Annotated in this window: 39 protein-coding genes and 5 pseudogenes (2 of these 44 running past the window's edge); 26 read left to right on the top strand and 18 right to left on the bottom strand. The window is 36.8% G+C overall.

The genetic code is table 11. The features are described from left to right. Window positions 1–2,932 carry the 5' portion of an autotransporter-associated beta strand repeat-containing protein gene (locus tag HMO_RS17095; RefSeq protein WP_010302109.1) on the bottom strand. The gene continues 3,704 nt to the left of window position 1, outside the view, so 2,932 of the gene's 6,636 nt are visible here — the first part of the coding sequence; it begins with the start codon at window positions 2,930–2,932; its stop codon lies off the left edge, out of view. Window positions 2,933–3,834: 902 nt separating this feature from the next. On the opposite strand from HMO_RS17095, the gene HMO_RS0109625 reads away from it, so the two are divergent. After that, window positions 3,835–6,117: a tetratricopeptide repeat protein gene (locus tag HMO_RS0109625; protein WP_139016867.1), complete on the top strand. Its 2,283-nt coding sequence runs from the start codon at window positions 3,835–3,837 to the stop codon at window positions 6,115–6,117. A gap of 35 nt (window positions 6,118–6,152) precedes the next feature. Beyond that, window positions 6,153–9,953 (top strand): FAD-dependent oxidoreductase, encoded by a 3,801-nt coding sequence (locus HMO_RS0109620; protein WP_010302104.1) that lies wholly within the window; start codon window positions 6,153–6,155, stop codon window positions 9,951–9,953. A gap of 108 nt (window positions 9,954–10,061) precedes the next feature. Here HMO_RS0109620 and HMO_RS14635 read toward each other — a convergent pair whose 3' ends face one another. Continuing rightward, complete coding sequence (locus HMO_RS14635; protein WP_010302101.1) at window positions 10,062–10,352, bottom strand: cupin domain-containing protein; 291 nt, start codon at window positions 10,350–10,352, stop codon at window positions 10,062–10,064. Window positions 10,353–10,629: 277 nt separating this feature from the next. Here HMO_RS14635 and HMO_RS0109610 point away from each other — a divergent pair, with 277 nt between their 5' ends. After that, window positions 10,630–11,481 carry a helix-turn-helix transcriptional regulator gene (locus HMO_RS0109610; protein WP_010302098.1) on the top strand — a complete coding sequence of 284 codons (852 nt, stop codon included), beginning with the start codon at window positions 10,630–10,632 and terminating at the stop codon, window positions 11,479–11,481. A 37-nt stretch (window positions 11,482–11,518) separates the two neighbouring features. On the opposite strand, the gene HMO_RS0109605 is transcribed toward HMO_RS0109610, so the two are convergent. Beyond that, complete coding sequence (locus HMO_RS0109605; protein ID WP_010302096.1) at window positions 11,519–12,820, bottom strand: MFS transporter; 1,302 nt, start codon at window positions 12,818–12,820, stop codon at window positions 11,519–11,521. Window positions 12,821–14,608: 1,788 nt separating this feature from the next. Here HMO_RS0109605 and HMO_RS15730 point away from each other — a divergent pair. The 5 genes and pseudogenes from HMO_RS15730 (at window position 14,609) to HMO_RS0109565 (ending at window position 21,004) form a co-directional block, all read left to right on the top strand. Beyond that, window positions 14,609–15,661, top strand: a complete 1,053-nt coding sequence (locus tag HMO_RS15730; RefSeq protein WP_010302089.1) for a DnaA N-terminal domain-containing protein — start codon at window positions 14,609–14,611, stop codon at window positions 15,659–15,661. A gap of 419 nt (window positions 15,662–16,080) precedes the next feature. Further along, window positions 16,081–17,151 (top strand): annotated as a pseudogene (locus HMO_RS15270) (IS481 family transposase). Window positions 17,152–18,435: 1,284 nt separating this feature from the next. Further along, complete coding sequence (locus HMO_RS0109575) at window positions 18,436–19,242, top strand: ParA family protein (protein WP_010302085.1); 807 nt, start codon at window positions 18,436–18,438, stop codon at window positions 19,240–19,242. 14 nt (window positions 19,243–19,256) lie between these two features. Further along, window positions 19,257–20,060 (top strand): ParB/RepB/Spo0J family partition protein, encoded by an 804-nt coding sequence (locus HMO_RS15725; protein WP_010302080.1) that lies wholly within the window; start codon window positions 19,257–19,259, stop codon window positions 20,058–20,060. 593 nt (window positions 20,061–20,653) lie between these two features. Beyond that, on the top strand, window positions 20,654–21,004 hold the full coding sequence (locus HMO_RS0109565) for a hypothetical protein (RefSeq protein WP_010302078.1): 351 nt from the start codon (window positions 20,654–20,656) through the stop codon (window positions 21,002–21,004). Window positions 21,005–21,041: 37 nt separating this feature from the next. On the opposite strand, the gene HMO_RS16815 is transcribed toward HMO_RS0109565, so the two are convergent. Continuing rightward, window positions 21,042–21,230, bottom strand: a complete 189-nt coding sequence (locus HMO_RS16815; RefSeq protein ID WP_139016866.1) for a hypothetical protein — start codon at window positions 21,228–21,230, stop codon at window positions 21,042–21,044. 32 nt (window positions 21,231–21,262) lie between these two features. Here HMO_RS16815 and HMO_RS16810 point away from each other — a divergent pair, with 32 nt between their 5' ends. The 3 genes from HMO_RS16810 to HMO_RS0109545 all read left to right on the top strand — a co-directional run bounded on the left by HMO_RS16810 (window position 21,263) and on the right by HMO_RS0109545 (window position 23,895). Further along, window positions 21,263–21,487, top strand: a complete 225-nt coding sequence (locus HMO_RS16810) for a hypothetical protein (protein ID WP_139016865.1) — start codon at window positions 21,263–21,265, stop codon at window positions 21,485–21,487. An 831-nt stretch (window positions 21,488–22,318) separates the two neighbouring features. Further along, complete coding sequence (locus tag HMO_RS14615; protein ID WP_010302069.1) at window positions 22,319–23,272, top strand: AAA family ATPase; 954 nt, start codon at window positions 22,319–22,321, stop codon at window positions 23,270–23,272. Between the two features lie 14 nt (window positions 23,273–23,286). After that, on the top strand, window positions 23,287–23,895 hold the full coding sequence (locus HMO_RS0109545) for a hypothetical protein (protein WP_010302068.1): 609 nt from the start codon (window positions 23,287–23,289) through the stop codon (window positions 23,893–23,895). Between the two features lie 767 nt (window positions 23,896–24,662). Here HMO_RS0109545 and HMO_RS0109540 read toward each other — a convergent pair. Continuing rightward, on the bottom strand, window positions 24,663–25,880 hold the full coding sequence (locus tag HMO_RS0109540; RefSeq protein WP_010302067.1) for a hypothetical protein: 1,218 nt from the start codon (window positions 25,878–25,880) through the stop codon (window positions 24,663–24,665). A 1,330-nt stretch (window positions 25,881–27,210) separates the two neighbouring features. Here HMO_RS0109540 and HMO_RS0109535 point away from each other — a divergent pair. Continuing rightward, window positions 27,211–28,125: a DMT family transporter gene (locus HMO_RS0109535; RefSeq protein WP_010302065.1), complete on the top strand. Its 915-nt coding sequence runs from the start codon at window positions 27,211–27,213 to the stop codon at window positions 28,123–28,125. Window positions 28,126–28,495: 370 nt separating this feature from the next. Here HMO_RS0109535 and HMO_RS14610 read toward each other — a convergent pair whose 3' ends face one another. The 6 genes and pseudogenes from HMO_RS14610 to HMO_RS14600 form a co-directional block, all read right to left on the bottom strand. After that, window positions 28,496–29,560: a FliM/FliN family flagellar motor switch protein gene (locus HMO_RS14610; protein WP_010302064.1), complete on the bottom strand. Its 1,065-nt coding sequence runs from the start codon at window positions 29,558–29,560 to the stop codon at window positions 28,496–28,498. Between the two features lie 4 nt (window positions 29,561–29,564). Continuing rightward, window positions 29,565–30,412: pseudogene (locus HMO_RS15265) on the bottom strand (CheR family methyltransferase). Next, entirely contained in the window at window positions 30,405–31,502 is a 1,098-nt protein-coding gene (locus HMO_RS0109520) for a protein-glutamate methylesterase/protein-glutamine glutaminase (protein WP_052572026.1), read from the bottom strand. Before HMO_RS0109520 ends, HMO_RS15265 begins: the two are co-directional and overlap by 8 nt. Before the next feature lies 1 nt (window position 31,503). Continuing rightward, window positions 31,504–31,869 (bottom strand): response regulator, encoded by a 366-nt coding sequence (locus tag HMO_RS0109515; protein WP_010302058.1) that lies wholly within the window; start codon window positions 31,867–31,869, stop codon window positions 31,504–31,506. A gap of 69 nt (window positions 31,870–31,938) precedes the next feature. Next, the gene (locus tag HMO_RS0109510; RefSeq protein ID WP_010302052.1) at window positions 31,939–32,409 is read right to left on the bottom strand and encodes a chemotaxis protein CheW; all 471 of its coding nucleotides are present in this window, start codon (window positions 32,407–32,409) and stop codon (window positions 31,939–31,941) included. Further along, on the bottom strand, window positions 32,406–35,084 hold the full coding sequence (locus tag HMO_RS14600) for a chemotaxis protein CheA (protein WP_010302049.1): 2,679 nt from the start codon (window positions 35,082–35,084) through the stop codon (window positions 32,406–32,408). Before HMO_RS14600 ends, HMO_RS0109510 begins: the two co-directional genes overlap by 4 nt. Window positions 35,085–35,315: 231 nt before the next feature. On the opposite strand from HMO_RS14600, the gene HMO_RS0109500 reads away from it, so the two are divergent. From HMO_RS0109500 to HMO_RS14595, 5 genes are all read left to right on the top strand, one after another. Further along, window positions 35,316–36,809, top strand: coding sequence for a methyl-accepting chemotaxis protein (locus HMO_RS0109500; protein ID WP_010302046.1), 1,494 nt, complete (start codon window positions 35,316–35,318; stop codon window positions 36,807–36,809). A gap of 106 nt (window positions 36,810–36,915) precedes the next feature. Continuing rightward, a complete protein-coding gene (locus HMO_RS0109495; RefSeq protein ID WP_010302042.1) occupies window positions 36,916–37,296 on the top strand; it encodes a response regulator in 381 nt (126 codons plus the stop codon). Window positions 37,297–37,318: 22 nt separating this feature from the next. Next, window positions 37,319–37,795 carry a protein phosphatase CheZ gene (locus tag HMO_RS0109490; protein WP_010302037.1) on the top strand — a complete coding sequence of 159 codons (477 nt, stop codon included), beginning with the start codon at window positions 37,319–37,321 and terminating at the stop codon, window positions 37,793–37,795. A 41-nt stretch (window positions 37,796–37,836) separates the two neighbouring features. After that, a complete protein-coding gene (metK, locus tag HMO_RS0109485) occupies window positions 37,837–39,000 on the top strand; it encodes a methionine adenosyltransferase (RefSeq protein WP_010302033.1) in 1,164 nt (387 codons plus the stop codon). Between the two features lie 540 nt (window positions 39,001–39,540). Then, window positions 39,541–40,416, top strand: coding sequence for an SPL family radical SAM protein (locus HMO_RS14595; RefSeq protein ID WP_010302029.1), 876 nt, complete (start codon window positions 39,541–39,543; stop codon window positions 40,414–40,416). A gap of 285 nt (window positions 40,417–40,701) precedes the next feature. Here HMO_RS14595 and HMO_RS17090 read toward each other — a convergent pair whose 3' ends face one another. Together HMO_RS17090 and HMO_RS16550 are read right to left on the bottom strand one after the other, a co-directional pair. Next, window positions 40,702–40,878 (bottom strand): hypothetical protein, encoded by a 177-nt coding sequence (locus HMO_RS17090; RefSeq protein ID WP_010302026.1) that lies wholly within the window; start codon window positions 40,876–40,878, stop codon window positions 40,702–40,704. Between the two features lie 107 nt (window positions 40,879–40,985). Then, a pseudogene (locus tag HMO_RS16550) lies at window positions 40,986–41,129 on the bottom strand (tetratricopeptide repeat protein); the annotation flags it as partial. Window positions 41,130–41,181: 52 nt separating this feature from the next. Here HMO_RS16550 and HMO_RS14590 point away from each other — a divergent pair. The 6 genes and pseudogenes from HMO_RS14590 to HMO_RS17380 all read left to right on the top strand — a co-directional run. After that, window positions 41,182–41,502 (top strand): annotated as a pseudogene (locus tag HMO_RS14590) (DDE-type integrase/transposase/recombinase); the annotation flags it as partial. 297 nt (window positions 41,503–41,799) lie between these two features. Continuing rightward, on the top strand, window positions 41,800–41,973 hold the full coding sequence (locus HMO_RS17085) for a hypothetical protein (protein ID WP_010302016.1): 174 nt from the start codon (window positions 41,800–41,802) through the stop codon (window positions 41,971–41,973). Further along, window positions 41,946–42,044, top strand: a complete 99-nt coding sequence (locus HMO_RS17685; RefSeq protein ID WP_425358522.1) for a hypothetical protein — start codon at window positions 41,946–41,948, stop codon at window positions 42,042–42,044. The genes HMO_RS17085 and HMO_RS17685 overlap by 28 nt, the downstream gene beginning before the upstream one ends. Window positions 42,045–42,119: 75 nt before the next feature. After that, window positions 42,120–42,272, top strand: coding sequence for a hypothetical protein (locus HMO_RS17080; RefSeq protein WP_010302013.1), 153 nt, complete (start codon window positions 42,120–42,122; stop codon window positions 42,270–42,272). A gap of 439 nt (window positions 42,273–42,711) precedes the next feature. Beyond that, window positions 42,712–42,855, top strand: a complete 144-nt coding sequence (locus HMO_RS17385; RefSeq protein WP_010302010.1) for a hypothetical protein — start codon at window positions 42,712–42,714, stop codon at window positions 42,853–42,855. A gap of 513 nt (window positions 42,856–43,368) precedes the next feature. Beyond that, window positions 43,369–43,653 (top strand): hypothetical protein, encoded by a 285-nt coding sequence (locus HMO_RS17380; RefSeq protein WP_033444679.1) that lies wholly within the window; start codon window positions 43,369–43,371, stop codon window positions 43,651–43,653. A 53-nt stretch (window positions 43,654–43,706) separates the two neighbouring features. On the opposite strand, the gene HMO_RS0109430 is transcribed toward HMO_RS17380, so the two are convergent. The 3 genes and pseudogenes from HMO_RS0109430 to HMO_RS17370 all read right to left on the bottom strand — a co-directional run bounded on the left by HMO_RS0109430 (window position 43,707) and on the right by HMO_RS17370 (window position 47,074). Then, entirely contained in the window at window positions 43,707–44,879 is a 1,173-nt protein-coding gene (locus HMO_RS0109430; RefSeq protein WP_010302003.1) for an ATP-binding protein, read from the bottom strand. A 43-nt stretch (window positions 44,880–44,922) separates the two neighbouring features. Then, window positions 44,923–45,686: pseudogene (locus HMO_RS17375) on the bottom strand (tRNA-dependent cyclodipeptide synthase). A 1,226-nt stretch (window positions 45,687–46,912) separates the two neighbouring features. After that, entirely contained in the window at window positions 46,913–47,074 is a 162-nt protein-coding gene (locus HMO_RS17370) for an HU family DNA-binding protein (protein WP_010301993.1), read from the bottom strand. A gap of 153 nt (window positions 47,075–47,227) precedes the next feature. Here HMO_RS17370 and recD2 point away from each other — a divergent pair, with 153 nt between their 5' ends. Continuing rightward, a complete protein-coding gene (gene recD2 / locus HMO_RS0109410) occupies window positions 47,228–49,441 on the top strand; it encodes an SF1B family DNA helicase RecD2 (protein ID WP_010301990.1) in 2,214 nt (737 codons plus the stop codon). A 333-nt stretch (window positions 49,442–49,774) separates the two neighbouring features. Here the strand turns inward: recD2 and HMO_RS0109405 are convergent, their stop codons facing one another. After that, window positions 49,775–53,626, bottom strand: coding sequence for a hypothetical protein (locus HMO_RS0109405; protein ID WP_010301986.1), 3,852 nt, complete (start codon window positions 53,624–53,626; stop codon window positions 49,775–49,777). 197 nt (window positions 53,627–53,823) lie between these two features. Continuing rightward, a complete protein-coding gene (locus tag HMO_RS0109400) occupies window positions 53,824–55,920 on the bottom strand; it encodes an F-box protein (protein ID WP_010301982.1) in 2,097 nt (698 codons plus the stop codon). A 697-nt stretch (window positions 55,921–56,617) separates the two neighbouring features. Between HMO_RS0109400 and HMO_RS17075 the strand changes: the two genes are divergently transcribed. Both HMO_RS17075 and HMO_RS0109385 read left to right on the top strand, forming a co-directional pair. After that, the gene (locus HMO_RS17075) at window positions 56,618–56,776 is read left to right on the top strand and encodes a hypothetical protein (RefSeq protein WP_010301976.1); all 159 of its coding nucleotides are present in this window, start codon (window positions 56,618–56,620) and stop codon (window positions 56,774–56,776) included. Window positions 56,777–57,144: 368 nt separating this feature from the next. Next, on the top strand, window positions 57,145–57,671 hold the start of the coding sequence (locus tag HMO_RS0109385; protein WP_010301974.1) for an ATP-binding protein. The gene runs 613 nt beyond the window's last position; 527 of the gene's 1,140 nt are visible here — the first part of the coding sequence; it begins with the start codon at window positions 57,145–57,147; the stop codon falls past the right edge of the window.

Genomic DNA, 57,671 nt, shown 5'->3' with positions numbered 1-57,671 from the left:
CCGCAAAATCGGCGGTGGTGGTACTGCTGCCAAATTTTAAATTCTTACTTCCTAAATTGATTTGTCCTTGAGCACTATTTAAGTCACCCACTGTTAAAGAAGCAGGAGTAATGCCACTAATATCGAAGATGGAACTCGAAGCGGCAAAACTTAAGTTAGAACTGCCTAAACTCCCACTACCACTTAGAGCCGCAGTCACTAAAGCTCCAATCGAAGTAGTGCCTGTGTAAGTATTAACACCAGATAAAGTTAAAGTCTTAGCACTAGCACCACTATTGACCAGTGCTAATGTGGCGCCGCCGCCAGAGATAATTCCACTTAAGGTTGCGTTGAAATTATTTAAATCAATCGTACTAGTCTGGACTGTTGATAGAGTGATTGCATTAGCCAACGTGTAAGCGCCACTAAATTGAAGGGTTGCGGCATTACTTAGTGTGCCTAAGGTGACAGCTCCACTTCCTAAGGCGCTAGCATTACCAATAACGACAGTACCTTGTTGAATCGCCGTACCCCCACTATAAGTGTTGGTGCCCGATAAAGTTAGCGTTCCAGATCCTGTCTTGGTAACACTGGCCCCCGTTAAAGTGCTCAAGCCGCCATCCAGAAGATTGCCAGCGATAGTTACAGAGCTGAGAGATAAATTTTGATTACCTAGATTTATACTGCTACCGGCAACAGCGGTGATGCTGCTTAAGGAAGGATTAGAGGCCCCATTACTGATATCATAGGTAGCGCCATTGGCAATGCTTATACTATTGGCAAGACTTGCCCCGGTATTGAGAGCCAAGATGCCGGCCGCAATCGTTGTCGAAGACGGTGTGTTGGCGCCGCTGATAACAGTGGTACCACTGCCTTGAAAAGTTATTGTGAAAGCATGAGTAAAAGGATTACTAAAATAGCCAGTATAGCTACCATTATCGATGGTAGCATTGCCGGTCAAGATGATAGTATTTGCTAAGGGGTTAGCCGACGTAATATTGCCTGTCAGTGCAAGCGTAGTGCCTGAAGCTAAGGAAACGTTACCTGTGCCCAAGGCTTGATAGTTACTTATGGCTAAGGTTCCAGCATTAACGATGGTGCCGCCCGAGTAACTGTTAATACCTGATAAGGTCAAAGTCCCAGAATTTATTTTAGTAAGCGAGTAAGCGCCTGTACTCGTGATATTGCCAGCTAGAGTCATATCATAAGTTTGATTATCAATTGTAGTATTACCAGCTAGGCTGAAAGCATTCGAAATATTACTGAGGTTCGCCCCTGCTTGCAACATTGTAGTTGCTGCTAATTTGACAGTTCCGGTGCCTAAAGCAGCGTTGTTGCTAATATTGATCGTTCCAGCGTTGACATCGGTACCTCCAATATAAGTACTAGCTGCTTTCAGAATAACCTTGTTAGTCCCAGAGACGACTAATTTAGCCCCCAGAGATGAACTGTTCCCATTATCATCGCCAATAGAACCATTAAAGGTTATATCTCCTGCTGCAGTGTTTAATGTCACTGGGGTCCCACTTGAAGAAGTACCCATAACAAATATATCTTGTCCTATAGCCAAAGGGGCTACCTTGGAACCAAATATAGGAGGATAATCGCTACCCCCTGAGCCGACCGCTACGCTATTCAGAGTACCTTGGCCAAACACAGCAGGACCAATTATTGACAGACTTCCTCCATTCCGCAGGAATAAAGCTCCCCCGAACCCAGCGCCACCGCCTCCTAAGTTATTATAGAGGTTTAGTGATCCTCCATAATTGGTAGCTGAGCTTCCATCGCCACCACCAAATCCCGGACCATTGAAATAGCCGGCACCGCCGCCGAATCCTCCGTTTCCAAAGCCACCCCCGCCGCCAAACCCGCCATTGCCCCCCCCACCACTACCACCACTCCAGCCGCCGCCGCCGCTGCCAAACCCGCCACTGCCTGAAGAACTATAGCCCCCGCCGCCCCCGCCGCCAAACCCGCCAGAGCTACCAGCTCCACTACTAGATGAACCGCCCCCGCCGCCGCCCAAACCTCCTTGACCCCCGCTCGGACTCACACCGCCACCGGAACCGCCTCCACTATTGCTACTCCCCGTGGCACCAGTAAAAGCAGTACCAAGAATTTGACCTATGCCATTACCACCAAACCCACCGCCGCCGCCGCCTACACTAGCGTTAGCAGCACTACCCGCATTGCCTATGCCGCCGCCGCCGCCGCCAGTCCCGTTATTTGTAGTATCACCCCCCTTTCCCCCAAGGCCCCCTCCACCACTACCACCGGCATTGCCACCGGCACTGACCAGGCCACCACCCCCTCTACATGAAAGAGTACCATTACTGCCTCCATTACCTCCTTGCGCTTTACAGTTAGTAAAGACAACATTGTTCACCGTGAGATTGGTATAGGAATTTGCAAAGCCCGCTCCCCCTGCTCCCATACCGCCCCCCTGACCATCACCGCCTTTTGCTAAAACATTTTGAATGATCATATCATTAAAAGTTACATTAAGCTGCTGGGTATAGCCGCTCGACGGTAAGTCATTTTGTGCTGCTGAGGTAGGTACAGGGCTTAAGAAAAAGCCACGATAAAGACTAGCACCATTAATGGTAACTCTATTATTACCATTGAAAGTCCAGGTTTTATTAATCGGAGCAGCGCTGGAGCTCGTACCATCGTAATTAGAAATCATGGGTAAATGATTACCAAGAGTAATTGTTTGAGCACTGCCAAAATTAAAGTTAATGATAATATTTGTGTTGTTAGAAGCATTAGCCGTTAGAATGGCTCCGCGCAAATCAAAGCCGCTTCCAGCAGAGCCTGCTGTTCCAATGGTAGGACTAGCTGGTGTATCAGTAGCTACAGTAACGTTATAAGTCTGAGTAGCTTTCACAATTGAAAAGTAGGTACTCAGAGTGAGGGTAGTTGCCAATATTTTTTTTAGCTTGAGGGTTTGCATTTGTTAAACAACAAAAGGCTTATTTATAAATATTTTTGCTTAATTTTAAGTAAAATAATATACTGTTAATAAAGGTTAACCAATTTGCTTATCATCCAGACTAATGACAAGTAGGGGTAATGGTAGAGAATTATTTTAAGTCCAGCTTTCACACTCTCTACAAGTGAGTCTTAAAAAATAGAAGGTATTTATCCCTCTGATAAAACATCGATCTTTGCGCTCATTAATAAAGCTCTCAACTTTTTAAAATTGAGCTGTGATCCTGCGCACACATATGCAATAAAAACTTCACGGCATTAGATAATAATTTTTATCTTAACCCTGGGTTATTAAGAAATTATAAAATACTTTTAAATGTATTCTTGCAAAATTATAGGAAATGAGGTATTCCCTATAATTGTGATAAAGAGAACAAATGTAATTTTGTTAAAGGCTAGCTTTCACAAAATTGAAGAATAAAGTAGTTTATACGCTGCACTAAGCAATTAACAAAGTATGCAAAGGTAGCATATTAGAGAGACTGCCCGAACTCTAGAGTAAACCCCTAAGATTATGTATTGAGCACGAGATTGTGTAAAACGTTATCGAGGTTCTATAGAAGACAATAAAAAGCGCATATTTAAAACTCTAGGTATTAGTAAAGTTCTTACAGAAAACACAATAATGCGATTCAATAAAAGGAGCAGATAGCTATTCTTCTCTTCGGTTAAACGAAAAGAGGAAGGAGAGAAGATATACTTATAAATATAATAAATGCCAAAAATTATATATAGAAATACATGGCCTAATATTATTTAAGCCTTCAAGAATTTATACAAACATTTAAAGATGCCATGATCTTTTCTCAATTACTGATAAAAAGGTTAGAAGAACCCCAATCTTTTAAAAAAGGAATTATAAGTATGTATTACTCTTATTATCAATGTTGGATCCGTAAATCTATCACCTATTTCTTAATTACAAGTCTTGTAATGTCGAATATAGGCCAGGCCACGGCTATGGAAGACCCTCGTATTTTTAAAAGAGACCTTCCCGAAAAGCAGCAACATACTGAAGTAAGTGAAGAAAGTACAAACCGATCAGATTCTTGGAGATCTGGCTCATCTGATAAATTATTATGCAGCAGAAAGGAAAAAAGGTACTTCATTTCAGGCCATTTGGTTGATCCTTGTTTGCAAGGTATGCCCGAAGACATAATTTATAATATTTACCGTTTTCTCAATAAAAAAAGTCTACTAAAGATGCGGTCAGTTAATACCTGCTTTAAGCCTTTGGCAGAGAAAATACTTTCTTGGCGAACGTTAAAGGCTGACTTTAAAGGAGACATTGAGGAGCTTGATAAGATTTGGGAACAACATAAGTATGCCGTTTTAGCAAACAGCGCTGTTCTTATACAAAGGGTTTACCATAAAAAAGGGTCAATTTACCAAAGCAGCAGTGGAGAAATTGAATTAAAATCTATTTCTCAACGCGAAGGCTCAACTGCCTCTTTGGAAGATTTGATACCTCAAGTGGCTGAAGCTTTAAAAATCAACAATGATAAGGTATTCCCTTCCCCTCTGTCTCTTCCTCATTTTTATAAAGTTAAAGTAGAGGAGGCAGATGTAAAACTTAATGATCTCTATGAACTGGCTTGTAAAGGAGATATCAATGCTTATAAGGAACTTGACAGACAAGCCCTCTATAATGCTATAGCTGCAGGTTTACTTTTACGTTATCTCCAAACAGTGGGAAAGAATATATTGACCACTGGTTTAACACCTTTGGGCGCACGCCTTAACTATACTTATAAATGGCTTAGTGAATTAGAAAGTTTAGCCGAAAGCGGTCATCCATATGCACAAGATATTTTAGCAGTACTTTATGGTCCAGGGGGACTAATATCATCTAACACTAAAAAAAGTATCCATTATGCTCAACAAGCAGCAAAGCAAGGGCTTATAAGGGCCCAGGAGTATCTGACTTCTCTGCACTCTGAACCTTTTCCCCGAGAAACTGATTTCCATCTCTTTTTAGCATTTAAAAATGGATCCTTGTCTGCAGCTCACAAGCTAGCCTCCCATATTGTTAAATCTGATATAGAATTATCTTTAAAGATTTTAAAATATGCTGCTAGCTGTGGTGATAGGGATTCACTAGCAGCAATTGGTAGCTTATATTTAAAGAAAAATGATTCAATCAGAGCCTCTAAATATTTCCGTGCTCTTATTAAGGAACATCATATCTTAGGTTATTATCATCTTGGACTAAAATGGTATGGAAAACGGTCTAAAAAGAAAAAGGATAACGATAAACGCTTTTATCTTATAGAAGAGGCACTATATAAAGTTATTCGACATTTCCAAGCCACAAATAACTCAGATTTGATCAAAGCTGGCCCTGAGGAAGAGCTAATAAGTAAAGCTTATAATAAACTGCTAAAATTGTGGGCAATGAGGATCAATAGCGATCGCGTTCAAAGACATCCTTCAACGTGTATACCGCTGAAGATAAAACAGCTAGCTATTAAGTGGGATAGAACTTTTAACCTTTTTACTTGGCCAAAAAATGAAAAGAAGCATGCTAATACTATAGAATTATTTTTACTCTTAGCTGATCATATTATCACTCATAAAACCTCCAAGAGTGAAATTAAGCAACAGCTTTATTCGAGACTGCTATCTAAGATTTATATTGAATTATTTGATGTTTTCCAACAATCGCGCAATGTACCAGTTCGGTCTGTTGAGCTTCCCTTAGAGCAGCTTAAAGAGCTTTTATACAGTAATTTAAAAATTTTACAGAATTCGACACAGCAAACTGACAACAGGAAAAACTTCCTCTTATTAAAAGATCTCCAGAGATATCATAATATTATATTGCTAGGTAGCAAAGATGTTATTCCGGAAAACTGTCTTGCACTACATAAAGTTGATTATAGTGATACTTTTATTTTCCTCTATAAAAATATTATAGATAATAATAAGAATAATACGCTTAAATATAATCATTCATCAAAGGGATTAAAGAATATCATTGTAAAGTTCTGGGATGTCTTTTTATTACCTCCCCAATTCGCCTATTACCCTTATCATTTGAGCCAGCAACAAGAGTTTGAGAGAGTTTTGAAAGTGAATGAGAACTTTTATACGTTCTTTCAGAGCTTGCTTGACAAAGGAAAAAACTTAACTTACCAAATAATCTGAAGAAGCCAAAGTTTGCTTGGCGCCTTAGAAATATTATGCTCTACATCTCAAAAGAGATAACCAAAGAGCTCACAGAAAATAAAATCGAAACTGCAAATATACAAGAAAAATATACGAAATTTTCCAATTTAATTACTAGTGTCCTAAAGCTCCTTAAAAAAGAAGACATTAAATCTATTGCTAAAAAATACGAGAATAAGGATAACCAGTTTGGAGATATACTGCTTTGTGCATATTATGCTGCTAAGTCAAATAATAAGAAAGCATACGATTATGGTGAAAAAGCGATTAAAGAGGGAAGTTTTGATAACTTATTAGTCCTTTTAAATGCAAAGTGGATAAATCCTCCTTTTCGCAGCAAATTTCTTAATGAATTTGACGAGAAAGTAAGAGGTATGTTAAGTAAACAAGATTCTAGTGTGATAAGAGTTCCTACTCCTGAAAGCTTATCCTTTATGTCTAATGCTTATTACTTTGGTAATACAGTCTTCTTTGTAGATCATGTTAAAGCAGTGCACTGGTTCTTGTTAGCATTAGATTATAAGTCTGAGAGAGCACTCAACAGTTTGATTAATATTTTGGTAAGTGAGAGAGAACTAACATTACTATTAGAAAACAATGGCATTAAGCAATTCTTTGAGCTTCTTATAGCTAAAAATTTACGCTCGCGTCATGTGGCTGAATTGCACTTAGCTCGTATTCTAATTGAACAAGATAAGGAGCAAATTTGCCCAGATGCCTATATTTTGGTAAATTATTCTTTAAATAATGAAAAAATTGGCCATAAAAGTAGAAGAGGATACTTCTGGTCGAATATACCTGATAGAATCGAGCAATATACTTTTTCACAAAAAGAGCATGAGCTTCTTCAAGCAATAGAAAATGAGAGTAATAATTTATATGTTAGAGGCAGAGCTGCTTATGATCTTGCTTGTTTGCACATGTGGGGTGGGTACAAAAAGCAAGAAACACTTGAAAAAACTTTAAAGTATTTCAGTCTAGCTTTTAAAATGGGGATCTTTCAGAGTGCCTTTTTTCTTATAGTTATCCAGGGCCATCTTCAGAATTCTACCCTCCCCAAACAATTAAATAGTAACAAATTATGGTATACAAATAGCTTGAAGATAACTACTCGTCGTTTTTCAAGACAAGATTCTTTAATCTCTAAAAGAAATAAGCATCACAATGTAGCCTTTAATAAATTTGAAAAGCAAAATGTGACCCTTAGGAAACATTTCCCGAGAAGCAATCCTGGCAAACATTTAAATCCTTACATATTTGATATGTTTGGTGCAGGGTCGGATCAATTTCCGGGAAGAGGCATTAAAACTCTTCGTCAAAACGCATCTCACGACTTTCTTGCTAATTTTTTTCTAGAGAACAAGTATCCTGCATTCCAAGCTTTGCCCGAGAAAAAACTAAATGCATTACTCAAGCATAGACTTTATACGAAAGGAAGGCCTAAAATATCCATTATTGGTGGCGGACTGACAGGAATCATAACAGCGCTCCAAATTGCTAATCTCAAAGATAAACACAGAGAACCCTTATTTGATATCCATATCTTTGAAAAGCAGGCTCATTTGTTAAATGGTGCAAGTAAGGTGGTTTCTCGTCTTCATTTGGGAGGGGAATATCCTAAGGATGGCTTGACTGCTCAACAATGTTTGCTGAGTGCCATTTTATTCCGGCAGATGTTTCAAACGGAACTATTCCTAACATCACGAAAAGCAATTGATTTCCTAGTAGCGCGTGCAAGCCTTCACACTCCGCGTTCTAACCATCAATTAGAGTTTACAACTTTGATGCAGCAATATGAAGCGCTAAGAGATATTTATCAGAGATATTATGATGAACTTAAAACTCTGTGGGGTGAAGATACGGCCAATAGATTATTTGGAAAACCTGAAGAATTTTTTCGTATTCTTGAGAAGAAGGAGCTAGAGGCATTAGGAGTTGACCTCCATTTTGCCGGAGGATTACATACTCCAGAACGCGGTTTCCAACCCGTAGGCTTGGGAATAATGTTGGAGCATCTACTGAAACAGAGAAAAAATATTACTATTCATTGCTCATCCGGGATCCAACATATCCGGCCAATCAAAAAAGGATATCAGATGGAAATAGTTTCACCCACTGATCTACCCTCGACTTTTTACACGAGCTACATTATTAATGCTTCATGGTCAGGAGTCCCTCATATTAATTCACAAGTTAAAAAGAGCAGTCCAGAAAACCCCCAAAAAGATGTAGAGACAACCGTCTATCTTCGCAGTATTGCATTAGTCGACATCAGTGAATGTCGAATCCCACCCGATCGAAGCTTTTTTGGCCTAATAGGTGAACATGGCGGGATGCTTTCTTTCTTCAATGACAACGTCGCAAGTATTTTTGTACCTATAGACGGTCTATCTTATCAAGGAAGATATGATCTAAAGGAAGGTAGTCCCTTAACCAATTCTTTGCCCAGAAAGGCATGGGAGCATTATTATAAATTGTCAAACACTGCTATGGGAGATGAGGTTGCTCGGGAGATTCTTTGTAATGCTAAAGAAAAATATGCGTTTCTAGAGAAGGCTAAAGTCATTAGCCTTATCACGCAAACAACTCTTTCTCGGGACGAGGAGCTGCACCAGCGCCAATATGATAATGTTCGGTGGGTAGATACCTATAATAGATGCCTAGAAGCATACTCTCCTAAAGGAAGCTTCGCCATTTTCACCGCATTGCAAGTTCTGATAAAGCTTTTAGAAGTTCCTAAAATCTCCCGTCTTGCTCAGCCCTTAGACAAAGAGACTCAATTATTTTTAAGTCAATTTAAGGATAACATTAATCCAGGCGACAAAGATCAATCTTCTCTCAACACTGTTAAGCTTCCTTCTAGCCTCTGCTTAGTTAAAAACGATAGAGATCTACCCCCTGTTGCTGATTGGGTTCCTTTAGCTCATCTTTATGCTTTTAATAGAAGATTGCCTTTGAGACTTTTTGATTGTAATTCCACACAGATAAAAGCGCGGATGGAAATAGCAGAAAAGTTTAAAGTAATCCGTTGGTTAAATGTGATAGATTTGAAAGATAATATTTTATCACCTAGCTTAGGCGGAGCTCTATTAAAAGTTCTCAAGCAAGGAAATATCCAACATCTAAAACTCGGAAGGGTTGAAGTCTGCAAGAACAAAAACGAAAGTTCTTATAAGGGTCGTAAGATTAATGGCACTTTTCTCTATAATAAGGCAGAAATAGATTTAAGTATAAAAATACTTACTCAGGCTGCCTCACTAGACTCACTTGAGAGCTTGTACCTATATAATTGGGATTTGAGAGATGAGAGATTTTGTGAGCCTTTACTAAAACTGTGGACACGGCTAAAATCTTTCAGCCTTATAGGCGGCCTTATTTCAGCTACGGTTGCTAAAAAAGTTATAGTAAAAGGGAGCAAGCTGCAAGCACTGACTTTAGCCAACCTTACAGATTCTTCCATTCCTCTAGCCCTAATTAGTGATCGACTATATATTTTGTCTAATTTAGAAGAGCTCAATCTTGCGAACGTTCGTATGGAATCTAATTGTTTGGAAACGATGATCCGAAAGCAGTCTTCTTTAAAAAGATTATGCTTAAGAGGCCCCTATCCATATCTTCAATACACTAATAAAGCCGAACAATCTCATATCGATGAGCAATTAATGAGGTATGAAAATGTTGCTTCAGCAATTTCTAATGCAAAAAATCTTGAGTCTATAGATTTGAGAGGAAATATCGGATTAGAGTTAATACAGGATGCGCTAGAATATTACTTTCTAAAGAAACGAGAATATGCGCAACTGAAGGAGAAGTAGCTTACTTACTTTCCGGGAATTAATATAAAAGCAATTAAGGATTGCTCACAGATAGATGGCGGACATTATGGATGTCCGCTCCTTTTGACTGTTGATCATTCCTCAGAATTAACCGATTACCATCACCCAAGTTTCTTCGTTTGCCCGCGCAGAATGTAAAGTTTCCCGAGGAATAATGAGAAGGTCATTTTCCTTTAAAATAATTTCTTGCTGCTCAATAAAAAGTTGTAAGCAGCCTTTTAATACTATTATTGCTTTATCATACTCCGCGTGAGAATGCTGAGTAACCTCCCCCTGAACCTTCGAGATTTTTACATGGTTGTTATTAACTTTACCTAGTATAGTCGGTGATTCCTGTAAGAGAAACCCTGAAGGGTTCAAAGAGAATTTGCATAACATTTTTATTTCCTCCTGAAATTTCAACTGTAGGTTGATTATGATTATTTTTCAAAAACTTAAACTTGATAAAAGCAAGGAATAAAGGGACTAATATTGCGTGACGCATTAGCTAATTTATGGTAAATTTTGATTAAATAAATACCGCAATTAATACGCTATGCCAAAAAACAGATTCACGGTAGAATGTATGGCTAAAAAATCATAATAAGATAGCGGCTAAGTTCTAGTAACGCGTCTAGGAGAGTGGTTCTCCTACATTTGAAATAGGACAATATAAATGGTGCCAAACAAAGAATTTGAGACCCAGAATATAAAAGCGCTTGCCTATGCTTTAGGCTTGGGTGACAGACTAAAAGAGCTAAGTGATCCCTTACTGAAAACCTTTGGGTTAACAACATTTGGATATAAGAAAATTTTAAAAAATGGCCGATATCTTTTCATCTCTACTAACGATGCGTGGGTAGAATATCATTTAGAAAATATTCATACCCATGGGAGATTTTTCTGTAATGCCATGGGTAATACTCTCTCATCGGAGAACTTTTACCGTGTTTTATGGCCCCAAAAAGCTACAGATCACTTTTTAGAAGCTCTAAACAATTGGGGAATGTGGAATGGAATGAACTTTTATAGGAAACATGAAGATTCCATTGAGTTATGGACCTTCTCTACCAACCCTGATCGCTATCAAGATCCTAACGTTTATTTTACTATTTTACCATATATAGAGCGTTTTATTGCATATTTTAATGCTTCAGCTTTTGATATCATAAGTACTCCCGAAGAGAAGAATCTTGCTGTTTGCCAGGATACTCATCTTATATTTGAGCCCTCTTCTTATCATACCCTTGATCACTCTAGCTTGATTCACTTTTTGCAGCAGACTGAGATTAAGCAATTACCTATTCATGGAAAGTACGGAGTATGTTACCTCTCTAAACAAGAAAGCCGATGCCTAAAATTATTGAGCACCGGAAAAACAGCAAAAGAGATTGCAATTTTTCTAGGCCTTTCACCTAGAACAGTCGAGGGCTATCTAGATAATATGAAGACAAAGTTAGGACTTTCTTATCAATCAGAATTGATTGAGGCTCTAAATAGTACGCTAACTCTTATTGCTCATAAATAAAAGTTAGCTTTGGGGACTTTCCAGCCCCCTCTCAAGTTTATTCTTGAACCTCTTGGAATCGTCCAATAGAATCCCTGCTATTACGGTAAACCGCCTTTATGCTTATAAAGGAAATAATTGCTCCTATTGTAAGATAATAAGCGGGAACATAAGGATCCTCAGTTAACTTTAATCCATAAAATATAACTGTTGGTGCAGTACCACCGAAGATTGCCATAGCCACATTATTCGTAAAGGCGCATGAAGTATATCGGATCTCCGACGCAAAAATCTCAGCTAAGGCACTGGGAGTGGTACCTAAAAATTGACCTACTGCGAAGCACAAAATAATTTGAGAAAGCAGATACAGACTTATGTGTCCAAAGGTAGACAAATAAACGGAAATAAAACTAGAAAATATAATTAGGACAGATGCCCATAATAATATTTGTCTTCTACCGTACACATCTGAAAGCCACCCTGATAAGACAGTACTAAAACCAAGCACTACCATGCCTATCAAATTAATAGCAAAGCCATAATGATTGTATGATTGTAAATACTCGCGTACATAATTAACGAAGTAAACAGTAATGGTATACATTCCAATTGCTAGAACTGTTTGTAAGAGAATCATTCGAATTATTAAGGGTAGATTTGTAGAATACATCTGCTTAAAGGGAGAGGAAGAAAGTTGTTTTCTAGCCTTCACATAATCAAAATAGGAAGGATCAATGAGATTACGTCTCATATAAAGAGTACAAGCAAGGCCGAGGACACTTAGTAAAAATGGTAAGCGCCATACTCCTGCAAGAATTTGCTCGTTGGAGAACTGATGTATTAATAAGGTTACAACTGAGGCTAAAAGCATTCCTACTACTAAACTCAAAGCGGCAAAGCTACCGTATAAGCCCTTACGTTCATTAGGAGCAATCTCAACCATAAAGACCATTGTTCCGGCATATTCGCCCCCCATTGCTAAGCCCTGTATTATTCTGAGAGCAAATAGCATAAGTGGTGCCCACAACCCTATACTTTCATAAGTGGGTAGCAAACCAATTAAAGCAGTTGCAAAGAACATAAGATATACGGATAAAATTAAAGACTTTTTACGGCTAACTCTATCGCCCATATGACCAATCAATATCCCCCCTATAGGGCGTGCAATTACTCCAATTGCAAAGACGAGAAGAGAGAGGAGTAATGATGCAGTTTTATTGGTAGAAGGAAAGAATAGCTGAGCTATAATACTGGAAAAATATCCATATATCATAAAATCATACCACTCTATAATATTCCCCCCCATACAAGCTAATAAAGTTTTGTATGAAGGAGCGGAGCTATTATTACTTACCTGCATTAAAATTGTTCCTATTTTAGATGTTTTACCGTTCAATTTACGAGCAACAATAAGAAATAAATAATGTGAAAAATTAAGAAAATTTCTCCAACAAATTTAGTAACTTTTATTACTTAAGAGCAAGAAAATAGAAATAAATTTTCTTGGGTAAATTTTAGACAGGTGGTTTTTTAAGTTTTAGCATTTTTATTATTTACTTATAAATTGTCCACTCTCTAATAAATACTTTATTCCTAGTATAACATTGGGGTATTGGATATGCTTAATTTATTCTTATGTTATAACTGTTTTGCCATCAATGATATTAAAAGGCTTTAGATGAGACTAATATATCTATGCAACTTTTTAAAAGAGTACAAAATCTTCTCCCTTAAGCTACTTAAGATTTTCTTCGTACTATATCATATATGTATGCTATATGTATCTTATAAAACTGCGGTATATATTTCTAATTTTCCTTTAAAGACTCCTTCCCTACCTATACCTTAGAATATTATACATAACTATTCATAGGGGTGATTAACTGTTTATTGAACATAAAAATTGCCAGAAACTTTGATTAGACTTAGCATTTAAAAAATCAAGACCAGACCTTAAGTGCTTTGAAGCTTAAATTAGTATCGGTGGTCATCATTGGAATTATGAGTTCCATGTCTTTTTCAGCTAAAAGAAGAGAATTATAAAAAATAAACGCTTTAAACGCGTGATATTTGTTGATAGTCAACAAGGCAGAATAGAAAGGTCCTTAAACAATCTATGAGCAGCATTAAAAATTCTTAAGCTCTCCCTACTCAACTTTTTATTTCTGACGTCACTAATTTGAGCAAGATAAAGATTTATTAACTGCAAGCAATTTTAAGTATGCTAAATGGTGATGCCTTTTATTTCTTGGATGAGAAACTTCTACACCCACTATTAAGGGAAAATCTTAAGACTATCTTCGTAAACAATATATTTTCTGTAGCAATAATATTTGTACCTACAAGGGGTTTTTAATAATTTTTGCTATAATGTGCTAGCTTCTTAAATATTTTATCTTAAGATTAGTGATTTAATCCTTACTTTAATATCTATATTTTATAGCCATAAAATCAGGATCAGCATTAAAATTTCTTTTGAATTTCTTCTCTTCTCGCAAAATTTCATGCTTCTGCATTAATAATCTTATCTTTTTTCTCCTTCTTTCTTAAATTTGGTTAAATTTAGCTATATTATAGGTATATTATATGTATGTGATAAGTATGTTATTTGATTGGCCTACATATAATATAAATATTACTTATATATGGAATATAAAAACTATATGTATAATATATGTATGTTAAAAAATACAAATACATATAGTATATATATGCTTCACATATGAAATAAGTATTAAATACTTTTTTTCAACATTTTGATAATTATTAAAAAAATCGATTGTTTTTTAAAGATGAAGTTGGCAGCATAAAAATATATCTTACTTAATCTTAGTAGTTAGCTATAAGAGAAGGGAAGAAAGTGATGAATCTGTTAACAGGATTAAATAAAGATTAAATCCTATTAAGGAGACTATTGAGAAGTTTATTAAAACAGAAATGAAAAAACCCCCGTTCGTAGCAGGGGCTTCTATTAGAGTGTTTACGCGAGAAACGAAACACATATACTCATTATATTAACATTATCATTAGATTGTGATTAATGTCAAGTGATTCTATTTCTTGCGTAAATCTTAACGAATTAATTCGGAGGTTTATGCAATGTTTAATTTTATATTGTATTTGCATCTGATGCCCAAGGAGGAATCAGATGCCTGTCGCTAAAAAAGTCAATTCTATAATTGTGGTGCGTCCTGAAGTAGTGCGTCATTTTGGTGCGACAACTGCAGCATTTTTGAGTCAACTGAATTATTGGATTACAGTTACCCGTTCTGGCATTATTCACAATGGTAAGCGGTGGGTCTTTAATACAGCAGAACAATGGAGTAAGCAAATAGGCGTGTCAGATCGGCAAATTCGGCGCATTGTGGCCTCTCTGAGAGATGCGGGCGTTTTACTTGTCGCTAAGCTAGCTGACTATAAATCTAATCGGACTAATTATTATACTATTAACTATGAACGCTTGAATCAGTTATTTGAGCAGCTGAAAATTCCTCAGGATACGCTCTCAGTGTCCGTATGTACCAGACAAGATGTCCTAATGGTTAAAACAAAAAATACAAACAGAGATTGTAATATATCTGAAAAAGCAAATAAGAAGGAAAATTATGAGCCGCAAGAAGATAAGCAAGAGCTATCAATCTCACAATGTATACCCAGCAACGAAGTACCTGCAACAGAGAGTAATGCAAACATAGTACATGATATGGTGAATTATTGGAATGCCACATTTCCTAATAGCCAGACCGCCTTAAGACGTGACTTAGTACCTTTATTACTTTCGGCCTTAAAAAGGAAATTCAATTCAGAAATAATTAAATGGAAGCATTATTGTAAAGTTATTGCATCCAGTTCTTATATTACTAGCCAAAACTTTAAGTTATCTATCTATTGGGCCTTAAAGTACGGAATTATTGATAGGATAAATGCTGGAGAATTTGGAGTAAAGCCTTTGCCTTTCATTACAGATGAACAAGCACTCATGCGTGAAATGTATAAGGATATCTGCCAGCTATCTGAATCGGAGAAATGCAAAGAGGTACGCTTGAAATTACTTAAGGTATATGGCGTCTTTGCCTACAAGCATTGGTTTAAAACTTTAAAGTTTTTTGTATCTCAAGATAAAATCACGTATATAGCTCCTTCAAAGTTTCATGAAGATTTTATTGCGCGTGAGTATAGAGACATTCTTAATCAAATATAGATGATATAAATATAGAATATATATATTTAAATTCCAAATTTTACAATATAAAAGAGAGACAGATAGTGTGCCTTAGGAAGACAGAATGGATGACATTAATATTGTTCCATGTCCACCATATCATCTATAGAGAATAATAAGAATAACGGATAAAGATTGGAAGGTCCTGCACCGCGGTAATATATTAGCATGAAAAGGATACTTTCCTTAAGAACTCTATTAAGAAACTTTTGTCAGTGTGATGGTGAGCAGCCATTCTATTGAGATCATTTGATTTCACAAGCGAAGCGAAATCATATTTATTGTCGAGCTATCATAATCATTGCATTAGCTGCATTAGCTGCATTAGTTCGGACTTGAGCAGACACTGAACTTGAAAAGAGTGAGGTTAGCCGTTTTGATAGTTATGACGAATAAGTATCAAAAAAAGAAAGGATAACCTCGTATATCAATATAATGAAAAAATCATAAAAAACAAAGTAGGACTATTAAATTTAGCCGAAGAACTGGGAAATGTCTCAAAAGCCTGTAAGGTGATGGGCTTCTCGAGAGATACTTTTTATCGGTATAAGGCTGCGGTTGAAGAAGGGGGTGTTGATGCCTTGTTTGATAAAAGCCGACGCCAACCAAACTTTAAAAATCGCACAGATGAGTTAGTTGAGAAAGCTGTCATAGATCTTACCATAGAATTGCCTGCTTACGGCCAACTACGACCTAGTAATGAGTTGCGCAAGAGAGGCATATTCGTCTTCCCTAGTGGGGTTAGATGTATTTGGTTGAGAAATAGTCTGGCATGTTTAAAAGATCGGTTAAAAGTTCTAGAGCACAAGGCAGCTAATGGCAATCTCATTCTAACCGAGAGCCAATTAGCAGCTCTGGAGAGAAAAAAAGAGGATGATGTGTCCTGCGGCGAAATTGAGACCGCCCATCCAGGGTACCTAGGATCTCAGGATACATTCTACGTTGGCACTCTAAAAGGAGTTGATCGCACTTATCAGCAAACCTTTGTTGATACGTATTCCAAGATTGCTCATGCCAAGCTTTACACGATGAAAACACCTATTACTGCGGCTGATTTGCTTAATGATCGGGGTCTTCCCTTCTTTGAAGAATAGGGGTTAGGTGTATTGCGCATCTTGACAGATAGAGGAACAGAGTACTGTGGCAAGGTAGAACAGCATGATTATCACCTGTACTTGGCTGTGAATGATATAGAGCCTACCAAGACTAAAGCTAGGTCTCCTAAGACGAATGGGATTTGTGAACGGTTCCACCGGACTATCTTGAATGAGTTTTATCAGATCACATTTCGCAAGAAAATTTATACCTCTCTTGACGAATTGCAAAAAGATCTAGATGATTGGCTTCATTATTATAATAATCAACGACCTCATCAGGGTAAAATGTGCTGTGGGCGTACACCCATGCAAACTTTACTTGCTGTGAAAGCTATCTGGCAGGAAAAAGTTGATAGCCTCAACTTAATCTGACAGTAAAATAGACCTAGCTCCAAAATGGGTAACTGTTAGATCAAGTCTTAACTTTTACACATTAGCTTATTCTGCTACAAAGAAATCTTGTTTATAATAGTGATTTCCATTTTAAGAATCTTTGATTGAAAAGATCTTTCCTCGCCATAAAAATAAATCTAATATTGTTCAATCGTCCTATAATAAAGGAATCCTTTTTCTGAACACAGTATAGTAGTGATTGTTGTACATACTGATCGAAGGCAATTAAAAAAGTTTTGTTTATCAAAATTTTGAAATTTATTATCTCTCACTGTTTAAAAAAGCTATTTAAGTATTACTATTAGGATGATTTACTTAATATAATTTATAATATTTATTTTATATTATAACCCTTTTTTAAATTATAAAATCTGGACCTTCCCTTTTTAGTAGCGCTGGAAGGAGGGTGAATAAGGCAAAATTATTCCCCTTTTCTAAGAACTATTTAAAGAGTACATATTAAATGACTTGTAAATATTATCATTTTTAATTGCTATCTATACATGGTTAGAAACAATTTTCTAACTATTATAAACCTTAAAGGTTTCTTGTCGTAAAGAAGGGCGGTATATTATATGTATATGTTACATATAATATACATATAAGGTAATTGCTTTAAATTAGTCTTGTCAATCGCAGTTTTCCTTGATCATTATCTTAAACTGTCACGAGATTTTCTGGGATCATCTTAGAACGAAGAGCTATTATACGATATGTATACTATACATATCGTATACATATCATTTATAAGAGCTGCATAGTCAGACAGAGAAGAATAAGAATATATCAGTTTATAATAAATTATCAATAAAGCTAGCAGCCGCATGTTTAATGCAATGTCAGTGCTGCATTTCTCACATAAACATATCTCAGATCTCTGTGGGTATCGCATAGGTTTTTTGCTTCTAAATAATTTTCTCTTCGAGCTGAACCTACTTTAAATAACTTACCAGAATCTCATTCTCATACTTATATTTATCCTTAAGTTATACGACTATAATTTCAGAAAAATAAATTAGAGACGTATTCTTTTCTCAAACGCATCTAAAAAATTGTGATATCCAGAATTAGAATGCTATAGTGCAAAAGAGAGGATTACAGAATGCAATACTACGATACAGGGCCGACTCCCATACATTTATCAGCACTTTCAAAGTTTTCTTACGATATTATAATGAGAAGATTACGGGAAGCTAATGTTCTTCCTTTACCTAACTCTCCGAAAAAAATAGAAAGTATCCAGTTGAAGGGTGCAGAAAGATATTGAAAGAAATTTTTGCCTCCAAGCACCGTATTATTAGAAAAGTACATGCGTTCTATAATTTTAAAGGAGGAGTGGGTAAAACAACTCTTTCCTTTCAGATTGCTTCTCATTTATCAATTCTAGGCTTCAAGATTCTGCTTATTGATACTGACCCACAAGCAAATTTAACCAATTGTTTTGCCGTTACTCCTAATTTAAATGCCCCTACATTATATGATGTGCTTATAAAGGGGATACCTATTAAGCAGTCAATAATTACTATTTCTGAAGGGCTAGATTTTATACAGTCTAATATCTCTCTTACTCGTCTAGAAGCGGAATTAATACATCAAACAAGGAAGGAAGAGTTACTTAAGGACATATTAGACCAACTTTATGAAGAATATGACTTCATTATTATTGATGCTAATCCAAACATTAATCAAATAAACCGTAATGTTATAAATGCTGCACAGGTGATAAATATTGTTTGCGAGACTCAACCGTTCAGTATAATGGGATTATCATTACTTAATGAAGATATGAAAAGCTTTTTCTGGAAAATGAAAAAGGATGTTCCTCTGATTCATGTTATTCCTAATAAGTATGAAGATAGAGTATCCACTTCTTCAGAGGCTATGCATACTTTGAGAGAATACTTCTCTGAGTATCTAAAAAAAGATTTTGCAATAAGGAAATCTGAAGATTTTAACATCTCTGCAAAATCTGCACTGCCTCTTGCTTTTTTCTGTAAACAAAATTCGAACGCTTGGGAAGATATTGTAGAAATTATACATCATATAATTATGATCTCTGAGAATAAGTAGTTAAGGTATAAGAGATGGGTAACGTTAAATATAAGAAGCCACCAGAAAGTATGAACAGAATGATCACTAAGCCTTCTACAGAGAATCGGCTTAGTATTGGGATGAGTGAAGTAAAAGGAGAGATCTATTACTTAAGCCCTGAGCTAATAATATCATTCAAGAATCAAGCCAGAAAAGAAATTGATGAAAATTTATTGAATGAGTTAGCCTTATCTATTCAAGCTCATGGAATAATACAACCTTTGCAAATTATACCTTCAGATACTCTCCAAGGTAAATTTGAAGTTGTATCAGGAGAAAGACGTCTTAATGCAGCTAGAAAGATTGGCCTTAATAAAGTCCCATGCATGATTCTTGATAGGGATAAAGATTCTGAAGAAATAGCTCTTATTGAAAATATTCAGCGCGTTGATCTTCATCCTATTGAGCTTGCTGATGCCGTAGAAAAAACCTTGTCAAATAAAAAGTATGGAAGCCAGGTAGAACTAGCGGAGAGGATCGGCGTTTCTAAACAGAAAATAACGCATTTGCTGGCGATTTCACGTCTTCCTCAAGATGTCAAAGAGCATTTATTGCATCAGAAAGACATAAAAATGGGCTTCTTGAAAAGCATAGCATATTTAAAAGACACCCAATCTATTCGGGATAAAGTATTTAATTCTTTAAATAAAAATGATAAATTCTCATCTTTATTAAGATTGTCTTTTAACGGATCAAGTTTCAGATCCGACTATTCAAAAATAGATAAGTTAGATAATTATGGCAAAGAATTATTAAAAAACGAGTTACAGAAAATTATACAGCATCTTGAAGGCTAAAAGTATCCCGCGGGATACTTTCAATGCATGTCTTCTTAACGAGGTCAATTAGTTACTTAGTGTTAATTGAAGAAGAATAGAGAGTATCCCGCGGGATACTCTCCTTTATACACAATTATTTGCCCGGAGTTCTCTTCTTAACTAAGGATCTTTCAAATTCTTTCTAATTTTATTGATTTCAATGCTTTTTACTATTAAAAGCATACTAAGACTACCGAATTCTCCCTCCTACTATCAGTAGCTTCAGCCCTCCTATAGTTTGGCTTACTTTCCTTAATGTTTGAGGTACATACTAGCTCTGTTGTCCCCTTCGTTAATATACGGGAGAGTCGATAACAAGCTCGACATAATAATTAATTCTCCCTGCTAGAACAAAAGGGTAGGATAAGTCTCCTAAATTTCTGTGCAAAGAAAGGTAACAACAATAGCCGAGTTATAATTAGCAGAAGTTGGCAGAGATTCTTCCAGAAGTTTATCTCATCCTTTATGCATTCAGGTTGCCTAACTTTCATTTCGGGATTATTATAGCGTAATTAATGCTAACCGTATTTGTTTTTTAGGCTCCGTATCCTCTCTTAAGAATCAAAAAGAGGTTGTCTATTAGAGTTTTATCTGCTGTCTCTTGCTCTATTGCCTCGAAGACCTATAATGTAACCGTTGCTACCGATACTCCCAGCTCACCCCAATTTGATACTGCTGGCGCTGAGGGTAGTGGCTATAATCTGCGCGGCGCCATTCTTACCGCCAATGGCTCAGGAAATAATAATATCACTATTAATTTAGTTTTTGGCTCTGTCCAAACCATTAAGCTCGGCAACCATCTCCCCATGTTATCAAATTATAATACCGCAGGTGTTCCGATTGCAGTAGGCAGGGCTGGAGTTATTAGTGGTAATGTTACCCTTAATGGCGGTAATATTTATCGGGGCTTCTTTGTAAGTTAAGTTTTCAATGCTACGACAAAGCAAGATTTGGATAGCGCTAATGCCAGTATCCCTTTCCAAGTAACCATCCAAAATATGACTTTACAAAATATGAAAGCAAAAGGAGGCAATGGTTATATGGGGTGGGCGGCAGTGGCGGTGTTGCGGCTGGGATAAGTGCTTTGGGAGAGGCAATGGTGATACCAGTGTCAAAGGTGGAGGGGTGGCTGATTATATTATCCGCCATAATCCCCCCCTGGCTCCCAGCTGGGTCAGCTTTTGGATGTTTTGGCCACCTTACCCCTCAATGAATTATACGAAGCCTTAAATCAGCTGCAGCCCTCTGCCAATGTCTTGGTTGGGGCGACGATTGGCAAGTCAGAAATGGGGCAAGCTGACGAGCTCTTCTCTTCCTTTACCATGGAAGAAACCTTAAAGCGTCTACACAACACTAAGAAGAAAAATACCGCATGCAGACCGGCCTTGGTATTGGGGCCGCCTTAACTGAGGACCTGTCCTTAAGCCTGAACTATAATAATGAATGGTCTTCTTCTGAACGCTTAAATCGCTTACTTCTAGAGCTCAATTATCGGTTCTAAATCAGCGACAATTCCCACCTTAAAGTGCTCGCCCTTATACCAAGGAGGGCTGCTGCATTTGAAAACTAATCAAGGCTAATTGTAATTAGCGCACCCCGTAAAGATAAGACTTTATACGGAGGGATACCACTGGGAGGCATTCCTTTGGCAGCATAATTATTTCCCCAAGTTGGTGATGTAATTTGCTTTAACCGTTTAACTACTTTAATTCTGAAGAAATAATAGAAGAGGGTGAGAGAAAATTAATCATACACCAATCTATGGAGAGCCCCCAAGACACGCTCTTAAGTCCAATGCTGATATGCTAAGCCATTAGATCTTTCGCTCAAAGCCGATGAGGCATAAATAAAGAATATTATAGAAACTTTGGTTGCTTTCTTTAATGCTGATGAGGAAAGCTTCCTTATTAATGTTAAAGGCGATAAATCCCTAATCGGAATAGAAGTCTCAATTAGTGGAGCAGCTAGGGGTAGTTCGAAAGACTAGACCACATTAAAGTGGAAGTTGAGTGATTTGGGATGTATAGCATACATATCAAACACAAATAGTTTGCACAAAACAGTACAGCTTTTATATAGAGGATAATGATCCTAGCACATTTAGCCCATCTTTATCCTTTAGGATTTTATTAGGCATAAAAATATTATATTTTAATTTAATCGGGGCATTGGTATTGAAATAATGCAGATTAAGTGATAGTGTTATTTTAACCCCTAACTTAAACCGGTTTGGTACCATGACAGAAGTTATTGATGTAAAGATGACAACACCAGAAGCTGCTGACTTTCTTGGTATAACGATTCAGCATGTACATAAATTACTGAAGACAAAGGGTCTTCATTATCAAAAAAGCCAAAATCGAATCTTTTTTGGACATGAGGCAGCTAAATCACTATTTAATACCCCCTTTAAAAGAAAAATTATTACGTTTCAAATCGTAAAAGGAGGCACGGGAAAGACATCCTTAGCACACTCCTTTGCAATTCGGGCGAGTTTATATGGTGCTAAAGTTTTATGTGTAGATTTAGATCAGCAAGGTAACCTGACATCTGCATTTAATTTCAATCCTGACAAGACTCCTGTGATTGTAGATATTATTAATGAGGGGATAAATGTTAGGGATGCTATAATAAACATTTATCCAGGCGTTGATCTTATACCAAGCCGTATTGAAAATGCCGTCTTAGACAATATTATTATGCTGAACAAGCATCCTTTAGACAGAGTATATAGTAATATTTTAGAGAAGATAAAAACTGACTATGATCTGATTATCATTGATTGTCCTCCTGCGCTAGGTCAATCAGTAGCAGCAGCAACTCTTGCATCAGACTGTGTAATAGCACCCCTGACTCCAGAACAATTCAGCTTATCAGGTTTAAAAATTACTCATGATGAGCTATCAGGATTATCAAGAAAATATGGAAAAAAAATAGATTTAAAAATTGTTCTGAATAAATTTGATAATAGGACAGCCTTATCTTCTGAAGTTCTTACTACACTATTAAGTCATGATATATATAAGAATATGCTAAGTAAGAGCTTTATAAGAAGTTGCCAAGAATTTCCTAATACCATTTATACGGGAAGTACAATCTTTTCAACTCTCAAGAATTCTTCTGCTAAGGAAGACATAGATTTATTTACTCGAGAAATTCTGGAACTAAATGGTATTCGAACCACTAATTAATGGGGAGTTTTTCTATGCCCTTAATAGATGACTTTGCTAATAAGAAAACAAAAAAATTTACGAAGAAAGAATATAGACCTTGGGACTATGAGGAGCTATCACAGGATATTAATAATACAACTGATGTAATGCTTCCGATTATCGCAAATACACAAGAAGAATTAATCATTCCTGCTAATGAATGGGGATATCGCGAGATAATTAACCAAGAAGAAGCTAAAGATACAGCAACGGCTCTTATTTTACGCTCTTCAAGCTTCTCTGATGAAAGTCTTACGATGAAGAATGAGGAGCTTTCTAAACTTGATTTAGAAAAATACGCTAGAGGGATATATGGGTTGCAGCGTCTGATTCTTCAAAATTTATTACAGAGAATTGATAAAAAGGACTCGTCCTTTTTTTATACACAGCCTATTTTGTTTAAAGAACTTTCATCCCTAATTAAAGCACCTATTACCAGTCTGAAGGGAACTATATATCGGCTTAGAGAATTAAAGATTTTAGAAGTATATGAGTATAAGCCAGGCAGAGGGGGATACACATCTTATAAAATTCCCATTCTTGTCGGCAATTTCTTTACCGATTTCTTTGAGAAGAAATCTTCAAATGCAATAATCAGCTAAGGAAGACTTTCACCTTGAGAGAAAGTTCCTAATAAGTTTAGAGCAAGGTGTATAAAGGTTAGGCAAAGCTTTACGATTATACAGAGAAGTGTCTAGGATGCAACCAACCTGAGAATATCCGAAAGCTAATAAGGCGATAGATTTTAATAGTTGACCGAGTGCCTCTCTATTTAAATTTCTTTACTCTAAAAGGCAAAGTTATAAAGACTCAGAAATTAGGAACTAATTTTAAGAGGGTTTGAAAGCATATTCTTATATGTTCGTCATTAAAATTTACCTCGTAAGCATCAATTTTGAGTTTTATGCTCTGACTTTTTAATTTCCAATTTAAAGTTAAATCTTATAGCTAAAGTAACTTCCTTTTGCCCCGAAAAACTAATATTTAGCAATTGCCGAAAGATTCCTAAGTAGTATAGTGCTTTACCATAAACGCTTATCAGTATTAACTTCCATCCTGTACGGGCATAAGAAAAATCCTTAATTTAGAGGGTCTTATGCTGATTACATTAAGGACATTTTCAATATTACCGAACGGTATATATACATTAGTTTAGGCCACAAAGAGATCCATAAGGAAGGGATGCTGACCTACATATAAGATGGATACATAGGACGAGTTAAAATAGAGAAAGAAAGCATAGATTAGCTAAGTTTCCATATATAAGTTTCACGATAATAATCTTATAGCATTCGAGCCTTTACTCGGCTTTATGATATAAGACGCAGCATCTCTAGATTCTCTTTTGTTATTGATCAACTTTAAAATTCTATAAGATAAGAGGAGGGGGAGAATCTTCCCAAATGCCTATCCATTGGTCCTGATAAACGGCATCATGGAAAAGAATCCAACTCCTTTTGGTTAATTTGCCCCCTTGTAAGATTTTCTGTATGAGAGGAAAAGCCTTCTCTATATTAACTAGGGCAAAGTCTATATAAGAGTATCTTAGCCCTGTGCCCCCACCAATAACACCTCCTAAGCCTTCTTCTAGTAGAGCCTCATCAAGGATATCTTCTATGGTGCAACGATCGATAAATACTTCCTGGTTTAGGTCCTCTGCTGTCCCGTCAATCTTAAGATAAACGAATACTTCATTATGCTTAGAATAGCGCTCAGAGAAAAATTGGTCAGATCCTTGATAAGTAGCATTAAAAAGATCTCCTTCTGTCAGAATAAAGGAGGCTACATAAAGATCTTGTTTTCTAGGATAATCTGGTTGTTCGTTAGGTGTAGCTTCATATACGGCCCACTTAATCTGCTTATTGTGAATCAATTTAAAGTAAGGCTCTTGAGGTAATTGAGACTTATTGATGTTTATGGTTTTCAATACAGCCTCTTTTAAATTAGCCAGGGGTGCGCCTACATGCTTAGTACGGCTAAAGAGTCCTTTTTTAGGTTTTGGCTGTACCTCAATATAATCAATCCACTTATCTAAGATTTCTTCTCCTAATAAAGCTTCAGCGAGAACATAAGAGTTATAGGAATAAGCTTCCTGATCTTGGCTTAGGCTAGGGGGAGTATAATAGGTAATTCCTAGGGTATTAAAGTCGCTAGATGCCAGCTCAAACTCTATTTCAGAGATATCATGCCAGCTCGTACGGGCCCTCATGGTGTATTGAGCCTCTATTAACCCTTCTGCAACATGGTATTCATAAAATTCTAAGAAAGCATTCTGGGGTGCCTTACTTAAGATATATTGAACTAAGGGGCGTAAGCGCCTATTATCTTCTGCTGTAATAACAAGCCGATGAGCCTTTTCCCTCCCTGGCCCGAATTCCCACTTAAGGTCATTATCAATACTACTAAGATGGCAGTGCATCCAAGCAGGAATATCTATAGTGGTGTCTTTCTCTCCATTAAGTGCATCACATATTAAATGCTGATCCTTATTGAATGCTTGCCACCAAGCTTCAACTGCAGCTCTCTGTTTAGGAGAAATTTTTACAAAAGGCAAGATAGAGCGGGGCACGGAAGGGGCAAAAGTCATGAATTACAATCCTTCGACAAACTTAAAAGCAGCCTATTCTAACAGATGGCTTTTGAGAATATAGGGTTTGGCATAAGATAGGCTAAGATATAGGAGAGCCAGCCTCTTTTTTCAAGCAATTTTCATAAATCTGAAAAGTTGCTTACTCTCATTGTTTTCAAATAATATATTAGGGTAGAGCAATCACCGTATTCCCATAACCTATTATTTTCTATCTGTAAGATAAGAGTGGAGTTTTGTAGTTGTTCTGTACATTGAACTCCATTGGACCAGCCTAAGACTTTAAGCGGGTTATTTGTTCTCTGGTCATTATGATCAGGCTTATATAAGAAATGTGCCTTCCAAACATATTCCTCCTTATTTTTCTTTTTAAAACAGTAAAACCTAACTTTCTAGAGTTTTAGTACATACATGTAAAATGAGTAGCATTCCTATTAGATCCCCTTATAAACCCCAAGAGACTACGGATTCTTAAGCTATAGAAACAATATCCCCAGAAGATATTCGTAGTGTTGCTCATCAAGTAAGATTTTTCTATGGAGAATATGTTTTAACCAGAGTCTTTTAATTTAGATCATAAGATAAGATTACGGATGCATAGCCTAATCAAGCTCTGAGGCTGCTATAGCCGTTAAAAAGCTTATTCATATAGAAAAGATGCTCTGCTTTTCAGATCAGGGCGCCTCGAGGTCTTTGCAATTCCTAGTAAGCGCAAGCATGGTGCATATAGGTTTATAATAGAATCAATTATCACCATGGGAGGCTCACCTTTGAGCAATATTGGAGATAAAGGTTTATAAAAGGATTTGCTTGCTTAAGGATATGTTTTATTAAACTATCTAAGCTTTCTCCCTGATCTAGACACCCCTAAACTAACAGCAATAAAAAACATGTATATTCAAAACGGATGGCTCTATGTTGGTAAAAAAATCAGCAAATTGAATTTATTTAACATAACAAAAATTTTATAGAACAATAAAACAGATTTGTGTTATTAGAGAGTAAGTATAAAAAGATATGAATAAAAACAGCCTTCAACTAATGCTACTGGAGTTAAGTTGTATTTTCTTGCTTATTTTCTTCGAAAGTTATACTTTTTTCTCATTAACTGCTGCTCAAACATCTTGCGATAAAACGGTAGCGTAACATCTGCTAAAGAGGCTGTTCGTGCTAGATTCACTGTCGGGCATTAAAAATATTGATGCATTTAAACTTAATTAACGTGAAGATGACCATTCTACTGTTATGGATGAAAAGACTATCAAAAGCCTATGTTTAATTTTTTAGCAAGATCAGAAGCAAGTATTTACCACAATATAGGAATAACTTTATGGATGTAACAGAAAGACCTGCATCATACTCTAACCATCAATCCCTTCTAAAAAGTAGTTATTTGAAGGGAATTTTATGGTTTATATTAAGTTTAATTATAAGTAATTTCAATGATCTTACCATGAAATTCCTGGGTCAGAATCTGCCCAGCATTGAGATTATATTCTTAAGATTTTTATTTGGCACACTTTCATTGATTCCTTTTATGATATACTTTGGAAAGAGCTCCTGGAAAAGTGAGCGTCCGCTTATACATCTTGCACGCGGCAGTATTCTTTTTGCTGCCCTCAGTTTATGGTGTTATGGCCTTAAATTTGTTCCCATAGCAACAGTTACTGTTATAAGCTTCACAATTCCTTTGTTTACCTTAGTGCTGGCATATTTGTTCTTGCATGAAAATGTAGGGTGGCAGCGGCTAGCAGCTACGATTCTAGGATTTATAGGTATAATAATAGTTCTAGGACCAACTGCCTCAGATTTTCCATTGATGGCTTTTGTATTAATAGGTGCATCTTTAATGTTCTCTGTGCTGGATATTATCAATAAGAAATTTATCGTCAGAGAGGGAATGTTAAGCATGCTATTTTATTCAGCCCTTATCACGATGATATTGAGTGCCGTCCCTACTTACTTTATGTGGCAGTCGCCCACTCCACAACAATTGGGGATATTAGCTTTATTGGGTGTCGGTGCAAATCTGATCCTATTTTGTATACTTAAAGCTTTTGCAATTATTGAGGCCTCTGCACTGTCACCATTTAGATACTTTGAGCTCGTAGTTTCAGTTATTTTTGGGTTTCTTGTTTTTGGAGAAATTCCTAGTATGATTACTCTATTAGGCACAGCCGTTATTATCCCTAGCACATTTTTCATTGCTCGGTATGAATATCGTCAAGGAAGTAAGAATAAATAATCTGTCCGTATAATATGCGGAGTAATACTGAGTGTTATGTATGGGAGTGACTATAGAGCGATAAGATCTCAGCATCTTTTCTTCAGCACTATCTTTAGCACAGTCTCTACTTGTCCCTCTTTTAAAGAGGGGGACAAGTAGAGTATTGATTAACCGAGAAGAGTATATTCACTTCTGGGAAAAAATAGCTGAGAAAGGAGGAATATACAAGCAACTCCGTTAAGACACGAAAGTTCTTGTCAGTTTTGTTAAATATTAGCATTCAGCAAAAGTAATAAATTTTCAGTAATATTTGCGAAATATAGCTGCTTATAGGACTAATAATCCTGCTCACATTTTTTACTTAGCTGCTAAATGTCACCATCTAGATTTATTTAGGCTTCGAATCAGCGTCTATCTGGTCAATCAAAACTGCGAGCTTTCCTTTGATTTTTCCTGCTTTAGCAGTCATCATGTATTCATCATTACAATATATTTTAAGACTTGAATCAGGATAGGTATCTAAGGTTACTTGTGATCCTATTTTCCAGTTTAGTACCTCCAAAAGAGGAAGAGTTAGTTCACTAAGTACCGCTTTTAACTCTACTTCAACATCACCCATTTGGCTTAAAATATGCTTTTCCCAAACTATATCTTGCCCAAAGTTTCCTCCTTGGGAGTAAGTGAAGGATAATTTCTCTTTGACCGATTCAAAAGCACGGTAGGGTATGACTATATGTAAAACTCCTCCTTGCCCATTCAAGGTAACGGATATTTTAGCTAATATAGCGGCATTTCCTGATTGTGCAACAGCTGCAAATCGGGGAAAGTCTTCTTGCCGCTCAAATCTGAAGTTGACATAGCCCACCGGTGAGAATGCTGTACTGAGATCTTCTAAAGTGAGGATAACAAAGTTCTTAATAATTGCTTTTTCGACAAGAGTATAAAACCGACCTTCCGCAAGTTTCTTTTTGGGTACTTCTTCCTCCTGAGAGTCCCGGTATCCCAACAAGATTTCCACAATACGATAAAATAATAAATTATCTAATACAAGTAAACCTGAATCATCCCATTCAATAATATCGAATACATTAATCATCGAAGGTATGGGAATGCCCGCCAGATAATCTTCAAAGGGTATAGAAGTTATATCCATCAGCAGAGCTTCTACAGAAGCGCCTGAGAGCTGATGTAAGCTTAAGGTTATAAGGTGCGCAAATTTTTCTAGAACTGCATGTAATCCTGGAAGCCTTTCGTGGTAAACCTTAGAAGATTTTAGAGCCTTAAGAATTCCCCTGCTTGCATCAGAGCCGCCTGAGAAAAGGTCGTCAATCTCCCCTTGCCCTAGCACACGGTTACTGTCTTCGGATTTATCCTGCTCTAATAGCCGCTCGAACTCCGCAAGCATTGCTGCTTCTTCATCCTCAACCTCATTCTTAATATCTGTTTCTTCCATTCACTTAACTGGATACTGACGGTTTAAATTCATAAATACCATTTTGATTTTTTAAAGGCGTTAATCCGTCTACAAGATGATAAATATCTTCACTACGACTAAGGAAGATTCTTGCATTCGAAGTCCCAGCTTTAACTAAGCGTTCTAAGACATCCTTTTTAGTCTTTTTATCAAAATAAATTAATACGTTTCTACAGAATATTAAATCAAATACCCCCACTTGGGGGGGAGGATGTAAAAGATTGTGAGTATGGAATTGTATGCTTTTTTTAGTTCCTCTTTTACCTGCCAATTTGTATCTACTTGATTGAAATACTTAATTAATAACTTAATTGGCAAGCCTCTTTGAGCTTCAAAGTGGGAATATAATCCCTTTTCAGCTTTTGCAATAATCGATTGAGAGATATCTGTAGCTAGTATCTGAATATTCCAAGCTTGTGAGAGAGGATTTTCTTTAAAATTCATCAGAAGAGAATAGGCTTCTTGCCCTGCTGAACAGGCTGCACACCAGATTCGTAAGGTCTGAAATGTTTTAAAATTTTGGCTAAATTCTGGAATGAAAACATTGTTAAGGTAATCAAATTGCGTAGGATCACGGAAAAAAGTGGTCTCATAAGTTTCTAGAGCCTCTATTATCTCCTTTAGAATAACAGGAGACCTTTTTAACCTCACCTCATTTAAAAGCTCATCAATAGAGGTAAAATTAAATTTACCTGGAAGACTGCAAAGCCGTCCTTTTAGGAGATACTCCTTATCTTCATTTAAGCTCAGTCCAGTTTCATCTCTTAGCAATTCAACTATAAATTTATAATTGGCTGGGCTAATGGTCTGGTTGTCTAATCTATTATCCATGGGTTGATTCTTTTCTTTTCAAAATAGACTCAATTGTCGAAAACATCTCAGGCAATCGTACTACTGCACTGCACAGCCCCGCTTCTGTCACTGCTTTAGGCATCCCCCATACTATGGATGTACTTTCATCTTGTGCAATTATTGTACCGCCCGTTTCAACGATCCTCTGACTTCCCTTCAGTCCGTCTGAACCCATCCCCGTTAACATAACCCCTAATAGGCGGCTTCCAAATATTGCAGCTGCACTTTCAAATAAAGGATCGACAGAAGGTCGACAGTAATTCTGCTTTGGTCCTTGATCTAAATGAACTTTAATCTGACTGTGCTCTGCGATAACGGTCATATGGAAATCTCCGGGTGCAACTATTATCTTATTGTTCTCAACGCTCATTCCCTCGCTTGCTTCAAAAGTCGGAATACCTGTTAGCTCTCTTATTTGTTTAGCTAACATTTCTGTAAATCTTGGGGGCATATGCTGTACGATGAGTAACGGACAAGGTAGACTTCGTACAGATTCAAATAATTTTAATAGAGCTTGAGGCCCTCCTGTAGAGGAGCCAATAACAATTGCTTGGGGCTTTAAAAACGGCATAGGCCGCAAACTATAATTTGTTGAGGGCAACGGCTTGAGGGGATTATATTGTGCTCGACGCTCAAAGTTTGTACACAAAACTTTTATCTTTGTACAGAGCTGCTTTTTAAACTCATCGATATCTTCAGTTGTCTGATTAAAAGAGGGCTTGTGAATGTAATCGGTAGCTCCCAGTCTTAGAGCTTTAAGACTTATATCTGCATTTCTGGAGGTCAGAGTTGATGCAATAATAACGATGAGATTTGGATTTTGGGCTAATAACTTCGGTAGAGCTGTTAGTCCATCCATCACTGGCATCTCAATATCAAGAACAACAACTTTTACTGTTTTAAGAGCTTTGTGCTCAAGCGCTACTGCTCCGTTTTCTGCGGATGCTATTACTTCAAGCTGAGGGTCAGAGGTTATAATCTCTCTCATGATACGACGAATCACCGCCGAATCGTCAACAATCATGACTGGAATCTTTGAGCTATTTAAGGAATTCTCAATGTGGACCAATTTAGATTATCCTCAAGAGTTTAAGCTTTTCTTTAATGATCTCATTTGTAAAAGGCTTCATAATATACTCATCAGCTCCGCATTTTAGAGCCTCTTGAATAAAGTTCAAGCCTGTCTCTGTCGTACATAAGATAACTTTTGGTTTTTCTCCGCCTGACATGCGCCGTAAATTACGAAGAAATTCAATGCCGGTCATATTGGGCATATTCCAATCAAGAATGATCAGATAGGGCATACGGCTTTTACATTTCTCTATTGCTTCTAGACCGTCGCCAGCTTCTTGAAATTCAAAGGATAAATCTTTCATTGTCGCTATAATAGCTCTGCGAATTGTACGGGAATCATCGACCACTAAGCATTGATTCATTTACACATCCTTTATTCTCTATCATTAGATAATATTTAATTTCTAAAAAAAGAAATATTTTAAATCCTATCATTTATTAAGATTCAGAATCTTCTCTATGTCCAATATAATAAGGAGCTCATTTTTAAGCTTAAATATGCCAATTGCCAAGTCTTTCCATTCTTGATCTAACGTTACTGGAAGGGGCTCAAGGTCTTTGTTAAGCAATGTCATCACTTCCCCAACGCTATCTACCACTAAACTGTAAAGCTCATTGTGTAATTCTACAGCAATATTCATAGTCGCAGGATGCTCATCCTTACTCTTAGGAAAGGATAAGCGCCTTCGCATGTCTATTGCTGTACCGATGCGTCCTCTAAGATTGATCTCCCCTAAAATTTCAGGAGCTGCCAAGGGAACAAAAGTGATCTTTTGCTGATCAAATATATCGCGAACCTTTGTAACTGGTATGCCAAACATAACATTACAAATTCTTAAAGTTAGATATTGCTCTTTATTGTCTAGTAGTAATAGTGAGGGATCAGTATTAGATTGGGTCATTGTGGCACTCCTGGGACGACTTGATCTGGTTTAGTCGGAATATTATTAATGATGATTTTAATTTTGCTCAATTGAGAAAGAATTTCCTTTCGATCATATTTGTAAACCGAGATCGTGCTTTCATGGTTTCCATTACTAACAGAACTAGGCTCCATATTAAGCTTTAAGATATATAAATCCTTACAGTCTTGCCCTAGGAGAAGGGAGAAAGTCTCTTGAGTGGACTGTCCATCTTCCTCAATCAAAGCAATTAAAGGAGCATTTTTGTATATTTGTAATGTGTCTTCACTTAAATCATTATTATCTATAAATATAGGGTTATATCCCTCAGCAACAAGGGATGGCTTTAAAAAGCTAATATAGAAATCTTTGTTACCCATATAGATAATTGGTAGATTTTTATATAAGGAATTATTCCAATATTTTTGTGCCTTTTGGATATAGAATTCAGTATCGATTATATCAGTTGATATACCATCAACGATTGTACTTCCCAATACAGCAGGGTTATCTGACTTAATCTTTAATTCAATACTTTCTTCAATTGTATTGATAATCTTGCTGACAATGATGCCTAATGATTGTCCATTTCTTGTAAAAACCAGAACGGGCACTGAGCCATCTGAGGGCAAAGTGAAACTTTCATGAATCGGTAAAAGAGGCATTAAATCTTCAGAGTATTTTGCTCTATAGTGATCTCCATCCATTTCAATATCATGGACATTAAACTTTTCAAGCCTAGAGACAAGCAATAAAGGGACGGCTTTATACGCTTGATCGTGAGATTGAAAAATAAGAAGTATGGGCTTGTTCTCCGCTTTCTTTTTTGCTTTTTCAGAGGCAAAATCATTTTTGATATGGTCAAGCACGTCGCTATTAGCAAGCGTAGCTGCAATCCCGTTAGGATCCAAGATCATGATGACGCTGCCATCTCCCAGTATGGTATTTCCTCCAAAAATAGGGACATCTCGCAACAAATTGCTGACAGGTTTAACAACAATTTCTTGAGTATCATATACTTGGTCAACAATCAGACCAAACACATCTTCTCCTACCTGCAAAATCATAATATAACAATTCTCATTAGCTCTTACATCCTCTTGCTCCCTAGGCGGCTCAAGCTTAAGAAGCTCCTTCAAGAAAATAAGAGGGAGAAGCTTCTTTCGCAGTCGCAGAACAGGATGAGATTTAATGTATTCAATTTTAGATTGTGAGGTGCGAGATATTTTGACTAGTTCTAAAACGCTTAGTTGCGGGATAGCAAAGCGATTCCCCTGAACTTCAGTAATCAAACTCGAGACAATAGTTAAAGTTAAAGGGATCTTAATTGTAAACTTAGTACCTTTATTAACAACAGATTTGACATCAATTGTCCCACCAATCTTCTCGATGTTAGTCTTAACAACATCCATCCCGACGCCGCGCCCAGAAACATTGGTGACTTTCTCTGCTGTCGATAAACCTGCTTTGAAAATAAACTGATAAATTTGGCTTTCAGGAACTGTGTCAGCCGCATCTGCTCTTATAAAGCCGTTAGCTATTGCTTTGTCTTTAATTTTTTGTAAAGACAGACCACGTCCATCATCAGCAATTTCAATATGAATATGTCCACCCGCGTGATATGCATTTAATGTTATCTTACCGGTTTCATCTTTTCCAGTCGCCAAACGCTCATGCGGATTTTCTAGTCCATGATCAGCTGAATTCCTAACCATATGTATTAAGGGATCCTTGATAAGTTCAATCACTTGCCGGTCTAGCTCAGTATCGCTTCCTATCAATTCTAAATCGATTTTTTTCCGCAAATCATTAGATAAGTCTCTAATAAGTCGAGGAAGTTTTGTCCAAGCAGTACCAATGGGCTGCATACGCGTTTTCATAACTGTTTCTTGCAGCTCCGCTGTAACATAATTAAGTCGCTGAAGAGGTACGGCGAATTCATTGTTCTCACTTTCACGAACCATCTGCATTAATTGGTTTCTTGTTAAAACAAGCTCGCTGATCATGGTCATCAATTCTTCGAGTAAGGATACATTAACCCGAATGCTCTGGTTAGCTACTAAAGGTTCCTTATCCTTTTCACCTTCGGCTGCTTGTTTGGATGAAGAATTCTGCTGCGTTAACACTCTAGGAGTTTCTTCGGATAAAAGGGACTTTTGCTCAGTTATTAAGTTTTCTAATAGATCATTCGAGAGAGACTCAGTTTTATTTTCATCAATTATAGAAGTAGAATCATGTAAAGGATCTCTCTCAGAAAGTTCGATCCCCTCTTCTGTTATACTAGCACCGCGCTCTTCTGATACATTAAGTAATCCATTTAAGCGCTGGATTAAATATTCATCATCTCCGGGTGGTTCAGTGGAATTTTCTGCCAATCCCATTAGAATCATTTTAACAGTATCAATGCATTCTAAAATGAGAGAAATAACTTCATTATTTGCAATCAGGGTGCCTTCTCGCATTGCCCCTAAAACATTCTCACCTGCGTGTGCAACTTTCTCTAATCGCGGCATGCCAATAAAACCGCAGGTTCCTTTTATTGTATGTAGTGCTCGAAAGATGTTTTCCAATAATTTGGGATTATGAGGATCCTTTTCTAGGACCACGAGATCTTCGTCCAACTGTGATATGTTCTCAGTCGATTCTACAATAAATTCAGTTAAAAGATCATCCATAATAGTTATGTCTCCTATGCTGAGCCATGAGCGAGTAAAAGGAGTTCTTTAAGATGCTGACTGCCTAATACTCTAAATATTGATCCCTATAATAAATAAAAAATAGTTAACAAATAATTAGGCGACATAAATTTTTCTTTTTAAGGATTAATATTAAATTAATAATTGCTCATTAATAATCTAAACAATTCAATGTAATGTCCGAAAGCTACTTAAGACGAGGGTTTATTTATGGTCAACCTATTAGAGGTGCTATTAGCAAGGGACCTACGCGCTAAAATGAAGGTTCTAAATAAATATCATGCCATCCTAGAATTGGGCTTGGATGGTAAGATCCTAGAGACTAATAAAAACTTTCTAGATATCTTTGGTTACCAGTCAGAGGAAATCAGAGGTAAGCATCATAATATCTTAGTAGAGCCAGCATTAAGAAATTCACCTGAGTATGCAGATTTATGGTTGAGGCTTAATCGGGGGGAGCATTTTGTATCCGAAGTCAAAAGAGTCAAAAAGGATGGATCTATTATTTGGATTCAAGCTTCTTACGATCCAATCTATGACCATAATATGCGCCCCGTTAAAATCCTAAAACTTATAACAGATATTACTGATTGTAAATTATTAAGGTTTGATTTTAGTGGACAAATAGAAGCAATTAATAAAACTCAAGCAGTAATCCATTTCAAAATGGATGGGACTATCTTGGATGCCAATGACAATTTCTTAAGGGTGATGGGATATAGCTTATCTGAAATACAAGGCAAACATCATAGTATATTTATTGAGCCTGAGGAACGCACTAGCGATAAATATAGGAAGTTTTGGGAAACACTTAGCCAAGGCAAACACTTTATGGGCGAATTTAAACGCTTCAGAAAAGATGGGAAACCTATTTATATCGATGGAATCTACAATCCAATTATTGATGAAAAAGGCAAACCTATTAAAGTAATAAAATATGCCAGAGATGTTACAGAAAGTGCTTTAAAAAGAGAAGCACAACAAGCAGCCCAGAAAGTTATTGATAATAATATCGAAGAAATTGTGAATGCTATATCTAAGGCTGCTATGCAATCATCTAATGTTTCGCAAGCCTTAGCTCAGACATCAGCAAACGTCCAAATGGTTGCCTCAGGGGCAGAACAGTTGAATGCTTCTGTAGGTGAGATTGCTCAGAGCATGGTGAAATCTCGCAATGGGGCCGATAATACTTATGAGCATGCGGTGTCAGCAGACCAAGCAGCTGAAAGGCTAACCGAGGCCACTCAATCAATGGGAGGTATTGTTGAGCTTATTAAAAGTATTGCGGATCAAATCAATTTGTTAGCTCTTAATGCCACCATCGAGTCAGCGCGAGCCGGAGAAGCAGGTAAAGGCTTCGCCGTTGTAGCAAATGAGGTTAAGAATCTGGCTAACCAAGCTACGAGAGCCACCGATGATATTGCTAAAGAAATTGAAAAGACTCAATCAGTTTCCTCTGAAGTTGTCCAATGTTTAGAAGCAATCCGCCAATCGATTGAAACTGTGCGCGAGTATGTCACGACCACCTCTAGCGCTGTTGAGGAACAGCGAATTGTAGCAAGAGAAATGTCCTCAAATATGCAGACCGCGGCAAACGCTGTGGCTAGTATAAATGAAAGCATGAGCGAGATTGCCAGGGCAACACTCTCTGCCGAGGAATCGGCAAAGCATGTCTCTGAGGCGGCAAAACAGATTTCGACCTAAAGAATGACTGAGGGTAATTGATTTTTTGAGAGAGCATATAAATGGTTCTGAATAAAAAAATCCTCGGATAAGCGTAACATAGACAGTATTAGTGATGAGGGATGAGATGATAAATAAGAATATTTTGATATTAGTAATTGACGACAATAAGACAATGCGCCGTATAGTTCGTACACTCTTAAATCAGTTGGGATATAATAATGTTGAAGAAGCTGAAGACGGTGTATCTGCTTTCAATATGATTAAAGAGAAAAACTATCAGTTGGTTATCTCAGACTGGAATATGACTCCGATTACTGGCCTAGAACTATTACAACAAGTGAGAGCGGTAGATGCTTATAAAAATCTACCTTTCATTATGGTTACAGCTGAAAGTAAAATGGAAAACATTGTGGAAGCTAAAAATGCTGGAGCTAACAATTACATTGTTAAGCCTTTTAGTGCCAGCACTCTGGAGACTAAATTAAACGCAGTGCTTGATAAATAATTTTCTATTATAAGTTGGACTCATGACTAAAGATCCTGATTTTAAAAGTAAACTTCTGAGGCTAATTAAATTGATTGATAAAATTAAGGCGCAATTAACTGCTACTCATCACAGTTATAACCATTCGCGCCCCTTGCTCGAAGTAATTGATGAAATAAAGGCAATTCTTGAGACAACGGAGGCTTCTACGACCTCTATTCTTTCTGCAGTGGAAGAAATAAGCGCACTTTGTCAGGATAAATCTCCTGAATTTACTGAAAGCATTAATAAGCATGTGTTTGAGATTCTTGAAGCTTCAAATTATCAAGATATTAACAGCCAACGATTAGTAAAAATTATAAATATTCTTAAGGAGATATATCTTTCTTACTCCCAGGATTCCCCAATATCTGGTCACGAAAATGAGCATATCTCTACTACTTCGTCACTTTTAAATGGGCCACAACTACCCGATAAAGCACCTTCTCAAAAAGAGGTTGATGATATTTTTTCTCAATAATTATTAAATTGTGCAGAGAGGAGATAAAAAGGGGGCAGATTATGAGTATAGAGTCGTACGTTTTTACAAGTGAGTCTGTCGCTGAAGGGCATCCTGACAAATTATGCGATAGGATCTCAGATGCATTAGCCGATGCTGCCTTACACCAAAACCCTCAAAGCCGGCTTGGTATTGAATGCATGGCCACAAAGGACCACCTTTTTATAGCTGGGGAAATTGCAGGCTATGACTTTAAAAATGAGGAAATTGAAAAGATAGCCAGGCAGGTTATTAAGGAGATAGGTTATGAAACACTTGGATTTGATTGGCGAACAGTCAATATTCATAACCATTTACAACAGCAATCTGCAGATATTGCTCGGGGAATAGATCAGCATTCTCCCCATCTTCAAGGGGCCGGAGACCAAGGTATAATGTTCGGTTATGCTTGTGCAGAAACGGATAGTTATATGCCAGCACCTATTTACTATGCACATCGTCTTTTAAAAAATATTACCACTGCTAAAAAGGCGGGCGAAATTTGGGGTGTGGGACCAGATGGTAAAGCTCAGGTAAGCTTAAGCTATTTAGGTAACCAACCCATCAAGGTAGATACATTAATTCTCTCTATTCAGCATAGTGAAGACCTCACCCCTGAGCAGCTTTATGAAATGATGCTTCCCTATATACATAAGACTTTCCCCGACGGGTGGCTGAGTAATACAATCATCCATATAAACCCTACAGGCCGGTTCGTTATTGGCGGGCCAGGGGCTGATTGCGGACTTACAGGCAGAAAAGTTATTGTTGACACCTATGGCGGAGCAGCTCCGCACGGTGGAGGAGCATTTTCAGGAAAAGACCCTTCAAAAGTGGATCGCTCTGCCTCTTATATGGCAAGATATATTGCCAAGAATATTGTGGCAGCAGGTGTGGCCTCAAAGTGTACATTGCAACTTTCCTATTCAATTGGTCTTAGTCAGCCCATGTCAATTTTTGTAAATACTCATGGCACCCAATCTATTTTACCGGACAGTGAATTGATGAAATATTTAAGCCGAGAAATTGATTTCTCACCCTGGGGTATAACTAAGAGTCTCAAGCTTGAGCGTCCAATCTATGAGAGAACAAGTTCCTATGGGCATTTTGGGTGGCCAGCCGATAGAGAAGGAGGTTATTCTTGGGAAAGTACTGACCTCATTAATAAATTTGCTAAGCTATTATAGGATCATGATAAGAGATTAAAATAAGAATCCAACGATTTTACCAGCGAAGCGTCCTATTGCAAGAAAACCTTTACCCATTTATGTCAAATAAGTGAAGTAAATTAGTTGGTGACCTATTTTAATGGCATCCTTATCCAGGACAGACCTTATTGACAGGCAATTCAAATTTTAGAGATTCTCTAAAATCTTATTTAGGCTGCAATAAGTCTCTTTTAGCGCTGCCAGTTCCAATATATGTCTTCATTCTCATCTCCAAAAATGTTAAAATAAAAAGTAAAAAGTGATCTGCTTAAACCTGAATTCACTTATTTCAAGAGAACTGTTGATAGCTTTATATATGAGAAAAGTTGTCTCTTTATTCCTGTTGAGCTGCTATTAACTTGCTTGTCTCAATAAAGTCTATTTTATATAGCCATAAATTAAAGATATGTATATTAGCCAATATTTAGGATTTATTCCCTATTAAGAAATTAGAAGCCTTTTCTAGAGAAAATATTTGATAAATACGGGTATCAATTTAAGAATAAAGTAGAGGATTATATGGCTCAACTTTTTATTAGAAACACAAAAACCTTACACATCCGCCCTAATGGGAGGTCTGCTGATTTCATCACCCCTAATTTTATTTATGGCTGCGCAGGTGGCTGTAGAAATAGCTATTGTTATGTAATGCGCCATAATCATGAATCAATATATGTAAATGAAAATGTAGACCAGATATTGAGAATAATAGATAAGCATTTGAATAGTTTACCCCTGAAGATCCCCAATCAAACAGACCCTAAATATTGGACATATGATATAGGGTGTTCTACAGATGTCAGTTTGCATTGGAAGCATACTAATTGGTTGAAAGTTTTTGAGTTTTTTAAAGAACATTTTGCAGCCAAAGCAACTTTTGCAACAAAATATGTCAATAGCAAACTATTAGACTTCAATCCTAATAAGAAAGTAAGAATTCGATTTAGTCTTATGCCACAAAATATAAGTCTCATATTAGAACCAAACACTAGTCCAATTATAGACAGAATAAAAGCAATAAATACTTTTATTGAAGCGGGATATGAGGTTCATCTAAACTTTTCACCAATTGTTGCTTATGAAGGATGGCTTAATGACTATGAAATCTTATTCAAAGATTTAAGTGAACTTATAAAAGAGCAGCATAAACCTTTTATTAAAGCTGAATGTATATTTCTAACCCATAATGATAAACAGCATGAACGAAATATCTTATCAAACCGATTTGAAAGTGAGGCTTTAATCTGGAAACCTGAAATACAGGAAAGTAAAATTAGTGAGTATGGAGGAAAAGCTGTGCGCTATAAAGCTAAAGTAAAGAGTAACTTTATTCAACGCTGGACAGTTTTACATAATAGAATAATTCCATGGAATACAATTAGATATATTTTTTAAATGCTTAGAATATGGTTGCTTATATAAGATATAAAGCCTAATTTATAGAAGTTTTGAAGAATTCTTTAGCTATCTTCAACTGAAAATCCTGACTTTCTTCTAAGGATCTATAAAGACTAAAGCGTGACCCTTTTAAAGAGATGCAAATTCTCTTAGTACTCCTCTTCTTACTTATCAAAATTAGTAAGAACATAGAAGTCATCTATTTATGGTTTATGCCGAAATAGGTTTTTCAGATACTCCTCTAATTCCACATACACTTGTTTAGATAGAAGTTGCATTAACTTAAGCCATTTCTTGAAACAGGCTTTGGGAAAAAGGATCAGCTTGGGATTCTGAAAAGAAAGTACACAGAACTTCTGTGAAGCTACTTTCCTTATTCTGGCAGGCTTTAGCTGCTGCTATAAGATTGCGTCGTGCACTTTGAGCTTTCCTAGTTGTAGGTAAAGGGATAGTATTCATGCCTAGAAATCCTCAGAATTTATCTGCTTTCATATATTAAGGAATTATAATATACCATCGAATAAAGGAGCTCTAAAGCAAATACGCAAGTAATTTATTAATTTATCTTAACTGTTTTGTTTAGCTCTCAATTCTGAAAGATAATGCTGCGCTAATTCATAACCTTCTTTGGCTGCTTTAGTCCACCAATAAGCAGCTTCTCGTTCGTTCTTCTCAGTTCCACGACTCTCAGCTAGCAAATATCCCAACTTAAATTGTGAAGGTACGTCTCCTTGCTCAGCTGCCTTCCTAAATCAAAATATAGCTTCTTCCTCATTCCTGTGGGAGGGCAAAGCTTTGCGGATTTTAAAGGATTGGGGAAAACCGAAAACTATTAATACTGACAAAGCTTCCACCTATGCGGTGGCAATAAAAGCTCTAAAGGAGGAAGGGAGATATTCCGAAGAATTGAAGCATCGTCAAATCAAATATCTGAATAATATTGTGGAAGCTGACCATAGGAAACTCAAACGATTGATCAAGCCAACTTTAGCACTTAAATCCCTGAAAACAGCCTATGCAACAATTAAAGGATTCGAGTTAATACGTATGTTTAAGAAATGCCAGATACATTTAGGGTATTAGGGTCAAAGCATCAGGGGCGAAGTGCGTCTCGTTGAAGGGCAATTTGGTTTCTAAACCTTTAAAACTAAGCTCTATTTCTAAAACTCAACCTTAATAAATTCTTGCAACAGAGTCTAGAAAACGCAAGCTTTAGACACTCAAAAAAGAAGGGCTCACCATAATTCCTCCACATCAACAAGCTCTAGGCCAAAATCAGATCTCCATCTGAACTGTAAATCTATCAACTTGTAAGTTGATACACTTAAAATTATATCAACCCATGGGTTGCATTTATATGTTGATCAAAGGAAAGTTGATATGCATGGCTTGAATAGAAAACACATTGATAAAGACTTGGGTATAGCAAGAAATCTGATTTCAATAAAAGTCCCGCGTGGGGATTGGCTTAGAGCTATCTGTGAAGCATTGGAGTATCTGCAAAGCAGCTTGCCTCTAAAGCTGGCATTAGCCATCACTCAATTAGGAAATTAGAAAAAGCAGAAGCTAAAAGAACGATAACCTTAAAAAATCTTGAGAACATAGCCGCAGTTTTGGATTGCTAAGTTGTTTGCTTTATTATTCCGAATCAACCGCTGGAAGAAAAAATTGAGAAACAGATCAGAATTAAAGCGCAAGCTATGCTAGATAAAACAAGTCATACTATGGGATTAGAAAACCAGAAACTTACCACTGAGGTTCTTATCGATCAACTGGAGGAGCTAGTTAATCAACTCCGCTATGAAATTAAGAAGACGAAGAATATCTCCTACCTTTGGGACACCGATGAATGATCTTTACCTATGAAGAAGGGGCTACCCCTTAGCTTACTGCACATCTTATAAGATCTGCATAATTAACCTGATCAGCTTCCCTTAATCAGCGAATATATTCTTGGCGTGTTCCAGAGGCTTGTACGAGACTGATTCTTCTCCAAGACAGTCTTTTATTTTTGAGACTATATAAGATAACATCGCTCATCAGCTGAGATAGCCTGCCATTGCGTTGGGATAAGGATGGCTGGCGACAAGCCAATGATGAAAACGAGCAGCAATTTCTTCAGCTCCCTATGTTTGGTTGTCAACCCAAAGTTGGGCATCATCGCAGAGCATCTTAAGATAAAAAGTAATCACAGAGGACCATTCACTATCAATTTGTATTGAAAGGTATATTTTTGGTTAATCATTTTATGGCACACTAACTGCGAATAGCTAGCTTCCAAGGGATAATCAGATGAATTCATTACTATGCTGTTATTTTCCAACAAAAGTTATCTTTGTAGACGATAATGCCCTCTTTTTACAGAATTCGATTCCGATCCTTGACCATGACATTGCTAGCTATGAGTTTTTTGATGATCCGCTTAAAGCTTTATAATTTATAAATCAGGTAAAGGGGATTAATTTTTTACCCTCAGCTTTCCCAGACCGTAAACAAAAAAACGAGGAACTCTATCTGTCTATCTTTACACCGGATCGTTATGAGGAAGTATCAACAGTTATTGTTGACTATGAAATGCCTGGCATGAAGGGATTAGAGTTTTGTGAAAAGATAGAGAATCCGTATATTCGCAAACAAGACCCAAATACACCTTCAATATTTAGAGATTTTATTCTTCAAAGTCAACTGAAGTATTTTAAAGCTCTTACCGAAGTATCATTTGAAGCCCTCATTAAGAAAGATATAGTGTTTGAGGATCATAGAAATTCGCAGGTTTACGATCCTAGCTTTAGTATATACTTTAATCGGCTGATAGAGATGAACAATATCACTGAATATTATTTTAACTAGAACATTGGGGGGTTCATCTTTTTAACTGCTCAAGGCAAAGTCAGCGCCCTTTTCGTTTTAAGTAGCGAGTTTTTCGATAATGTGCAATCAGGCTATATTGTGACCCTTAAACAAGAAGTTGCTAACCATGAACAATTCTCCTCTTTAATTGAAGAGTTAGATAAGAATTGTAAAATGCTTTGCTTTCCCTTCCATGGCAATAATAAACACCCAAACGTTAATGAGTGGGAAAAATATGCTTATCCTCTTGATACTGTGCAAGGAAAAATTACCCACTACGTCGCCTATGTCCCCGACGTAGATTATGTCAACTCTTCAGAAGTTTCCTCTTTTGAAAGATATCACAGAGAGAAAACTAAGGATATAAGTACACTTTACAAGTGATTTTAGCTGTCTATGAGGGCATATAAGGGTGAAAGGCAAAGAATTCTCAAAGATTAGTGTTTTACGGTTGGAAAACTCAATATAAACTCGGTAAATTCTCCTTCTACAGAGGTACAGGTAATATCCCCACCAAGTTTCTGCATGACCATTTTACAAAAAGCAAGTCCAACGCCAGCACCGTGGTCAGTACGAGTATAAAATTGATCGAAGATAAAGGGGAGAATAGAGGGTGAAATACCTTTTCCAGTATCCTTAAAATGGAGTCTGTTAAACTTTTCACCCTTTTCTGTCCAAATAATGATATTTCCTTTACCTGCTGCCTTAACGTAGTAAAGGGAGTTCTTAAGGAGATTGAAAAACACATGCTTAAGTAGATGAGGATTTGCTTTAATCTCAAAATTTTCTTCAATCTTCTGAACAATTAATGCGCTTTCTGAGTCTGCTAACGAGTAACCTTCAAGAGCTGATTTTATACAATCAGATATAAAGCAATTCTCCAACGCAAGCTTATCAGGAACTTCTTGTAAATTGATTAAAACTGTATCTATGACAGTAAGAGCACTTCTTGCTATTTTTTCAAGATTTGTCGGTAGACCTTCGAGAGACTGTAAGACAATCCCATTAATGAGGGGAGCACTCGACTCCATTTGTTGTAAGGTTTTTTGGCTCTCTATAAGAGTGGGTAAATGCATTTTTAATCCCTCAGCTATATGATGGACTGCTCCTAATGGAGTCCGCATCTCATGAGCTATAGCGGCTGCCTGCACTCTTAAAGATTTCTGCTTTTCTTGCGCAATAGTAGCCGCTTTTATGGCTTCCCGCTCTCGTTCTTCTAATTTCTTTAAAGCCGTTATATCCAGGGAGGTTCCTATAATCCCGACAATATTCTCCTTCTCATCATAGAGGGGAGATTTGTTAGTAAGCATAGCAAGCTGAGTACCATTTGAAAGAGTAGGGGTTTCAATAATTTCTTCAGGAATTCCCGTCTTCATAATTCTCTGATCTATTTCTTTTAAAATACTTGCTATTTCTTTCCACGGCATCTGATAGTCAGTTTTGCCAACCATCTCTTCAGGGGTTTTAAACCCAGCCATTTCAGCCTGCATTTGATTGCAACCTAAATATATGCCGTTTCTGTCTTTCCAATAAATGCTACCTGGAATGCGTTTTAATATATTATCCAAATAGATTTTTGAATTTTCATCTTTCAAGCGTTTCACTTTCATATTTGAGTTAAGATAGTTGGCTTATAAATATTTTACTATAAATTTAATAATTAATTGTTAAAAACCTTTGCCCCTTAGAAACATGCATGTTTTTTTCATATAAAAATTTTAAGAATTTAGGAATATCTTTATATACAAAGGTTGAAATAGGTATATTAAGGATTCTAGGTGTATCTAGAAATAATGGTAGTTCGGCTAGAAAATATTGTACAGCAACTTCTAAAGCTCTGGGAGTTAGAGTCTCAGAAATTCTTTTGCTAGATAAAACCCACTCTGATGTTGAAAGACAGCCATTTCTAAAAATAGGATCATTTTCTAACAGATGTTTACATTTATGGTAAAGTTGAAGATACTCTTTATTGCTATTGAGACTATCAACAGACACAATCTTTTTATAAGCTTCTGTTTGCGAAAAACCATGTGCCATAAGAGCTTTTATGACTTTATTAGTTAAATAAGAATCTTGTTTTTTGTTTTTCTAGTCGCTCGGCTTTCAGGGTAACCAATTGCTTGAAACGTATAAGAAGAAATTGTAGTTGGAATAAAAACATTCATATCCTTAAAAGTTTTCAATGCCCAGGAAAAAAGTCCTTCCAAAGTCTCAACAGTGAAATAACTATTGAATGGACTTACACCAATAAGGCCATGTTCCCAGTTTGCTGCTGTTTGAGACGGACTTTCTCTCGTATAATAAATCTGTGCGGGTACCACAGACTTAGTATTAAAATCTTCTATTTTTTCGTCATTAATGAGGAGTGGTAGATGAGAAATATCTATATTAGTAGGGGAGATTATTATATTATTCATAAGCATTATTTTTTTAACTCACTTCTTCTTGTTTTCCAAGCACTAGAAAAGAGGTCAAGATTATTGCACCTTAATATTGATGACTAGCTGTAACCCATACTTATATAATAACTCTTAAATCAGAAGACAATACTTATGGTTGAAAATATCTACCTATGGTTGACAAAAACAGAGGAAAAAGGTTATGTTTTTGAAGCAAGTTAAGGAAGCTTTAAAACCTACTTTATTCTTCTGCTTATAGTACCTTCTGAAAGTGCTCACAAAATAATTCTAGAGCTTAAACGGTAGCGCTATTTTCTAAGGACTTTAGGCAAATATAAAAGATAACTGGTGATCGACGCAGTTGATGATGCAGAATAGATGCTTAGCAAGCTTAAGACTTTTATAAGAGCCACTGGCTATTCTGACGTATAGGATAATCTATTTCCCCGCGATAACCTTATTATTATGTTATAATCTAGCAGAATTATATAAAAAATAGGATACTAAAACACAGATCTCTGGAAAAACAGATTAAGGCCTTGCTTTAAATCTTATAAATCTGATATTTCAGAAGGTGCTAGGAGTTCGTGTATACAAAAAGCTTATTTCTTGCTACAGGCTTCCTATATTTTAGCTGCTTGAGCTGTTGGAAAGTCTAGGCCTTTTTATATAAATGAATTATGCAGAGTGTACAGTCTTTGTTGAGGTGCCTTTAAATTCATGCATCTGCGTCCAGAATGCCTTCCTATATCCCCTACAACCTTAAGGATAAAAAGAGGAGAGAAAGGATATATTAATAAATCATGCTAAATTTTATGTTCAAAGTTCGAAGAGTTCAAGATTATAACTTTATAAGACGATAAGTTATAAGGTTCCAAGATTGTAGCTTTATAAGGATATAAGGTTAAAACCAGAAAAGCTACTAACCTTATAAAGGTTATATTCTTGAGAAAGGATTTCCATAAAGAAAAGGTAAACAATAAATAATTACTATCTTAGCCTCTTGAATACAGATCCTACCTCTTATGAGGCGATTAAATAGATGAGAATTAAGAGGAAGTCTGAAAAGCTTTGCGCTTACTATGTATATTGCTAATCAATTTAAAGTATTTCTCAAGCGCTTAGTAGTTAATTGGCAGTGTCTTTAAAGGCTTTGCCGGTAGAAAAAGATGGTAATTTAGAGGCCGCATTAGTGATCTCTTATCTTGTTGAAGAATTGCGCCCTTAATGAGCTGCCCTTTCTGTTAGATTAAACTTGCCAAGGCTAGAATATTGGCTTCTTGCTTCTTCTCAACCCTAGCCGTAATTCTTGCTAAGAAAGCCTCAATAATCAGACTCGTCAAAGCTCGTGAGGCTCGACGTTGATCAGCAACTGCTTTAATGAGATCAGCTTTATTTATTATCATTTCCTCCTATAAGTTAGTTACTTAGCGTAGAGGAATCATAAAGCATAAAAAGAAGATAGACGGGAGAGGATAAATTATTAAATAAATAGAGGTGGACCTGAACTAGCTTTTAAGCCATGGTGAATCACTAGCTAATTCCGATTTATAGACTCTATGCAATCCTTAGAAAATATCTCTGGCATAGTGGAGCGGGTAACGTTCCACAATGAAGAAAACGGATTCTGCGTTTTGCAGGTTGCAGTTAAAGGCCATAAAGATCTCATTACAATTGTTGGTTCTCTTCCAGCTGTCAATGCTGGTGAGGGGATCGAGGCTCAAGGAATTTGGATGCAAGATCGTCAGTATGGCACCCAGTTTAAAGCTTCGCTGTTGAAGTTGATGCTGCCGACTACCCTAGAAGGGATCGAAAAATATCTAGCTTCAGGTTTAATTAGCGGCATTGGTCCCGCTTATGCCAAGAAGCTTATCACAGCTTTTAGGGAGAGAATCTTTGATGTGATCGAGAGCAATCCTTCTCAACTTGCCCAAGTTCCGGGCATTGGTCCTTCTCGACAGGATAAAATTATAAAAGGATGGGCTGATCAGAAGGTGATAAGGGAGATTATGCTCTTTCTCCATTCTCATGGCGTTAGTACGAGCAGTGCTGTTCGCATTTACAAAACTTATGGAAATAATGCTGTCCAATTGATTCAGTCCAATCCTTACCGCCTAGCGCGTGAGATACGAGGCATTGGCTTTAAAACATCAGACGATATTGCCATGCATCTGGGAATAGCTAAGGATTCTTTAATTCGTGCTCGAGCGGGTGTCAGTCATATCCTAGCTAAAGCCATGGGAGAAGGGCATTGTGGCCTGCCATTAAATTTATTGCTCTCGTCAGGGCAAGAACTTCTTGCTATTAATCCTCAAGTTCTTCAACAAGCGGTCATGCTTGAACTCGAAGCCGGGGAGTTAATTAAAGCAGTTACTGAGAATGAGATCTGTATCTTTTTAAAGGAGCTCTATCATGCTGAAAAGGAAATTGCTGAGAAATTAAGGGCTCTCAGTAATAACGGGTTACCTTGGTCCTCCTTTAATGTTCATGCGTCCATTGAGGAAGTAGAGCATCAGAATGCGATTTGTTTATCAGCGTCCCAGAAGCAAGCCCTTATTAAAACTTTAACACATAAAGTTACTATTATAACGGGCGGTCCGGGGGTTGGAAAAACCACGCTGCTCCGGTCCATTCTCCAGATTTTAAAAGCAAAGAATTTAAATCTGGTTTTATGTGCGCCTACTGGGCGCGCTGCTCAGCGTATGGCGCAAGCAACTGGTATGGAAGCCAAGACCATACACCGCCTACTTAACGTAAATCCGAAAACAGGTGGATTTAATTATAATGAGGAAAACCTTTTACCGTGTAATGTCATAGTCATCGATGAAGTTTCTATGGTAGATGTTCCGCTTATGCATGCCCTTTTGAAAGCTGTTCCTTTAACAGCAGCGGTGATCTTTGTCGGAGATCAGGATCAATTACCTTCTGTCGGTCCTGGACAAGTCTTATCAGATTTTATAGCAGCCAAAATTATTTCCTATGTCCATTTAACCGAAACTTTTCGTCAAGGCGCTCAGAGTACAATTGTCTCTGTTGCCCGCAGCATTAATATGGGAGTACTGCCAAAACTTAAAGGATATGGACCAGAATCTGATTTCTTCTTTATTGAAGCACCTGACGTGGAGGAGGGGGTGAAACAGATCATTGAAATCGTTTGCACACGTTTGCCTAATAAGTTTGGCTACTCATCTTTGAATGATATCCAGGTCCTTTGCCCTATGACCCGAGGCGTGGCCGGTTCACGCAACATCAATATGGAGCTTCAGCGCCGTTTAAATCCTCCAAATACAGCTAAGAGTATCCAGAAGTTTGGGGCTTGGTTTAGCGTTGGTGACAAAGTTATGCAGATTGAGAACAATTACGATAAGGAAGTATACAATGGTGATATCGGCTTTATTCAGAATATTAATCTAGAGGAGGAGGAGGTTATCATAAGCTTTGATAGTCGCAATATTATCTATGAATTTAATGATCTGGATGAAATTGTTCTTGCTTATGCCATGACCATCCATAAGTCTCAAGGTTCAGAATGCCCTGTTGTCGTTATTCCTCTGTTTATGCAGCATTATCCAATGTTGCAGAAGAACCTAGTTTATACTGCTATTACTCGCGGAAAGAGACTAGTAATCTTAGTGGGCCAGAAAAAAGCATTAGCAATAGCGGTGAGTAATAAAAACCTTCGCAAACGCTGGTCACTTTTATCTCAGCATTTGCACGGCTTGGTCGATAAAGGAGAGACCTTTAAATTTCCTTATCTTGGTGCCTCTTTTTAAAAAGAGAGCTTAGAAAAGGTTGCTTTTAATGCCCCCGAGATCAGATATTGTAATTCTTACTGCAGCACTTTTTGTCTTGTTAAAGATCTGAATGGAATACCCTTTTTATATAGGCTCGTAATAATCTTTAAAAGATGGGTTAATGGCCGCTTCAGATAATCAATTTCCAAACAAATTGTCAAGTTTGAGAGCTTCTAGGGGCATCTGTGGTGATCAGGTCAAGGTACCATAGGTTAAGTGCACGGTGTGGAGCTGCAATTTATGTTTTAGCAGCTCCACATAACTGTTTTTAACACCCTTCTTAGTCTAGTAGTATCTTTCAACAATAATTCTTTATTCTTTCTTCTCTTTTCCCTTTTCTGCCTTTGTGATTCTTTGTAAATAATCACTACTCGGAGGAGCAGCAAGAGGACTTTCTATAGCAGAGGTAATGTCGAAATAATAATCCAGGCCCTTTTGACATAAATGTAGCTTTTTATTTCCTCTTATATCCACATATTCTAAATGCTTGGCATTAGCAATTGCTAATAACAAATTCAGTGCTCCCTTTAATTGCTTATCAATTTCCTTTCCTGAAGCTGAAGCAGATTCAGCGGACATTAAATCTCCTCTCAGGGATAGCCTTTTTAAGGAGCGCTGTTTTTTAATCATTATTTCTAAGTCTTTAAGACTAAGAGAATCGGGAAAAACACTAAACTCCTGAATGTTAGGGAATAAGTCTATATGCCCAATAACAGTATGAATTGCATTCGATGAATCGGTAAGCTGAGAAAATGTAAGACTTTGAAGGTTACTATTTTTAAAATCTTTAGATAGAATCCCTCCCACCAATTCCTCTGAAAGAGAGCCGTTGCTTAAAGTGAAAGATTTTAGGCCTGCTAAAAGCTTTCTTAAAGAGGGGATATAATTTTTATGATTTAGATCCCATTGATTTAAGCTTAAGCTCTGCAACGAGGTGATAGAAGAAACCTTTTTAAGGAGGTTCTTCGTTAAGGTTATCAGATTGGAAGTACTTTTTCTCCTTGTATTATATTCACCACTTTCATCGCCTTCATCACTCTCTTGTTCATCAATAGTAATCTTTCCAAGTTTTAAATGTTTAATGTTGCCATTTTTAAATTGATCTATAAGTGTCTCAACTAGGTCAGCAGTTAAATCTATGTGCTGCAGATCAATACTTTCTCCCCATTCAATAGCTTTGAATTTTTCAGCAATTCCCATGTTTGCTTTAAATCCTTTTGTATGCTCTTCAAACAACGTAAAGGGAAGATTTCTGTAAAATTCATATTTTCGGGCAAGTTGCACTAACTCTAAAGGGGAAGGCAAATTAGTGTCTTCTTTAACTAAAATAAAGTCTGCGGGAAGTTTAGCGATTTTGCGAATAAAACTCTTATCTTCAAAATCTATTCCCTTGTTAATTGTTTTCAAGAATTTTCTGGATTCTTTATTAAGCGATTTCATATGGCATGCTATATCACGATGTTCCGAGAGACGAGCAATAACTTGCAGGGCTGTAAAAATTGCAAAACTTCCTTTCGGAGAGTAGGCTTCTAAACATCTCAGCTCACTATCAACCCAGCGTACATTATCATGTTGACGTTGATGAATTTCTGCATCACGAGTAAGTGTTGTTCGCGTAATAAGGTCGATAACGGTGGCCTCCTTTAAAGGAGGATATTTTTTTACGGCATTTGCCAGAATAGCTTTAGCTACTTTCTTCTTTTTCTTTTGGTCATATGAGAGCATATTAAATGCCTCCCTTGCTTCATCAGGAAGATTATTTGTTAAAGGGCTATCTTCATTTAAAGTGTATTCTCCTTGATATGATAGGTCCTCACCAGGAATGAAAAGGCTTGCCACTCTTGAATTAAAGCAAGAAAGCATGCCACCGTGTTCGCCAATTAATCCAAAAAAACTTCTATCTTCAGGTAACTCACATCGACTGATATCAATTAAAGCCATACTACGCAGATAAATAGTCGTAGTTTTCGGCTTATCCATTTTATCTCCTTCAGAGCCTATTTTAACTAGCGAGTTTATATAAGGAACGCTTGCCCATGCTGAATTAACTAGATACTGTGTATAAAAAGTATATGGTACGGATGTTTGGGGAGAAACTTCCAATCGGAATCCTTGCTCACCTATCCTTTCAATATGAGAAATTTCCGAAGACCGATGAATAGTAATATTTTTGTATTGACCTAGGAGGTATTCTAGTAATATGCCCATTCCTACTGGCTGGAATCCACGTTCAGGCGTATGAAGCCCAGCGTTATAACAGGTGCCTATGCCTAAGGCTTCAATCTGCTCTGGGGAAAGTTTATTGACAAAGTGTTCAGGTAAACCAAACAATTTGCTACCCGTTTGATTATGCCACTCCTGCTCTAATATTTGGTAGTAAACTTGATAGTCTTGCTGAAGATTTTTATATTGCTCTAATAAATCATCAAATGTGAGGTGGTTTTCTTCTCTAGGCGTCCCAGGACTTGCTTCTGCGAGTAAGAAATCTATAAATTTGCGCTCAGTTAAAAATAGCTCAGTCTGAAACAGTTGCCGAATAAGGATAGCACTCAATAAACATTGGCGAGCTGTCTTCTCATCTTTTGGATATTCTCCTCCTAGGTGAAGGCGTGAGATAAGCTTGCTGGCTCCATCTAATAATTGAGGCTCTTTTTCAAATATATGGACATCAAATAAAGGGTTATTATTTTTTCCTTCTAGTCTAGCCACCAAAAGGGCACTTATAATAGCTGTTATCCCCCCCCCAATAAAACAAATTCGAAGTTTACTATCAGCGTCAAATCTGCGTTCATTAAGTTCTATTAATTCTTTTTCCTGTAAAATCTGGAAGGCAGGGTACATTTTTTTAAAAATAAAATCAGCAAACTTATCATGGGGAGCTGTCTTCCGTAACCATTCAATTGAGCGTGTTATATCTATAGTAGTGCCTCCAATACCATACTTATAACACAGGGCGGGAAGTAAGCCTGTATAAGCAAGTCCTTCTTTGCAATAGGTATTAAAAATGGGATCCATTTCTTTAAGGGCCCTCTTTGTTAGCTGTGAAGGAGAAGGAATCTTTAAAGTTGCTCGAATTTCTTCAGAATGAGAAGTAATTAATTTCTCTAGAGCGTTTCGATACCATCCTCTTATAGGATTGGGGCTCCTGAATTCTTTATGGCCCAAAAGTTCAGTTAAATGATACCTTATGACAGTTAAAAAGAAATCACTATGAGTAATCCCCATATTAAGAGCTAAACCAAAATAATATAAGGTTTTATATATTGACTCTTCTTTCTGGTAGCCTCCCCACATATGCAAACAAGCTAGATTATAGGCCGCTTGCCCTCTTTTATATAAAGGTTTCCTTTTATCTTGGAGCTGTACAAGAAGAAATCTCTCCATGTGCTCAAAGGAATATCGGACCTCCTGTCCAATAGCATTTTTCCATTGATAGTTTTGTCTTCTCTTAGTACCAATTTTTTCATGTGCTAAAGAGCTAGTTAGGTAATTGAATGATAATTTATAATTCTCTTTTCCTCCGTCCACTTTCTCGAGATAAAGGCGAGCTAAATGTAATTGGGCAATATGGCAAGCCGGATAATTCATATCAATCAGATGCTTATAGAAATCAATAACATTAATGCCAGCAATATTTGTTAGCCTATTATTAATCTGTAGAATATTAATTAGGGTATGATGAGCTTTCTGTGCTCCATATTGAAGCGCATATCTATACCACTCATACCCTTTGATAAGACTCTTAGGAAGGAACTCAGTTCCAGAAAAAAAGCAAGCTGATAGGAAAGATAGAATATCAGGATCGATAAGAGTAATGCGATAATGCTTTACCATTTCTTCCAATTCAGGCTGGGCTTTACGAAAAAATTCTTCTCTAAATTCAATATTTATCCATGATGCCTTTAAAAGGGTTAGGATATTATCGAAACGCCCCAATCTAAGGGCATTTAAAGCATGCTCGTAAGCCTTCTTATTCTGGCATTGAGTCGCATAATAAGCACACAATAATACATCTTTTAAAACATTTGTATTCCTATTGTCCTGCTTATTAAATTCTGCTGCAAGCTCTAAGGCTGCTTTTTCTTTGAGAAATTTCAAAACTGACTCAATTATATAGACAGCATTCTCACTCCCTCTGCCTGAATTACTAAGAGTGTAAAGCATAAGGTTCCGGAGACGGTGAGAGAGCTTAGCTATTGATAAATTATTGACGAGCTGAAGGGCATACTCTTGCTGTAAAACTGATATAATAAATTTGTAAGCTTCTGAGTTTTTATGGAGGAACGCTTCAACTTCCTGCCTTGACTCATTAATATGAGGGGAAAATAACAGTATGTCCCAGGAGCTTAGAATTACAGATTTTAGTTGCCATAAAATCTTTTTTTTCTTTTATGAAAAATTTTGGCTAAATTATAAAAACTTGTAAGATAATTAGGATAACTTCTCTCAATAGCGTTTTTATCCATTCTTGATGAGATCAATGATATAAAGAGATAATGATTAAGGAAATGCGTTCTTTGGAAAGCATTTAGGTCTTTATTAAAAATAATTTCTTCCCTTTTTAAATATTTATAGTGCGGCTCTAAGGAGGCCTCAAGAGCTTCTACCACGCTCTTAGGATAGGGAAGGGAGAATTCATCACTCGCGGGAAGTAGGCGAATGTTACATAGTTCCTCCTTTAAGAGCCTCCATAAACATAGCCATATGGAGGATAAGATTTGAGAATACTCTAACTTATTCGTACTGCTCTTATCTAGTTTATACCTCGTTATCTTTTTAGCAACTTTCAACAATAATTCGACGCCTTCTTGCTTCCTCTTATTAGGATGCCAAACAAAACTTTCAAGCTTTACACGTAGGCGTTCTAATTTTATCTCTGAGTTCAAAACTGGAGGACGGTAATAGTGCTTGCTACTAACCTGTCTCATCCATAAACAGATTAATCTTTTATAACCTTTGTGAAGGTTGTCCTGTAGATCTTTTTTATGAGTCCATTTACTCAGGCTTAAGGATGAAAGTTTTTGATAATGATCAAGAGATATGTATAGAGCTTTCTCGGCTAGTAGTGACAGGCGGTAATCGTTTCTTCTTCCTGTCCATTCCTTAAACCACTGCATTCCAAGTTTATAGAATCCTAGAACATGATCTTCTAAGACGAGAATCCGATAATATAAGAAAGCTATTGTTGGCTGGTTATTTCTTTCATAATACCTGCCTATCTCTGCAAGAGCGTCCCGATCTCCTTGAATGGCAGCATATTTAAGAATCTCTAATGATAAAGGTTCATCATCAATAGAGACATTTGCTGCTAGCTTAAGAGCGGCATAAAGGGATCCATTTTTAAAAGCTCGCAATAAATGAAAATTTGCTTTATTTGATGCTAATGTTGCCAAATGTTCATTAGCTCTCGACAAGTTTTGTTCTACTGCTTGTGATGCGTGAGTCATCGCTGTTTCAGGCAAGCTAAGCATGGTAGCTGAAATGTCCAGCGCATAAGGATGTCCTTGGCTGGCTAGATCGAGCAATTTATCCTTATATTTATTTAAGTATCCTTGGGCAGTATTGTAAACTGCTAAGGAGTTAAGGAGATATTTTCCATTTAGCGCGAGATAACGGAGTAACAAGCCTGTAGCTAAGGGATCTTCAGCGGCTTTACCTTTTAAAGCCTCATATGCTTCTAAATCTCCTTGGCATGTGCGCTCATATAAGACATTAGTTGCCAGCTCCTCTTTGGTGAGATTTACTGTTTGCCGTTTATCAGTACTTCTATAAAAGGTACAAGGCAGCATTCTCCTTATTTTGCTCGCTTTTATTTTTAAAAATTTTGTTATCTTTGAAAACAATTCATTTGAAGAACAAGGCAGCGTTTCATTAGGCCAGATCGCTTTTAGGTCGATTTTACCATCCTTCTGTTTATAAAGAGGAACATTCCCTTTAAAGGTTTCTATTATAAGGTAAGAGTTAATGGGTAGGGTGAGGTAATAATTCTGCACAAGTTTTTTATAATCCTCTGTTGCTGGTTCCAAAGGCTTATAATTTAAAGCAGGCTTGTAAACAAAATCGTCAACTAAATCATGATAACGCTTAGAAACTAGTCTCATGCTTTTTAAAGTTTCTTTATCCAGAAAATTAAGGATACGCGTAATCATCTCATTGCTGAGAACTGTGTTATACTCTAGCAATACATCCTCTATATTATTGCTTTCATAATCTACTTCCTCAAATTCTTCTTCGTCCAATCTTTCTTCCTCACGATTTTCTCCTTCAGATTCATTGCCACATACTGCCCAAGAAATTGGATTGGAGATGCCATAAGGATTTTTCCCTGTTACCCAATTACACGAATCATGATCTTCATCTGCTTCCATAGCTTCCACTAAGTTATGCATTAAAAGGCAGGCAACTGTGAAATATGTTACTAATTTACGCCATAAAGGTACTTTAGAGGCTTGCTTCATTTTTAAGTTTCATTAATTTGTTTTTTAATTTTATAATATTTATCTCACTTTGTCGGTAATCTGAAAGATAAAAATAACATTGTGCTGCTTCGAAGTGCCGTTAAAGGGGTTTATCTAAAGGGAAATTGTTTATATTTGGCCTTCTTGGCTTTATCTTCCGGAATATACCGAGGGTTGCCACCAGCTTAGAGGAAAGCATCACGTTGAAGGTCAGTTGTTTGGGGGGATGGTTGAAAAAACCACCTATAGGCACTAAGACTATTTATGGATTTCCGTATAATTTAGCGAATCGTCCTTATTTTCATACCGCTTCTCAAGCTTTTCAGCTTTTGCTCCTTGCCCGCTCATCATTTCTCTCAGGGCGCGATAACTGATGCTATTTTTAAAGTTGCCCATCTATCTAATAGCAACGGCCAAAGCTGTAACCGTTAAAGGACTAATGCCTTTCACCTGTTTAATCCTTTAGAAGACCTCGCTTTTCTGAAAAACTTGAATATGCGTTAATCAAGCGTCTTAGCTTTCTTATCCACTTCGAGAAGCTCTTGGCGAAGCTGGGAAAAGATTTTAAGTTTTAAGCTTGTTAGCCTGACACTATAATTTAAGTAAGGGATTTGAATTTACTAATGCCAAACCGGATGCTAGCTACTTACGAGGCAAGAAATCTCTTAAAGTAACGTCTAAGCAAAGCGAAATAGAGATGGTAAGCATTAAGAGTGATCAAGATATTATATGGATGGCTTCTGATTATATTTACAATTTTGATGGAAAAGTAAGTTTCCAGAGAACAATTATTTTCCATACACCGCGATTTCAGCAAAGCATTCATCCTTTGAAATCCATTCAAGGACCATTCTAGGAGATCCGAGTAAGCCTGTAGCTGAAGAAACTTTAATAAATGATCTTTTAATATTCGATGGTAAGAAATTAATAGCTAATAAAGAGCATACATATACCTGTGTATGGTTAACCGTTAAACAGTATGTTTCGGCAACTTAAGAATGTTACGGCATACTCCTTTCTATGTAATTCGGCCCAGTTTTTGATTCAGTAGAGTTGCAATACGCCAATCTATAAATTAATAAGCAGTCTGTCTCCACAAGAATAGGAAGATCTCTAAGAAAGAGAGAAAATATTTAATCCATAAAAGTTCCTCGTAATTTTGGTGGTGATATGGTAAATTTACGATAATAAATAATTTGTTTTATCCGCGTTATAAGGATATTTATGATAAGAAGAGATTACTATCTTAATCAGATTCAAGAAGCTTTCGAGATTCATTCTGTGACTGCCATTCTAGGGCCTCGTCAATCGGGAAAGACAACATTAGCTAAACTTTATGCACAAGGCTTATCCCACGTTCATTTCTTTGACTTAGAAAATCCTCAAGATCTGGCAATTTTAGAGTCGGCTTCTCTTGCTTTAGCTCCTTTACAAGGTACAATTGTTATCGATGAGATTCAGCGGCGTCCTGAACTTTTTCCTTATTTAAGGTTTCTGGCAGATAACTCTGACAAAAAATTTCTTATATTAGGAAGTGCTTCTCAAGATCTAATTCAGCAAAGTAGTGAAACATTGGCGGGACGCATTACCTATATCGAGTTACCTCCATTTCTCTTATGGGAAATAAATGATATGGAGAAGCATTGGCTACGGGGGGGCTACCCTAAATCCTTTTTAGCTTCTTCTAACTCTCAAAGTGAGAATTGGCGAGTAAATTATATTAAGACCTTTTTGGAAAGAGATCTTTCCAT

The sequence above is a fragment of the Candidatus Odyssella thessalonicensis L13 genome (assembly GCF_000190415.1).
Lineage (GTDB): Bacteria > Pseudomonadota > Alphaproteobacteria > Paracaedibacterales > Paracaedibacteraceae > Paracaedibacter > Paracaedibacter thessalonicensis.
This window is presented reverse-complemented; position numbering and strand designations above follow the sequence as displayed.

What these genes read in the sequence shown, in the direction of transcription:
- HMO_RS0109625 (WP_139016867.1), top strand. Translation starts at nt 3,835, where the DNA reads ATGTATTACTCTTATTATCAATGTTGGATCCGTAAATCTATCACCTAT.
- HMO_RS0109620 (WP_010302104.1), top strand. Translation starts at nt 6,153, where the DNA reads ATGCTCTACATCTCAAAAGAGATAACCAAAGAGCTCACAGAAAATAAA.
- HMO_RS14635 (WP_010302101.1), bottom strand. Translation starts at nt 10,352, where the DNA reads ATGTTATGCAAATTCTCTTTGAACCCTTCAGGGTTTCTCTTACAGGAA.
- HMO_RS0109610 (WP_010302098.1), top strand. Translation starts at nt 10,630, where the DNA reads ATGGTGCCAAACAAAGAATTTGAGACCCAGAATATAAAAGCGCTTGCC.
- HMO_RS0109605 (WP_010302096.1), bottom strand. Translation starts at nt 12,820, where the DNA reads ATGCAGGTAAGTAATAATAGCTCCGCTCCTTCATACAAAACTTTATTA.
- HMO_RS15730 (WP_010302089.1), top strand. Translation starts at nt 14,609, where the DNA reads ATGCCTGTCGCTAAAAAAGTCAATTCTATAATTGTGGTGCGTCCTGAA.
- HMO_RS15725 (WP_010302080.1), top strand. Translation starts at nt 19,257, where the DNA reads ATGGGTAACGTTAAATATAAGAAGCCACCAGAAAGTATGAACAGAATG.
- HMO_RS16815 (WP_139016866.1), bottom strand. Translation starts at nt 21,230, where the DNA reads ATGGCGGATAATATAATCAGCCACCCCTCCACCTTTGACACTGGTATC.
- HMO_RS14615 (WP_010302069.1), top strand. Translation starts at nt 22,319, where the DNA reads ATGACAGAAGTTATTGATGTAAAGATGACAACACCAGAAGCTGCTGAC.
- HMO_RS0109545 (WP_010302068.1), top strand. Translation starts at nt 23,287, where the DNA reads ATGCCCTTAATAGATGACTTTGCTAATAAGAAAACAAAAAAATTTACG.
- HMO_RS0109540 (WP_010302067.1), bottom strand. Translation starts at nt 25,880, where the DNA reads ATGACTTTTGCCCCTTCCGTGCCCCGCTCTATCTTGCCTTTTGTAAAA.
- HMO_RS0109535 (WP_010302065.1), top strand. Translation starts at nt 27,211, where the DNA reads ATGGATGTAACAGAAAGACCTGCATCATACTCTAACCATCAATCCCTT.
- HMO_RS14610 (WP_010302064.1), bottom strand. Translation starts at nt 29,560, where the DNA reads ATGGAAGAAACAGATATTAAGAATGAGGTTGAGGATGAAGAAGCAGCA.
- HMO_RS0109515 (WP_010302058.1), bottom strand. Translation starts at nt 31,869, where the DNA reads ATGAATCAATGCTTAGTGGTCGATGATTCCCGTACAATTCGCAGAGCT.
- HMO_RS0109510 (WP_010302052.1), bottom strand. Translation starts at nt 32,409, where the DNA reads ATGACCCAATCTAATACTGATCCCTCACTATTACTACTAGACAATAAA.
- HMO_RS14600 (WP_010302049.1), bottom strand. Translation starts at nt 35,084, where the DNA reads ATGGATGATCTTTTAACTGAATTTATTGTAGAATCGACTGAGAACATA.
- HMO_RS0109500 (WP_010302046.1), top strand. Translation starts at nt 35,316, where the DNA reads ATGGTCAACCTATTAGAGGTGCTATTAGCAAGGGACCTACGCGCTAAA.
- HMO_RS0109495 (WP_010302042.1), top strand. Translation starts at nt 36,916, where the DNA reads ATGATAAATAAGAATATTTTGATATTAGTAATTGACGACAATAAGACA.
- HMO_RS0109490 (WP_010302037.1), top strand. Translation starts at nt 37,319, where the DNA reads ATGACTAAAGATCCTGATTTTAAAAGTAAACTTCTGAGGCTAATTAAA.
- metK (WP_010302033.1), top strand. Translation starts at nt 37,837, where the DNA reads ATGAGTATAGAGTCGTACGTTTTTACAAGTGAGTCTGTCGCTGAAGGG.
- HMO_RS14595 (WP_010302029.1), top strand. Translation starts at nt 39,541, where the DNA reads ATGGCTCAACTTTTTATTAGAAACACAAAAACCTTACACATCCGCCCT.
- HMO_RS17090 (WP_010302026.1), bottom strand. Translation starts at nt 40,878, where the DNA reads ATGAATACTATCCCTTTACCTACAACTAGGAAAGCTCAAAGTGCACGA.
- HMO_RS17085 (WP_010302016.1), top strand. Translation starts at nt 41,800, where the DNA reads ATGCATGGCTTGAATAGAAAACACATTGATAAAGACTTGGGTATAGCA.
- HMO_RS17080 (WP_010302013.1), top strand. Translation starts at nt 42,120, where the DNA reads ATGCTAGATAAAACAAGTCATACTATGGGATTAGAAAACCAGAAACTT.
- HMO_RS17385 (WP_010302010.1), top strand. Translation starts at nt 42,712, where the DNA reads ATGAATTCATTACTATGCTGTTATTTTCCAACAAAAGTTATCTTTGTA.
- HMO_RS0109430 (WP_010302003.1), bottom strand. Translation starts at nt 44,879, where the DNA reads ATGAAAGTGAAACGCTTGAAAGATGAAAATTCAAAAATCTATTTGGAT.
- HMO_RS17370 (WP_010301993.1), bottom strand. Translation starts at nt 47,074, where the DNA reads ATGATAATAAATAAAGCTGATCTCATTAAAGCAGTTGCTGATCAACGT.
- recD2 (WP_010301990.1), top strand. Translation starts at nt 47,228, where the DNA reads ATGCAATCCTTAGAAAATATCTCTGGCATAGTGGAGCGGGTAACGTTC.
- HMO_RS0109405 (WP_010301986.1), bottom strand. Translation starts at nt 53,626, where the DNA reads ATGCTTTACACTCTTAGTAATTCAGGCAGAGGGAGTGAGAATGCTGTC.
- HMO_RS0109400 (WP_010301982.1), bottom strand. Translation starts at nt 55,920, where the DNA reads ATGAAGCAAGCCTCTAAAGTACCTTTATGGCGTAAATTAGTAACATAT.
- HMO_RS17075 (WP_010301976.1), top strand. Translation starts at nt 56,618, where the DNA reads ATGGTAAGCATTAAGAGTGATCAAGATATTATATGGATGGCTTCTGAT.